Here is a 57,528-nt window from a genome sequence, read left to right on the forward strand (position 1 = left end):
TCTTGTCTCAGGTATTTTTTATGCCAGGTTAACGGAAATTGAATTCGAAACGTCTTACTCAGACTGCATTCTGCGGCCTGAGACAGGCTGACACCAGGTTTAAACGCACCCTTAACACTGTTGCCGGAGACAAGAATGCCGCAAATTTCAACCACCACGACCCTGGTTTTCAACGGGGTCACAAATCTTACCGTGGACGGAACCCTTATCGCCTGGAATGCGAACCGCTGGCTCAGCCAGGTCGATTTCTGGTCGACCGCCAATGTGCGCCTGAATGTTGTCTTCTCGGGCGACAACACCATGATCGGCAGCTTTCAGACCGGTGGAAATCTGGGCGTCAACTTTGTTGAACATGCCTCCGGATCGGGGCGCAAGATCGATTCGCTGATGCTGCTGGGCAATGGCATCAATACAGTGAATTTCAGCGCAGCCAGTGTGGGCGCACTTGCCACCGGCAACAACAATGACACCATCACATTCTCGGGCACATCGCGCGTAAATTTCATCAATACCGGCAATGGCGACGATACGGTGAATGTCAGCACCACCGCCGGGGTCGGGGTGATCAATCTCGGTCAGGGCGTCAATCGTGCGGTGATCGGGGCGACCGGTTCGGCACAGGGCATCTTTTCCTATGATGGCGCCGATGTGATCGTGGCCAGTGGCCGGGTCGATGTGATCAATACCGGCGGCGGCAATGACATCATCCATCTCAACGGCATCGCCACCTCGCAAAGTGTCCTTGCCGGAGATGGCAATGATCTCGTGCGCCTCAACGTGACCGGCCATGTGGAATCGGTCAATCTCGGCAACGGAAACAACAATCTGACGCTGCTGGCAAATACCGGCGGCGTCGGCACCGTGACCGGCTATGGCGGCAATGACGTGCTCGTGCTGAACTCGTCTTATGCCGAAATGGCCAATCTTGGCCATGGCAACAATACGGTGCAGCTTCTGGGCAATTCCGAGGCAGGGTCCATCGTGACCGGTGCCGGGGTCGATACCGTGCAGATCCTGGGGAATTCCCGGCTCGGAACCCTGCAGACCGGCGATGGCAATGACATCGTCGTCTTCAATTCCACCGGCTCGATCGACTATATTGATCTTGGCCGGGGCAACAACGTCCTGCGTATCCAGAATGCGGATTCCTATGTCGGCACGATCGTTGCCGGAGACGGTAATGACTACATCCAGGCGCTGGCCGAGGTGAGTTATATCGATTCCGGTCGCGGCAATGACCGGATCGAAACCGGCACCGCCTGGGTCGGCACCATTGATGCCGGGCGCGGCAATGATACGGTGACCGTGGGCTCGGGCGGGGCGGATCTGATCATGCTGGGGCGCGATGCGGATACCGTTATCCTGACCGCCCCTGCTGACAAGAGCCAAATCACCACCGTGGTCGGCGGCAGCGGCGTTTCGACCCCTGAGGATGTCGATTTCGACACGGTCGTGATGTCTTCCTTCACCAGCAATCTTTGGATCGACCTGGGCGAGGGCTGGGCGCAATCCAGCGATGGCGACATATTCGACATCTACGGCTTCGAGGCTGCGACCGGCGGCTCGGGCGACGATTACATCTATGGCACCTATGGGAACAACCACCTGATCGGCGGCGCGGGCAATGACTCGCTTTACGGCTATGGCGGTGCGGATACGCTGGATGGCGGCGCCGGCGATGACTATATCGACGGGTCTTCCGGCGCCGATGGAACCGTGCTGCTCGGCGGGGCCGGCAATGACACGATCCATAGCAGCTGGGCTGCCGACAGCATCAATGGCGGGGCCGGCGATGATCTGATCTATATCAATGGCGGCTCGGATACGATCACCGGCGGCGCCGGGGCGGATGTGTTCCAGTTCTGGAATCTTGACCAGAACGCCACGTCGCTGATCACCGATTTCAACCGCGCCCAGGGCGACAAGATCAGCTTCGAAGGCTGGGGCCTGACCTTCCTCGGCAGCGGCGCCTTCTCGAATGAAAGCGGCGAGATACGCTATGCGGTGAGCGGATCGACCACCAATCTGATGATCGACCTTGATGGCGACAGCGTGGCCGATTTCACCGCGCAGTTCACCGGCGTGATCAACTTCATCGCGACCGACTTCCTGCTCTGAGCGTCGGTTGCCGAAAAAACAGACAGCTGGCCCCTGGGCCGGCTGTTGGGCCGGCTGTTCACGTTTCCGCCCCCCCCCCCCCGAACCGCCCGCCCTGGGCCTGCGTGTCAGTGAAAGCTCCTTCGGATCCGCCTGACGCCGAACCAGACCAGAGCCAGCACCGGCAATACCAGCGCCGCCGTCAGCATTTCTTTCGACAGCCCGGCCAGCTTGCCCAGCGGATAAAGCGCGTAAGAGGCGAGGCTTACCGCATAATAGCTGATCGCCACCACCGAGAGCCCCTCGACCGTATGCTGCAGCCTGAGCGCCAGATCGGCGCGGCGATCCATGCTTTCCAGCAAGCGCTGGTTTTGTGCCGAGCGGTCGACATCGACCCTTGTGCGCAAGAGCTCTGCCGCGCGCTCCGCCCGCGTCGACAGCGTCTCCAGCCGCGCCTGAGCCGATTTCACCGTCCGCATCGCCGGATCATAGCGGCGCATCATAAACTCGCCAAAGGTCTGACGCCCCTCCAGCCGTTCCTCGCGCAACACCTGGATGCGCTGGTTCAGGATCGCCTCATAGGCCGCCGTAGCGCCGAAGCGAAAGGAAACCCGCACCGCCAGCCGTTCCAGCTCCGATGAAATCGACAACAGATCATGCAGCGCAGCCTCGGGTGCCGGCCCCTTGCCGCCGGTCGTATCCAGCCCGGACACGAGGTCCGAAAGGCGCGGATCCAGCAGGTTCAGCTTGCCCGACAGATCGCGCGCGCGCAAAAGCCCCAGCATCGACATCGCGCGGTAGACCTCGATCTCGCACAGCCGCTGCACGATCCGCCCGATCCGCCGCCGCCCGGTGCCGGGCCGCACAAAGACCGCGAAACGCATATTCCCCGCCGGGTCGATGCGGAAATCGCCGGCAATCACCGCTGCCCCATCGACCACTTTCGACAAGGCAAGGCTTTCCGGCACAAACCATTCCTCACAGCGGGCAAAGAGATCTCCCATCGAGGCCGGCATATGTTCGATCCGGATCAGCACCGAGGCGATCCGCCCACCCGGCGCCGCCTGGATCCAGTCTTCCGGAAACACGCCGGTTTCGGCCGGATCGAAGGGGCGCGACGAAACCCCCGGCGTAAAGGCCGAATAGGTCACGAATTCGGTGTGGCTTTCCCATTTCAGCTCGGTCCGCCCGATGGGGCCTGAATAATGCGTGGCCTCGGGCTGCGGATGCGGGCCGCCATTGCGGTCGATCAGGTCGATCAGATGGGCGCGGTCACGCGCCCGGTCGCGGCCGGCGGCATCCACCGGCTCTTTGAAAGCCATCATCACCGCCGTGCAGGGCAGATCCAGCGCCGGAAACGGCCGGGCATGCAGCTCATTCACCGTGGCATAGCGAAGGGGATGATCGGAAACAGGCGGCATTTTCTCTCTCTCAGGTTGAGATTTCGCCGGGTTACGCCCGGGAGAACCGTCACCGCCAGCATAAAGCCCGCATACCCGGGTATGCGGGCGATATGTTGCCGTAAAGACAAAGCGGTTCCGGCAATCAGCCGCGAATGGTGCCGTCGCCGGTCACGAGATATTTGAAACTGCACAATTGTTCGGCACCGACCGGGCCTCTCGCATGCATCTTGCCGGTGGCGATGCCGATCTCGCCGCCCATACCGAACTCGCCACCATCGGCAAACTGGGTCGAGACATTGCGCATCAGGATCGCCGAATCGAGCCGCTGGAAAAAGCGCGCAGCGACCGCGTCATCCTCGGTCAGGACGGATTCTGTATGGTTCGAGCCGTAGCGGCGGATATGGGCAATGGCGCCGTCCACACCGTCAACCAGTTTGACCGCGATGATCATATCAAGGAATTCGCGCCCGAAATCATCGGGTTGCGCCTGGACCGTGCCAGAAACCTTCAGCAATTCACCCTCGGTCCTTACCTCGACCCCGGCCTTCAGCAGGTCCTCGATCAACACCGCGCCATGTTTCGCATAAAACGCCCGGTCGATCAGAAGACATTCAGCCGAGCCACAGATGCCGGTACGCCTGGTCTTGGCGTTCAGCACCACGCGCCGCGCCTTTTCCAGATCGGCGGCGCCATCGGCATAGACATGGCAAATGCCTTCCAGATGCGCAAAAACCGGCACACGCGCCTCACGCTGCACAAGGCCCACCAGCCCCTTGCCGCCCCTCGGCACGATGACGTCGATATAATCCACCGCCCCCAGCATGGCCTGAACCATATCGCGGTCACGGACAGGCACCATCTGGATCGCAGCCTCCGGCAGCCCGGCCTGTTGCAGCCCCCAGACCATCGATTCATGGATCGCCGCCGAGGAATGGAAACTCTCCGAGCCACCGCGCAGGATCACCGCATTGCCGGCCTTCAGACACAGCGCCCCGGCATCCGCCGTCACATTGGGCCTGCTTTCATAGATCACGCCGACCACGCCCAAAGGCGTCGCCACCCGCTGGATATGCAACCCCGAAGGCCGGTCCCATTCCTCAAGCACGCGCCCCACCGGATCGGGCTGGGCCGCCACCTCGCGCACCGCATCTGCGATGGCTGCGATCCGGTCGCCATCAAGGCGCAGCCGGTCAAGCATCGCCTCCGACAGCCCCTTCTCGCGCGCGAATTCCATATCCTTCTGGTTGGCGGGCAGGATCGTATTATACCAGCCTGCATCAATATGGTCAGCGGCCTTGCGCAAGGCGAGCGCCTTCTGCTCTGGCGGCGCAAAAGCCAGTTCCGCCGCCGCCTCACGCGCAGCCGATCCAATCTGTGTCATCAGATCCAGAAACTGACCATCCATAGCCTCACCTCTTCGCCCTAAGCTCTTCCTCTTGACGCAAATACTCCGGGGTCCGGGGCAGCGCCCCGGCGGCCCGCCAGATCACACCACCATATCATCCCGATGCACCAAGGCCGCCCGGCCCTGATACCCCAGTATCGCCTCGATCTCACCCGAGCGATGGCCGGCAATCGCCCGCGCCTCGTCAGATGTATAGCGGATCAGCCCTTTGCCAAGGGCCTCGCCCGAGGGGCCAAGGATCCCCACCGGCTCGCCACGCCCGAACCGGCCCTCGACCGCAACCACACCGGCGGGCAGCAGGCTCTTTCCGGCCCGAAGCGCCTTCACCGCGCCCTCATCCACCCGGATGCGGCCCTTTTCCTTCATCGCATTGATCCAGCGCTTGCGCGCCGCCTGCGGATCGGCATCGGCGACAAACCAGGTCCGGTTCGCCCCTTCCGCCAGCGCCTTCAGCGGCCTGAGCGGAGAACCCTCCATGATCGCCATGGCACAGCCCCCGGCCACAGCGGTCTTCGCCGCCATCAGCTTGGTCTTCATGCCGCCCTTGGAAAGGCCCGAAATCGGATCCCCCGCCATGGCCTCGATCTCGGGCGTGATATGGTCGACCAGATCAAAGCGCACCGCCGTCGGGTCTTCCTTCGGATTGGCGGAGTAAAACCCATCCACATCTGACAGAAGCACCAGCTGATCCGCCCCCGCCGTCACCGCAATCTGCGCCGCCAGCCTGTCATTGTCGCCAAATCGTATCTCATCCGTGGCGACTGTGTCATTCTCATTGACAATCGGCACGACGCCAAGCCCCAGCAGCGTCTCCATCGTCGCACGGCTGTTCAGATAGCGCCGCCGGTCAGCCGTATCTTCCAGCGTCACGAGTATCTGCGCCGTGGTGATGCCATGCGGCGCCAGCACCTCCTCATAGGCGCGCGCCAGCCGGATCTGCCCGACGGCGGCCGCCGCCTGGGCCTGTTCCAGCGACAAGGCACCCGAGGCCGGCAGCCCCAGCACCATCCGCCCAAGCGCGATCGAACCGGAAGACACCAGCACCACCTGCGTGCCCCTCACCCGCGCCTCGGCCACATCCAGCGCCAGCGCCGAGAGCCAGGACTGACGCAACCCCTTCGCCCGGTCGACCAGCAGGGCCGAGCCGATCTTCACCACCAGGCGGCGCGCCGCGCGGATATCGGGCGCCTGCAAAGCCATCCTCTTATCGCTCAGGGCTGCCACGGCCCGCCTTCCTCTTCTTCCTCACCCGTCACCCGGATCTCCACCATCAACGCCCGCAGCACCTCGGAAATCCCCTTCTGCGCCGCGCCCGAAATCACATAGACCGTGCCTCCGCTCGCTTTCTCCAGCGCACGACGACGATCCGAGATCTGTTTCGCATCCATCGCATCGGTCTTGTTCAGCGCCAGAATGCGAGGCTTGTCGCCAAGGATATCCGAATAGGCCTCCAGCTCGGTCACAATCGTGCGGTAATCCTTCGTGATGGTCGAGGATGTCCCGTCAACCAGATGCAACAGCACCTTGCAGCGTTCGACATGCGCCAGAAACTGTGTCCCCAGCCCGCGCCCCTCGGACGCCCCTTCGATCAGCCCCGGAATATCCGCCATCACGAATTCGCGCCCGTCGATCCCGACGACGCCGAGATTCGGCACCAAAGTCGTAAACGGATAATCCGCAATTTTGGGACGCGCATTCGATACCGCAGCGAGGAAAGTCGACTTCCCGGCATTCGGCAGCCCGACAAGCCCCGCATCCGCAATCAGCTTCAACCGAAGCCAGATCGTCCGCTCCACCCCGGGAATGCCCGCATTGGCCCGGTTGGGCGAACGGTTGGTCGAGGATTTGAACTGCAAATTCCCCCAGCCGCCATTGCCTCCCTGCGCCAGCAAAACCCGCTGCCCCGGCTCGGTCAGATCGGCCAGAACCGTTTCCTCATCCTCGTCAAGGATCTCGGTCCCCAGAGGCACTTTCAGCACGATATCATCGCCCGATTTGCCGGTCTTCTGGCTGCCCATGCCGTGCTGGCCGTTTTTCGCAAAGAAATGCTGCTGGTAGCGATAGTCGATCAGCGTGTTCAGCCCCTCGACCGCCTCGGCCCAGACCGAGCCCCCGCGCCCGCCATCGCCGCCATCCGGCCCGCCGAATTCGATAAACTTCTCGCGCCGGAACGAGACGCAGCCCGCACCGCCGCCGCCGGAGCGGATATAGACTTTGGCAAGGTCGAGGAACTTCATCTGGGTTACTTTCCGAACGCGCGCATCTGGCTTTCCCCTGCCGATACAGGAGAAGCGCCCTTATCTCAAGCGACGCCGCCCATCCTCACCGCCGCCGCCGCTTTCATCTGTCCAAAAACATCCCGGGTGAGTCTGCGAAAGCAGACGTGACGCGTTTCAATAGGTTTGATACCGGCTGATTCTTCGACCCTTTGACTTCAATTGGTCAAAGGGCGGAAATTTCAACTTTGAAGGCTGCACGGGTGGGGACGGGCCTTCGCGCCTCCGAAGGAGGCACAAAATATTCAATGAAATCAATGATAAAATTTCGAAAATGTGGGATGATTTGCCCACACTCCCCGCCAAAATGGGAGCCAGTTAGGTCCCGCTTCCCTTTTCGGCAGGCGATCCATCTTGCCTGGTCAACTCGTCAAAGCGATCCCTAAGGAGTTCTGTCAGGCGCTCTGCCCGCGCTGCACGCCACCGCAATAGATCTTCCTTGGTGCCCCCCTCTGCCAGAAACGTGCTTGCTTTTTCCGCAGCCCGCAGCCCAAGGGTGGCCGCCCATTCTTCCGGGGAGAAGTTAAGGATACGTTCACCCGTTACGAGGTCAGCCCTTCCTTCGCGCCGGTACCGAAGAAGCGTCTCCGCAAACAGGCTCACAACGTGATCGGCAGCACGGTCTGCGACTAGTTCCACATTCTCGCTGGCAGACGGCGTTCCGAATACGATCCAGTCCTTCGGTAATCCTTCCCGTTTTAACGGGATTTGGCCGTAGAACTCAGGCAGCCATTTTCAGTTTCTGTGCGGGTGATGCCACCGATGCCCATGTTGGGGCGCTCATTTTTGGTAAGTCCAGAGCCAGTCGGTTGCGATGCTCTGTGCCTCCGCGATGGTTTCAAAGCTGTAGAGGTCGAGCCATTCGTGGCGGACGGTGCGGTTGTATCGCCCGACATAAGCGTTCTGCTGCGGTTTGCCTGGCTGGATGTGGGTCAGGGCGATACCCTGCTTTGCGGCCCGGATCGCCAGTGTTGCGCTGATGTATTCCGGGCCGTTGTCGACCCTGATCACCTTGGGCTTGCCGCGCCATTCGATGTGGAGGAGGATCAGGAAACGGTCCGGGGGACCGTTTCCCCGACGAACGGGTTCAGCGCACGCACGACGCGCTCGGCGGGCAACGAAAAGTCGACCTCGATGCCCAGACCCTCGCGGTTGAAGTCGTCCAGCACATTCAGCAGCCGGAACTGGCGACCATCGGCCAGCCTGTCCGCCATAAGGTCCATGGACCATACGAGGTTCAGCGCCTCGGGAACGGCGAGCATGTCCGGCTTGTCCCGTTTGATCCGCCGCCGGGGTTTGATCCGCAGGTTCAACTCCAACTCGCAGCAGATCAGGCGGACGCGCTTGTGATTCCAGACGTGCCCGCGAACATTGCGCAAATACGAGACAAGCACAGGCCAAAACCCCAGGTCCGGTGCGCCCTGGTCAGGCCTCCGAGACGATCCGCGATGGTCTCGTTCCCGGCACAGCGCTTCGGGCGGTAACGAAAGCAGGTCTCGCTGACCCCGAAGGCCCGGCAGGCCAGCGCGATGCTGCCCCCCTCTGTCGCCACCGCTCTCACGGCCAACTCGCGGCATTGGGCTGGCCGCATCACTTTTTTTCAAGCGCTTCCTTGAGCAGATCGGCCTGCATGCTGAGATCCGCGAACATACGCTTCAGACGCCGGTTCTCGTCTTCCAGCGCCTTCATCTGGCTCATCATAGACGCGTCCATGCCGCCATACTTCGCCCGCCACTTGTAAAAGCTTGCGCTGCTGATCCCATGCTCTCGGCACAGTTCCGGCACCGCAACACCCCCTTCGGCATGGCGCAGCACCGCCATGATCTGCGGCTCGGTAAATCGGGTCTCCTCATTCGAATCTCCTCAGCTCACGCTACGAGAAAATTCTACCGCCACATCCCCTTAACCACGGGGAGGGTTACCGGCTGGTATCAAACCAAATGAAACCCGGTCACAGACCTAAGGAAACACAACAAGACGAGGGCCGCGCCCCCGGCCCGGCCAGCCCCACTCACCCCGCCGGCACCCAGATCACATCCGCAATCCGCGGTGCCCCCAAAGCCAGCATCACCAGCCGGTCAAAGCCAAGCGCACACCCCGCCGCCGCCGGCATCAAAGCCAGCGCCGCCAGAAAATCCTCATCTATCGGATAGGTCTCCCCGTAAACCCGCGCCTTGATCTCCATCTCTTCGGCAAAGCGCAGGCGCTGCTCCACCGGATCGGTCAGCTCGCCAAAACCATTGGCCAGCTCCACCCCGCAGGCATAGACCTCAAAGCGCTCGGCCAGCCGCGCATCCCCCGGCACCCGCCGCGCCAGCGCCGCTTCCGAGGCCGGGTAATGATCCAGCACCGTCAGTCTGCCCATCCCCAGATGCGGCTCGACCCGCTCTGACAGAACCCGGCTGAACAGATCCGACCAGCTTTCGCCCGGCATATGGCGGATGCCCTCGCGGTCCATCGACGCCGCCAGTGCCGCCGCATCGGTCACGCCAGCGCCGTCCATACTGGCCAGCAGGTCAATGCCGGCATAGCGCGAAAACGCCTCCGCCACGCTCACCCGCTCATAAGGCAGCGCCGGATCACAATCCCGCCCGCGAAACCGCAACATGCCCACGGGCGCGGCCAGCCGGACCCAGGCCTGGATATCCTCCATCAGCCGGGTGTAATCCTCGCCGACCCGATACCATTCCAGCATGGTGAATTCCGGCTCATGCAACGCCCCGCGCTCGCGGTTTCGCCAGACATGCGAGAAGGCATGGATCCGGGTCTCCCCCGCCGCCAGCAGCCGTTTCATCGCAAATTCCGGCGAGGTATGCAGATACATCTCGCGCGCTGCGCCATCATTGCCGATGGCCGAGGTGCGAAACGCATGCAGATGCGCCTCATTGCCGGGACTCACCTGCAGCCCCGCCGGATCGACCTCGGTAAAGCCCTCTTCCGCCAGCCAGCACCGGATCCGCGCCTGGATCCGGTTCCGCTCCAGCAGCAAAACCCGCCGCTCGGCATGGCGCGCGGGCTGCCACCACTGGCCCCCCATCGCGGTCTGCGGCGGTTTTTCGTCGGCTTCACGGGTCATTTCGGCCATTCCTGCTGGAAATATGTCATCTCATGCGCTAGGGAGCGCCACAATCGCCACAAGGGGCGCGACCGGGGAAAGCCCCCGCCCCCTCTGGCGCATCCGCATATCAAAGGATCACCACCCGTGAAAGTCATCGCCTCGTCGCTCCGCAAGGGCAATGTTGTTGAGGTGGACGGCAAGCTCTACGCCGTTCTCTCGGCTGAAACCTACCGCCCCGGCAAGGGCACGCCGACCACTTCGGTCGATATGCGCCGCATCTCGGATGGCGTGAAGGTCTCGGAACGCTGGAAGACCACCGATCAGGTCGAAAAGGCCACTGTGGACGAGCGTGACTATGACTTCCTCTATGAGGATGGCGAGGGCTTCCACTTCATGCAGCCCGAAAGCTATGAGCAGGTCGTCGTGACCTCCGATGTCATGGGCGACAGCAAGGTCTATCTGACCGAAGGCATGCGCTGCTATCTGAAAACCTTTGACGGCGCGCCGATCGCCATCGAAGTGCCGCAAAAGATCACCGTCGAGATCGCCGAGACCGAGCCGGTCGTCAAAGGCCAGACCGCATCCTCCTCGTATAAGCCCGCATTGACCACCAGCGGCCTGCGCGTGATGGTCCCGGCCCATATCGGTGTCGAGACCCGCATCGTCATCAATACCGACGACAATTCCTATGTGGAACGCGCCAAGGACTGATCCTGGTCTTTGGAGCGCATGAATGGGGCATGGCATCGCCATGCCCTTTTTCGTTGCGTGAGACGGGCCTCACACGCGGGGCATGGCCCCGCCCCCTCCGCCCCCTTTCCATTTACGCTCCGGGCGCCCTAAATGGGCGCCGCAGCAGACAGGATCCTCTATGACCCGCCCGCCCTATCACTGGCCCGATCCCGACCGCGACTATGCCAATGGCGATTTCATCGAAGGGGCCGCCCGCTATCCCGCGCATTGGGACGCTGCCGCCCGGGCCTTTCGCGACAGCCTCGGCGCAAGGGCGCAAGGCGGCCTTGCTTACGGTGATGCGGCTCGCAACCGCTACGATGTCTTTGCGCCCGAAACTGAGGCCAAGGGCACCGTTCTCTTCATCCATGGCGGCTACTGGCTCGCCTTTGGGCGCGAGACCTGGTCGCATCTGGCAGCCGGCCCGCTGGCACGGGGCTGGCGGGTGGTGATGCCCTCTTACAGCCTGGCGCCCGGGGCAAGGATCGCGCAAATGACCCTGGAAATGGCGGCTCTGACCCGGCTGATCCACCGGGATCATCCCGGCCCGATCATCGCCACCGGCCATTCCGCCGGCGGTCATCTGGCTGCGCGCCTCGCCTGCGCGGATCTGGCACTGCCCATAGCCCGCACGGTGCCGATCTCGCCGCTCGCGGAACTTGGCCCGCTGATGGCCACGGCCATGAACCTCAAACTCGGCATCACGCCCGCAGAAGCCGCCCTGGAAAGCCCCGCCCGCCTGCGCCCGAGCCCGGGCATCTCCGCCCATATCCATGTCGGCGCCGATGAGCGCCCGGCCTTCCTCGCCCAGGCCCGCGCCCTGTCGGAGGAATGGGCCTGCCCCTGGAGCACCGCCCCCGGCAAACATCATTTCACCGTGATAGACGCCCTTGCCGACCCGGCCTCCGCCCTGACGGAAACCCTTCTCGCGCTTTGACCTTCCCCTGAGAGAAATACTCCGGGGGTCTGAGGGGGCTGGCCCCCTCACCCGCAATCAGCCTGCGCCTCAGCCGCCCGCCATCTGCACCACCGCAGCCAAAAACCCCTCCGGCGTCACCACCCGGCCGGGCAGAACCACCCGCAAGAGCCGCTCTCCCGCCGCCAGCACCAGGCCCGTCGGATCCAGCGCAATCGCCCTCCAACGCCCCGCAGCCCCGCCCCCGGCCACGGCCAGCGCGCTCAGCTGATCGGCCTTCGCATTCAGCGCGGCCAGCGTTTCAGCCTCGGCCTCCAGCAGCGCCTCTGCACCGCTCAGGTCGATTCGGTAAGCATCAAACCCGATATCCGAGGCATTGCGCCCCGGGCCACCGCCGATATTGATGCCCAGAACCTCGACCCGGAACAGAGCCGCATCCGGCAATTGCAGATAGAGCTTCGATTTCGGGAATCGCGCCGCATAGCGCGCCGCCAGCGCGGCAAAGCGCTCTTCCCCGACCCGTTTCGCATGACCCACCAGAGTCAGGCGCGGCCGGGTCAGCGCATCGGGCTTGTCAAAGGCCGCAAACGCCAGCGAGACCCGGTCATCCGCCGCGACATTCCTCGCATGCAGCGCCAGCCGCGCCATGAAAAACACCGGGCTGCCATCGTAATCGGGCAGGATATTGGTCACCACCCCATAGGGGAACCCACCCGGATCCAGCGTCGAAAGCGCGGCATTGCGGCTTTCATGCAGCAAGGTATTCCCGGTGGCGAGCGGGTCGAATTCAGCCGCCGCGGCCGGGTTGATTTCGATATCGCGCGGGGTGATGGCGGCTTTGCTGGTCGGCATTTTGGTACTCCGGATAGCCTGGGGCGCATGTCCGCTGGCTGAATCCTGGCTACGGCGACCCGGACGATAGCCAGCCGGCCCGACAGGCGAAAGACCATATTGCGGGGGCTGCGACAAATTGCTAGCGCAAGGGCAGTCCCTTGCCGCCAGCCGGTCCGGGCGGGCCTTTGCAACAGGCCCGCATCCCGGGCGCCCCGCGCGAGCCCCGAGCGGCCCTTGCAACCGATCCGCATCCCTGCGGGCGCGGCATCCCCCGCGCGCGCAACCGGATTTGCGGCGCGCAAACAAAGCGGACAGATATGAGACAGCTTGCAGGCCGCATCTGGCGGCTGACGAAAATCGCCCTATCCGGCCCCGGCGCCTGGATTGCCCTTGTGACCTATGCTTTCGTGCTGGGGCTCCAGTTCTTCAGCGTCTGGATCACGCTGCAGATGATCACCTGGAACAAGGCCTTCTATGACGCGCTGGAACAGATGAACGCGCCCGAGGCGCTGCGCCAGATCGGGGTGTTCTTTATCCTGACCGGTTTTCTGGCCGGCGCCTTCCTGATCGGAGAATGGCTGCGCAAACGGCTTTTGATGCGGCTGCGCACAAGGCTCACGGTACGGGCGCTGGATCTCTGGGTCGGAGCGCGCGCCTATTGGTATCTGCGCCCCGGCTTCTCGGCCGCGCCGGTCGACAACCCCGATCAGCGCGTCGCCGAGGATTGCCGGCAATTCGTCGAACGGCTCTTGCTTGAGACGCTGGACCTGATCTCGAATATCGTGGCGCTGGTCACTTATGTCGCGCTGCTCTGGTCGCTTTCCGACTTCCCTCTCAGTTTCAGCGTCAGTGGATATGCCGTTGAAATTCCGCGCTATATGGTGATTCTGGCCTTCCTTTATGTGCTGATCTCCTCGGTGGCGACGCATCTTCTGGGCAGGCCCCTTAAGGCGCTGATCTTTTCGCAGGAAAAGCATGAGGCCGATTTCCGCCATGCGCTGATCCAGCTGCGCGAAGAGGCCAGCCCCATCGCGCAATCGCGCGGCGAGCCCGCCGAGACCCGCCGCCTCATGCGCCTCTTTGGCGAGGTACGCGGCAACTGGAACCGGCTGATCCGGCGCGAATTCATCCTTGGCCTTTTCGCGCGGCCCTATTTCCAGACCGTGCTTCGGGTGCCGACCTTCTTCGCGCTGCCAGCCTATTTCGCAGGCGCCGTCACACTGGGAGGGCTGATGCAACTGGCCTCGGCCTTCTCGAATGTGGCAACCACGCTCAGCTGGTTCATCCTCTCCTACCGCGATCTGGCGCAATTCGTGGCGGTCTCGGAACGTCTGGACGGGCTTTTCACCGCCGCAGCCAGCCCGGTGCCGCGCGACGAAGCTCCGCAAGCGATCAGCCGCGCGCCCTCCGCCTCGGGCGGGCTGGAATTGCAGGGGCTGCGGCTCTTCACCCCCGAAGGTCGCGCGCTGGCACCGGTGCCGGATCTGAGCCTCGCGCCAGGCGGGCGGCTCTGGGTTTCGGGCGCCTCGGGTGCCGGGAAAAGCACGCTTGTGGCGGCGATTTCCGGGCTCTGGCCCTATGGCGAAGGTCGGATCGGGCTGCCGGCGGAACCTGTAACCACGCTCTCGCAAGAGCCGCGGCTGTTTCCCGAAAGTCTGACCGCCGCCGCCTGTTACCCGCTGGCGCCCGGGGATTGCGACCCCGACCGCATCAGCATCGCACTGCGGCAGACCGGGCTGGACCAGGTCGCGCCCGAAGCGCCGCTCAAGACGCTTTCGGGCGGCGAGCGGCAGCGGCTCGGCTTCGCACGCCTGCTGGTCTCGCGGCCGGATTTCATCATTCTTGATGAGGCGACCAGCGCGCTTGATCCTGATGCGGCAGCGGCAATGCTGACGCTGCTGGCGCGGGAACTGCCCGGCGCGACCATCCTCTGCGTCTCGCATGACGAGCCTGCCGCGCTGAGCCCGCATCAGCGCCTCTCGCTGGGCTGAACCGGCAGACAGAAAAGGGCCTGCCTTCATGGCAAAGCCGGCCCCCCAATGGCAAAGCCGGCCCCATAACAGGGCCGGCCCGTTTTCAGCTCCTGCCGCCCGGGTCAGAACCGCGCGGTCATACCGACGATAAAGGTCCGCCCGCGCCCGGATTCAGAGCGGTAATTGTTCAGCCCCGAACCGGCATAACCATAGGTCTTGTCGGTGACATTCTCGACCGAGAAGAAGGCCTGGACACTGTCGCTGATCTCATAGCTGCCATAGAGATCCCAGAGGTCATAGGACGCGGTCTCCTGCCAGCCATTGAAGAACTCGGCCTCTTTGCCCTTACCGACATAGCGATATTGCGCGCCAAGCTGCAGACGCTGATCCATGAGCCTGACCCCGAAATCGACCGTCGCCACCCGGTCCGGCTGGATCGAGCCCTCACCATTGCCGCCGCCGGTGCCGAATCCGGTCGGCACATCATCGGTCTTGCTGTCGGAATAACCGAGATTGGCGTAGAACAGCCCCGCATCGTAAGAGCCCTCGATCTCGACGCCGTGGCTGCTGACGGTGCCATCGGTGTTCACCCAGCGAACCACACCGCCCTGCAGATCATTGACGATGTAATTCTCGATGCGGTTGTTGAAGTAGCCGACCTTCAGCCTGACCTGGTCATCGGCGCGGAACAGCCCGTCGCGGCGCCAGTTCACCCCGATATCGACGCCTTTCGCCAGTTCCGGCTTCAGGTCCAGATTGTTGTTGTTCGAGCTGCCGACCCCGGTGCCGAAGGGCACATTGGCATAGAATACCTCATGCGAGCTGGGCGGGCGGTAGGTGTGGGAATAGGTGCCGTAAAGCTCGATCTCGGGGGTCACGTCAAAGGAGAAGCCGATTTTCGGCAGCACCTCACCGCCCGAGCGTTCGACATATTCGCTGGCCGGTGCGGTCCGGGTGCCCGAGACCTCCCAACGGTCATAGCGCAGACCGCCGATCAGGCTCCAGCGGCCGAAATCGAACACCGCTTCGGAAAAGAGCGAGGATTTGTCCAGCGTGCCGGGATGGTTGCCGCCGCGCCGCTCATAGGTTCTGAAATCGTTCTGCTGCCAGCTGGCGCCGAAGGTCAGGTCAAGGTTCACCCCATTTGCCAGATCGACATTGGCATTGTTGGTGAGGCTGGCGCCTTTGGTGACATCCTCGGTACGCCGGCCGGTATAGCTGCCGGTCGATCCGGGGCGGTAGTTCAGCTCTTCATTGTTGTGGAACAGTTCGAGATCAAGGCTGATCCACTGATTGTCGGGGCGCCATTTCCAGGACAGCGTGTCGGTCCGGTTGTCGATATCCCAGTTGTAATTCGAGTTGATGAACTGGTTTCTGTACCAGCGGGTGCCAATTGCGAACGTATGTTCGGAATTCGGCTTCACCTCAAGCTTTACAAGGCCACCTTTGGGCGAATTTGACGCGCCCTTGCCGGCCACCACGATGCCATCGCCATTCTCGTAATCGCTCTGGCTGGTATGGGCGATGGCGGCCATGACGTTGATCTCGCCCTCGCCCCCCCAAAGGCCGGTGAACCGCTGCCCGTAAGCCAGCATCCCCGACTGGTCATAGCCGTTCGAGCCGCCCTTGAGCCGCAGCATACCACCGCGCGTCTCACCCTCCGGCACCACATCGTCAATCGCCAGCGTGCGGAAATTCGCGGCCCCCGTCAGCGTGCCCGAGCCATGCGCGCCCGAGACCGGGCCGCGCACCACCTCGACGCCGCCGGTCAGCTCGGGATGCACATAAAGCATCGAGCCGCCCGAAGCCTCATGGCCGCCGATATTCCTGAAGGTCTGCGGCACGCCGTCGATCATCGCCGTGACCCGGCCATAGCCGCTCATGCCGCGGATATTGACCTCGATCCCCGGCTGATTGGCCTGCTGGCGCGAGAAAACGCCCGGAATCGCGCGCAAGGCGGTCTGGGCATTGCCGGAATAACGGCCAAGGATATCCGCGCCGGAAATGGCGCTGACCGGGGCCGGCGTCTCATAAACGGCATCACCGGACACGCCGAGGCTCAGCCCCTCGCCGGTCAGGAAAATAGTGCCCAGATGTTGCTGGGACTGGTCGGTGCTGTCGCCCTCGCTTGCAGCGGTGGTCTGGGCGGCTGCGGTCAGGGGATATTGCGCGAGAATGCTGCTGCCCAGCAGCAAGGCCACGAAACGCAAAGCGGGAAGGCGCGCGACGGCGCCAGTGTAACAGGACATTGCTGTCTCCGGATCTGTCTCAGGGAAATGACTTCCCCTGGATCGCCGGAGCCACAGATGTTCTGGCCCAACTGTCTCGGATCGCGTCGCAACCGGGCGTGGATCGCCCGGACGGCGCCAGGTTAGAAAATTGTGGCGGCCAGGACAATGCGGCGGCCCTGAATTTTGAATGAAAGATTAATTTTTTTCCCGCCCTTGCGGCATCGCCGCCACGGGCGCCGCGCCGCCAGGGGTCTGCGCGCGCAGCCCCGCCAGCATGTCGCGCAGCTCTTGCCGGGTAGAGACGCGCTGCGGGAACCAGATCCGGTGCAGGGCGCGCTCGGCGGCAAGGTCGATCCCTTCCGGGTCGATGGTCGCGATCCGCCAGCGCCCGCGCGCGCCGCCGGCCCGGGCGGTCAGGCTTGCAAAGGTCTCACGATCGGCCATCAGGCAGGTGATCTCTTCCGCCTCGTGTCGCATCAGATCCTCTGTGCCCGAAAGATCGCATTGCAGATCCCGCGCGGTCAGCTGGTCGGTATTGCGCGCGGCCCCGCCGTTGAGATGGATCGCCTCGATCAGCACGCGAAAGAACAGCGTGTCCTTCAGCGGGATATAGACCGAAGCCTTGGCGAAACGGCGCCGGTAACGCTCACCCGCCGCGCGCGCCGCCTCGCCCTCAAGCCGAAGGGCGCGCCCCACGATGGTCATACGCCGCTCGCTGACCACATCCAGCCCCTCGGCCTGGGCGAGCGTCATCGAGATGCGCGGATCGGCAAGGATATTGCGCGCATGCAGCGAGATGCCGGCGGCATAGAAGACCGGGCTGCCATCGGGCTCGACCGAGAGATTGGTCACCGTGCTGTAGGGATAGCCGCTGTGCTGATCCAGCGTCGCCAGCGCGATGCTGCGGCAGCTGCGCAAAAGATCGCGCGCCATATGGCGTGCATCGAAAGGCGCGGCGGCGATCTGGTTGATCGGCACGCGGCGCGGGGTGATGGCGCTGGCGCCCATGGGTCACACTCCGGCAGGTCTGTCGGGCAGGTCTGTCGGCTTGCGGGAAGGCTGGCACCTGCCCCGAAACTATCCCGGAGGCAGAGCCCGCTTCAAGTCCCCACGAAACACAGGGCCGTGTCCGCCCGTCGGCGCGCCGCAGCCCTCAGACGGCGGTATCAACGAATTTGTTGAACCAGTGATATTCCTCGCCCAACAGCCGATGGGCCTGGTCGATCACCCGCTGCGGCAAATCGAGTTTGCGCCCGGATTCACGTTCGCGCACCCCGGCGCTGACCTGGGTTCCAAGAAGTTCATTCAGCCGCTCGGCAAATTCGCCATAGCGGTCGGTGCGGCCGATCAGCGTAAAGCGGTGATTGCCCCAATAGCGCAGGAAATTTTTATAGACCATCCGCATATTCGGGGCCTTCATAATATACTGCACGATATTCACATTGCCTTTGGCAATCTCGCGGCCGAATTCGGCGAAGAAGCCGGTATCTTCGGGCCGGTCGATCCCCCATTGCATATGGAAATGGTAATTCGAGATCACCCGGTCCAGCGGGTCCCGCACCAGCGCGATATAACGGAATTCGGGGCCGATATAGCGATCCACCGGGAAATGTCCGAAGATCAGGTCATTGCGGCCGAAATCCTGGGTATCGGCATTGGCGTCGATGAATTGCGGACCATTATAGGACTCGTAATCCTCATGCATGGTGAGGCCGCTGGTCCGCAATTGGGTGAGCAGACTCGTACCCCCACATTTCGGTACATGGGGAAACACATAACAGGTCTTCATCAGGTCTCTGTTCCAGTTCTGGCGGTTGGCTGTCCGGAAATTCCCGCAGGCGGGCGATTTGCGCCCACGCCTTTCGCGGTCAGTCCGGAACCCGGATCATGCTCTCAGGGGTGCGGCCCTTATAGAACTTTGGCTTTTCAACGGGTTGCTTTCGAAGCCGGGCATAGATTTGCGTCGGTTTCAGATAGCCCAGATCGGTGAGGATTTCATTCAGCTCTTCGATAAAAGTGATGAATGCCGCATCGCGCGGATTATTGGCATTGTAATGATGGCCATAACCACGGTCGACGAAAGGCTCGGCCAGATTGCCCCAGCCGATAAACGTGTCGAAATGGAAATAGCGCAGCAGCAGCGGCAGGATGTCCTGGGCGCGGATGCCCTCGAACCCTTCGCCGGAACAGTCATGGTTGAGGAAATCCTCGCCATTATAGTTCAGTTGCAGATGGGTGCGGCTTTCGGGCGGCAGGAATTTCCAGATCGCGTTGATGATCTTATAGGCTTCGGGCCAGCGCATATGGCCATTGCGCCCGATCACGTCGAAAGTGACAAAGGAAGCCTCGTCCTCCATCGCATTCCGGGTGGTCTCGAACAGCTTCTCCAGCTCGACGATGTGATGCAGCGCGTGATGGGCCATCATGGCGCCGAATTTGCGGTCCGGCACCCAATTGTTCAGATCGACCTCAAGCGGCACGAACTTATCCCCGATCCCGCCCTCGCGCGCTGTTTCCATCGCACGGGCATTCTGGATCGGCGACAATTCCAGCAGCACGAATTTGAAATCCGGGAATCCCAGATGGATCATATGGCGCGCGATGGTATTTTCCAGCCCGCCATCGCCCGAACCGATGCTGCCGATATTCGGATTGCCGGTCGCCTTGATGCTTTCGATGAAAGCATGGGCGTAGATATCTATGTGATTGTGATGCCCGGTGACCTCGGTGATGCGGGGCCGGATAAAGGTCTGCGACCAGAAGTCGAATATGCCCGACAGTTCGTCATGCATATTCCCTTTTTCTTCATATTGGCGGATCTGCTCGGAAACGCGCTGCTCATGGCTGGCTTCCCGGGCATCGCTGCGCAGCTCTGCACACATTCGATTCGTAACCTTTCGCTGTCGCTGCAATCGCTAACGCGGTGAGAAAAATGCGGCAACCCTGAACTGGCCGGAGCGGTTCCGACGGGCGCCGGACCGCCGGTTTTCCTGACCCGGGCGGCTTTTTTCTGTGCGGCTGCTTACGGGCCGGCTGCTCATCGGGGCGGCTGTTTATGGGGCGGGCGCCATGCGGTAAATCGCGCCGCCTGTCTCGGACAGGAACCAGATCGCGCCATCGGGGCCTTCGCTGATATCCCTGACCCGCCCGGTTGCGACCGAGGCAATGCGCTCTTCGGCCCAGCCGGTGGCGGCGGGCGTATCGGGGTCGAGCCGCGAGATGAAATCGAGCTTCAGAGAGCCCGAGAACACGTCACCCTTCCAATCCGGCACCAGCGCACCGGAATAGACCATCAGGCCAGAGGGCGCGATGGAGGGGTCCCAGTAATGCAGCGGCTGCTCCATCATCGGCGTCCGGGTGCCGGTGCCGATTTTTGACCCGTTGTAATTCACCCCGTAAGAGATCACCGGCCAGCCGTAATTCTTGCCCGGGCTGACGCGGTTGATCTCATCGCCCCCCCTCGCCCCATGTTCCGAGACCAGCAGCTCGCCATCAGGCAGCGCGGCCGCACCCTGCATATTGCGATGCCCGATCGAATAGAGGCCGGTCCGCCAGCCGATCAGCCCGATATCCGGGCCGCCATCGCGGGCAATGCTGATCACCTTGCCATGGGTCAGATCGGGGTCCTGCGCCTCCAGCCCCGCCGGGCCGGTGCCGCGGTCGCCGGTGGTGATGAAGATGTTGCCCTTCGCACCCTCGGCGAGGCGGGAGCCGAAATGCCGGCTTGCCACCGCCGGATCGCCGGTGAAAAGCGTGGTGAAATCCTCGAGCCGGCTGTTGTCTTCCGACAGCCGCCCGCGCCCCGCCATGGTGGAAAGCCCCTCTCCATTCCGGCCAGACCATGTCAGCCAGACCTCGCGGCTGGTGGCGAAATCGGCCGGCACCATCACATCGAGAAGCCCGCCCTGCCCCAGATCAGCCACCTCGGGAAGGCCGGTGATTTCGGTCATTGCCCCATCTGCGACCAGCAGCAGCCGGCCACCTTTTTCGGTCACCAGCAACCGGCCATCGGGCAGGAAGTCGAACGCCCAGGGGGCCACAAGCCCCTCCACGATGCCGGTGACCTGCATCTCTCCGGCCGAGGTCTGAACCCGCATCTCTGCCGCGACGCTGCCCGCATCCAGCGCGACCATCGTGACCGCCAGCCCCAGAACCGCCATCCCTCCCCGTTTTGTCATCGCGCCTCTCCCTGCCTGTCTGCCGCCACTTTACCCTGGGGAAGATAGGAGCCGCCTTCCCGCTCTGCGAGGGTGAGGCAGGAAATTCTCCCTGACCGCCCGGTTTTTCGGCGCTTTTCTTTTGAAATCGGCCCGGCTAGGGTCACAAAAGGATCTCGGTCCAATCAGGGAGATATCTATGAAAAAGTTTCTGCTGGCCACTGCGGCTTGCGCGCTTGCGGCCGGCTCGGCCTCGGCTGAGGATGTGAAACTGGGCATTCTGCTCGGCTTCACCGGCCCCATCGAAACCATCGCGCCGAATATGGCGCTGTCGTCGGAAATGGCGATCAAGGAAGTCAACGCATCGGGCAAGGCCGCCAATGGCTGGGTCTTCTCGGGCGTGCGCGCGGATTCGACCTGTATCGACGCTGCCGCCGCCCAGGCTGCGGCAGAGCGCCTTGTGACCTCGGAAGGCGTCAAGGGCATCATCGGCGCCGATTGCTCGGGTGTGACCCGCGCGGTGCTGACCAATACCGCGATCCCCAACGGCATCGTGATGATATCGCCCTCGGCCACCTCGCCGGCCTTGTCGGATGACCCGGATGAGGGGCTCTTCTTCCGCACCGTGCCGTCGGATGCCCGCGAAGGCGTCATCATGGCCGATGTTCTGGCCGAGCGCGGCGTGACCTCGATCGCGATCTCCTATTCCAACTCGGATTACGGCAAGGGTCAGGCCGATGCGATTGCCGCAGCCGCCGAAGCCAAGGGGATCAAGGTCACGATCAACGCCTCGCATGATGACGGCAAGGCGGATTATTCGGCCGAGGTTGCGGCACTGGCGGCAGCGGGCGGCGATGTGCTGGTCGTGGCGGGTTATGTTGACCAGGGCGGCAAAGGGATCATCCAGGCGGCTGTCGATACCGGCGCCTTCACCACTTTCGGCCTGCCGGGCGGCATGTTCGGCGAAAGCCTGACCCAGGCCATCGGCGCACCGCTCGAAGGCTCTTACGGTCAGCACCCGTCCTCGGACGCGGCCGGTTACCAGACCTATCTGGATGCGGCGACCGCCAATGACCCGACCTTTGACGGCTCGACCAACTTCGCGCCGAACTCCTATGACGCGACTGCCATTCTGATCCTTGCCATGCAGGCCGCCGGTTCGACCGATCCGAAGGTCTATAAGGACAAGATCATGGAAGTCGCCAATGGTCCGGCCGATGGCTCGGGCGAGGTGATCAATCCGGGCGAGCTTGGCAAGGCGCTTGAGCTGATCGCCGCCGGCAAGCCGGTCAATTATGAAGGCGCCACCGGCGTCACCTTCCTGGAAAACGGCGATGTCATGGGCCGCTACCGGGAATATCAAATCAAGGACGGCAAGTGGGAAACGGTGAAATACCGTTGATCTGCGGCTGAGATCGGGGCAATTGCCCCGGTGATTGCCTTGACAGGACTCTCAGGCCCGTGCATCCGCGCGGGCCTGAGACGAAAAATCTGTGACAAGCCAGCGCCACCCGGCCGCATCTGACGACATAACAACGGGGGCATTCAGGGGAAGTGTATGATCCGGGTCGAGAACCTTCACCGGCATTTTGGTGGTTTTCATGCCGTCGATGGCGCCAGCCTTGAGATCGGCAAGGGCACCATCACCGGGCTTATCGGCCCGAATGGCGCCGGGAAATCCACCCTGTTCAACGTCATCGCCGGCAGGTTGCCGCCCACTTCGGGGCGCGTTTTCATGGGCGACGAGGATATCACCGGCCTCGCGCCGCATGAGCTGTTCCATAAGGGGCTGCTGAGAACCTTCCAGATCGCGCATGAATTCGGCTCGATGACGGTGCGCGAGAACCTGATGATGGTGCCCGGCCAGCAGCATGGCGAACATCTGTGGAACGCGCTTTTTTCCCGCAGCAAGATCCGCGAGGAAGAGGAGCGGCTGCGCGCCAAAGCCGATGAGGTGCTGGACTTCCTGACCATCAGCCATATCGCCGACAACAAGGCGAGCCAGATCTCGGGTGGCCAGAAAAAGCTGGTGGAGCTGGGCCGGACCATGATGGTCGATGCGAAGATCGTCTTCCTTGACGAGGTCGGTGCCGGCGTCAACCGGACGCTTCTGAACACCATCGGCGATGCGATTGTCCGGCTGAACAAGGAACGCGGCTATACGTTCTGCGTGATCGAGCATGACATGGATTTCATCGGCCGCTTCTGCGACCCGGTGATCGTCATGGCCGAGGGCAAGGTCCTCGCCCAGGGCAGCGCCGCCGAGGTCCGCGCCGATGAGCGCGTGATCGAGGCCTATCTGGGCCGGGGCCTCAAGAACAAGCTGAAGGCGGAAGCATGAGATCTCTCTCTCTGACGGCGATGCTGATCGGTACGGCTTTGGCTTTGGCTCCGATTGCGGCCGCGCCAGCGCTCGCCCAGGGGGTCAGCGGCAAGGCCATGGTCGATGGCCGCGTGGTCACACTTTTCGACGACCGGACCTGGCGTTTCGACGAAGCGACCGAGGGCTGCGAGACGCTTTCCGCCCGGCTGGAATTCTGCGGCGCCGCCGCCGGCTGGACCATCGCGCAAAAACCGACCCCGGATTACACCGCCGCCTATCGGCTGACCGACCGGCTTTATGGCGGCTTCATCGTCGAGGAAATCGGCACCGACCAGGGGCTGACCCCGGAAGCGGTGCGCAAGCTTTTGCTCGAAATCCTGCAAGGCGCGATGAATGTCGTGCCGGTGGTGATCGCGAATGAGCCGGCCACGATTGACGGCAAGACCGGCGAAACCCTGGTTTACGGCTTTCGGGTCGACGGCATTGATGTGGTCTATGCGAACAGCTTCCTGCTCAGCAAAGGCAGCGTCCTGCAGGTTCTGACCTATGAGGTCGGGGTCAAAGACTATTCCGACGCCCATCGCCGCACCCATGACGGGTTCGTGGCGGCGACGCGCTTCAACGCAGACTGACTGAGGGACGAACAGGCGGATTGATGGCGCATCCTTTTCTCATCGGCGAGAATATGACCGGCGGTTACGGCCCGGTCGATATCCTGCATTCCTGCACTCTGGCGGTCGAAAAAGGCGAGATCGCGGTGATCGTCGGCCCGAACGGGGCCGGAAAATCCACCGCGATGAAGGCGGTGTTCGGCATGCTGTCTTTGCGCGCGGGCAGCGTGCGGCTGGATGGCGAGGATATCACCAAACTCACCCCCCAGGCGCGGGTGCGCAAAGGGATGGGGTTCGTGCCTCAGACCCACAACATCTTCACCTCGATGACGGTGGAAGAGAATCTCGAAATGGGTGCCTTCATCCGCGAGGATGAGGGGGTGAAAGACACCATGGCGCAGATCTACGATCTGTTCCCGATCCTGAAGGAAAAGCGCGGCCAGGCGGCAGGTGAGCTTTCGGGCGGTCAGCGCCAGCAGGTCGCCGTCGGGCGCGCGCTGATGACGCGGCCCAAAGTGCTGATGCTGGACGAGCCGACCGCCGGGGTTTCCCCCATCGTGATGGATGAGCTGTTCGACCGCATCATCGAAATCGCCCGCAGCGGCATCTCGATCCTGATGGTCGAGCAGAACGCCCGCCAGGCGCTGGAGATCGCGGATAAGGGCTTTGTGCTGGTCCAGGGCGCGAACCGCTATACCGACACGGGTGCCGCGCTGCTCGCAGACCCCGAGGTCCGCAAATCCTTCCTCGGGGGCTGAGTGATGCGCCGCCTCCTGCCCCTCATAGGCGCCCTCGCCCCCGCGCCGGCTTTCGCGGCGGACATGGCCTGCGATATCCGGATGCACTGTCTCGGCGCACGGCCGCTTGAGATCTGTCGTTACCCGGGGCCGACAAAATCCATGCTCCTCACCGACTATGCGGGTGAAACTCCCGCCGTCAGGATTGCTGACGAAGAGATTGCGCTGCGTCCCGTGTTTCCGAAGGCTGACGGCGACCAGGACTGCATCCCCAGGACCATATCCTTTACCGGCTCGGCCGCCTCAGGTGCCGAGGTGTCGGTTTTCGGCATGATTTCCAAAACATACATTTATGTGCGGTTTGAGGAAGCCGCGTCGAAATCAACGCCGAAGCGCAGTGTGCTGGGCAAATGCCGCATCCTTGACGCGGGAGCGGAGCAATGAGTGTTTTGCGCAAGGCGGTGATACTGGCCAGCCTCATCTGCCCGCTTTTGCCCGTGACGGCCAGCGCCGCCGATCCCGCCCGCAGTCTCGACTGCACCGTGCGCTATGAATGCTCGGGCGGCAGCTGTCGCGAGACTGACCGCAGCTACCGCACCACAGCGGGGGCCGAAAAGATCGCCGTGCAGAGCCAGGGCTATGAGGCCGATCTGGTCATGCTCGACAAGACCTCGGGCGGTGATCTGGTCTATGGTGGCCAGGTCGGGCCGAACCTTTATGGCGTCTTCTTCCTTGAACCCTCGAACGGCGCAACGCTCTTGTTGCAGGGCGTCAATGGCTGGTCGGAAATGAAGACCGAGATGCTGATCTGTACGGAGGCCACGGGCTGATGGATATTCTCAACGCCCTCGTGGCTTTCGCCAATTTCGTGCTGGTGCCGGGGCTGACCTATGGCAGCCAGCTGGCGCTTGGGGCGCTTGGCGTCTCGCTGATCTTCGCTGTGCTCAGGTTCTCGAATTTCGCGCATGGCGATACGATGGCCTTTGGCACCGTGATGGCGATCCTCTTCACCTGGGCCTTGCAAAGCTGGGGGATCTCTGCCGGCCCGCTGCCGACCGCGCTGATTGCGCTGCCCTTCGCGATCATCGCCACATCGCTGATGGTGCTGGGCACCGACCGCGTCGTCTTCCGCTTTTACCGCCGCGCGAAAGCCAAACCGATCATCCTGATGATCGCCTCTATCGGCGTCATGTTCGTGATGAACGGTCTGGTGCGGATGATCCTTGGCACCCGCGAGGTGCAGTTTGCCGATGGCGAGCGCTTCCTGCTGCCGCCTGCCGCCTTTCGCGCCGCGACCGGCCTTGCCGAGCCTCTGGGCATCCGCACCACCCAGGCGGTTTCCGTTGTGGTGGCGGTGATCTGTGTGGCGGCGCTGTTCTGGTTCCTGAACCGCACCCGGACGGGCAAGTCGATGCGGGCTTTCTCGGATAACGAAGACCTTGCGCTCCTCTCGGGCATCAACCCCGACCGGGTGGTGATGGTGACCTGGATCATCGCGGGCGCATTGGCGACCATTGCCGGCACGCTTTACGGCCTGGACAAGAATTACCGCGTCTTCGTCTATTTCGGGATGCTCCTGCCGATCTTTGCCTCGGCCATCGTCGGCGGTCTCGGCTCGCCTCTGGGTGCGATCATCGGCGGCTTCGTCATCGCCTTTTCCGAGATCCTCGTCACCAATGCCTGGAGCAAGATCCTCGGCTATCTGGCACCCGAGGGCTGGCTGGGGGATGGCCTCTATCAGGCGCTTTCCACCGATTACAAGGTGGCGGTCAGTTTCGTGATCCTGATCATCGTGCTTCTCGTGAAGCCCAATGGCATCATGGGGAGCAAGTAAGATGCGCAACACCCTTCTCTTCGCCGGCGTGGCGCTTTTGTTCGTGCTGACCGGGTTCTTCCAAAGCTGGAACCTCGCGCTGAATATCCTGAACCTCGCGCTGATATCGGCGGTGATGGCGATCGGGGTGAATATCCAATGGGGCTGGGCTGGGCTGTTTTCGGCCGGCATCGTCGGTTTCGTGGCACTTGGCGGCCTCGCGGTGGTGCTGGTTTCCGGCAAGTCCGTCGCCGGCGCGTGGGAGGCCGGCACGCCCGGGATCATCGGCGCGCTGGTCTTTGGCGCCATTGCCATCGCGCTGGCGGTCTGGATGCAAAAAAAGCTGCCCAAAGGCAGCACGCGGACGCTGGCGACCATCGCCTTCCTGCTGATCTGCTTTTTCATCTACCGCGCGCTGCTTGACCCGGCGGTGATGGCGGTCGAGGCCAACGATTCCTCCAAAGCCGGCCATATCGGCGGGCTCGGGCTGAATTCGCTCTGGGCCTGGCCGGTGGGCGCATTGCTGGCTGGTGCCGTGGCCTGGGTGATCGGCAAAGTGGCGCTTGGCCTGCGCGAGGATTACCTTGCGATTGCGACGCTGGGGATCGGCGAGATCATCGTCGCGGTCATGCGCAATGAGGACTGGCTGGACCGCGGCGTCAAGAACCTGATCGACCTGCCCCGCCCCTGGCCCGTTCCTTACGAGCTGGAGCTGCAGCGCAGCCCCGATTTCACCGACTGGATCGGGATGGTGAATGCCGATCCGGTGTCTTCCTCGGCCATCGCGGTCAAACTGCTTTATGCGGGTCTCTTTACCATCGTGCTGCTGGCGCTTTTGTGGCTTTGTGAGCGCGCGCTGAACAGCCCCTGGGGCCGCATGACCCGCGCCATCCGCGACAATGAAATCTCGGCCGCCGCGATGGGCAAGAATGTCAAATACCGGCATCTCCAGATCTTCATCATCGGCTCGGCGGTGGTGGGGCTGGCGGGCGCGATGATGACCTCGCTCGATGGGCAGCTTACGCCGTCAAGCTATGCGCCTTTGCGCTTTACCTTCCTGATCTGGGTGATGGTGATCGTCGGCGGGTCGGGAAACAACAAAGGCGCCATTCTCGGCGGTATCCTGATCGGCTGGCTCTATCTCGCGGTAGAGTTCCTCGGGCCGCAGATGATGTCCTTTCTGACCGCCGGCCTGCCCGAAGGCGCGCTGAAATCGCAGCTGGCGGAATCGGCGGCGCATATGCGGCTCTTCACCCTGGGGGTTATCCTGCTCCTCGTGCTGCGCTTCGCGCCACGCGGGCTGATCCCCGAAAAGTAAACCCTTCTGAAAATGCAAAAGGCCCCGGATCAGAACCCCGGGGCCTTTTTGTTTGTGACAGCCCCGGCAATACGCCCCGTGACCTCATCCGTCCCAGGCGCAGCCCGGCCCTTTAAGGCAGAATTTCGAAGGGGATATGCAGCTGTCGCCGCAGGCCTTGCGCTTTGAGCAGGTCTTGCAGCCGCCCGCGAGGCTGCCCCCTTCCCCCGGGCTGACAGCACCTTTCGACAGGCCGGGGCGATCCGGCGCCAATGCCAGTCCGGCACCGTCATGGGGAAGAACAGACGGCCTGTGCCAGCGCAACCTGAGGCACCAGCGCGGTGACACTCAGCGCCAGAAGCGCTCCGCCTCCGGGGATATTGCGCATGGAATGACCATTTTTTCCGAAATGCTCGCAGCCATAAAATTAACCATTCTTAACAACACCGGCAGATACCGGCCAGGCCAAAGCGGTTGATCTGACAAAAGCGACATATCCTGTCGCCACCTGACCTGAGATTTCACCGTTCTGCCGCCACTCTCGGCCCATGTCCCAGCATTGCACCGGAGTTGAGCGATGAAATCCCATGCCCGCGTGGTGGTGATCGGTGGCGGCGTCGTCGGCTGTTCGGTGCTTTACCACCTGACGAAACTCGGCTGGTCGGATGTGATGCTGATCGAGCGGTCCGATCTGACCTCTGGCTCGACCTGGCATGCGGCGGGCGGGTTCCACACGATGAACGGCGACACAAATATGGCGGCGCTGCAGGGCTATACGATCCGGCTTTACAAAGAGCTGGAGGCGATCACCGGCATGTCCTGCGGGCTGCACCATGTCGGCGGCGTGACCCTGGCCGACAACCCGGCGCGGTTTGAACAGCTGAAGGCCGAGCGCGCGAAACACCGCTATATGGGGCTCGATACCGAGATCCTCTCCCCCGCCGAGATCTCGAAAATGACCGATGGCATGGTCAATCTCGACGGGATCATCGGCGGACTTTACGACCCGCTGGATGGTCACCTTGACCCTTCCGGCACCACCCATGCCTATGCCAAAGCCGCACGGATGGCGGGCGCCGAGATCGTCCTGCACAACCGCGTGCTGGAGACGAACCCGACCAAAGACGGCTGGGAAGTGGTGACCGGGAAAGGCACCGTCACCTGCGAACATCTGGTGAACGCGGGCGGCCTCTGGGCGCGCGAGATCGGCGCGATGGCCGGGGTCTACCTGCCGCTTTTGCCGATGGCGCATCAATATCTGGTGACCGAGGACATCCCCGAAATCATGGATATCCTCGCCCAGGGCCGCGAATTCCCGCATGTGATGGACCCGGGCGGTGAGAGCTATCTGCGCCAGGAGGGTCGCGGCCTCTGCATCGGCTTCTATGAAAAGCCCTGCGAGCCCTGGGCGGTCGATGGCACCCCCTGGACATTCGGCCATGAGCTTCTGAACGAGAATTTCGACAAGATCGAGGATTCCGTCGCCTTCGCCTATCGCCGCTTCCCGGTGCTGGAACGCTCGGGCGTGAAACGCGTGATCCATGGGCCGTTTACCTTTGCCCCCGATGGCAACCCGCTGATCGGCCCGGTGCCGGGGCTGAAAAACTACTGGTCCGCCTGCGCGGTGATGGCCGGGTTCAGCCAGGGCGGCGGCATGGGCCTCGCGCTGGCGCAATGGATGATCGAAGGCGAGGTCGAACGCGACCCGCGCGGCTTTGATGTGGCGCGTTTCGGCACCTGGACCAGCCCTGGCTATACGGTGCCGAAGGTCATTGAAAACTACCAGATGCGCTTCAACGTCTCTTACCCGAACGAGGAGCGCCCTGCCGCCCGCCCCTTCCGCACCACGCCGATGTACGACATTTTCGACAAGATGGGCGCGGTCTGGGGCCAGCAATACGGGCTTGAGGTCGTCAATTACTTTGCCCTGCCCGGCGAGCCGCGGCTGGAGACGCCAACGTTCAAGCGCTCCAACGCCTGGGAGGCCACCGCGGGCGAGGTCAAAGGCCTGCGCGAGGGCGTTGGCATCAATGAGTTGCAGAATTTTGGCAAATACCTGGTGAAAGGCCCGGGCGCGCGCGCCTGGCTTGACCGCATCATGGCGGGTCGCATCCCGAAACCCGGCCGCATCTCGCTGACGCCAATGCTGGCGGAATCGGGCAAGATCATCGGCGATTTCACCGTGTCGTGCCTTTCCGGGACCGAATTCCAGCTGACCGCCAGCTACGGTGCGCAAGGCTGGCACAGCCGCTGGTTCCAGGATCACGCCGAAGCGGGCGTCACGGTCGAGAATATCTCGGATACACGGTCGGGCTTCACCATTGCCGGCCCGAATGCGCGCAAACTGCTCGCCCGCGTCACCCGCTCGGATGTCTCGGCGCAGGCGTTCAAATTCATGGATGTGAAGCCGATGACCGTCGGCATGGCGAATTGCCTCGTGCAGCGCGTCAGCTACACGGCTGACCTCGGCTATGAGATTTTCTGCGACCAGATGTCGGTGCGCCACCTCTGGGAGGTGCTGATGAAGGCCGGCGCCGATCTCGGCATCACCCCCTTCGGGATGCGCGCGATGATGAGCCTGAGGCTCGACAAATGGTTCGGCTCCTGGGGGCGCGAGTTCTCGCCCGATTACACCCCGGCCGAGACCGGGCTGGACCGCTTCATCGCCTGGACCAAACCCGTCGACTGGATCGGCAAGGCCGCCGCGCTGAAAGAACGCGAAACCGGCCCGTCGCGCCGCCTCGTCACCATGGAGGTCGACGTGTCTGATGCCGATGTCGTGGCATGGGAGCCGGTCTGGCTTGACGGAAAAGTCGTCGGCTGGTGCACCTCGGGCGGGTTCAGCCACTGGACGGGCAAATCGCTGGCCATGGGCTTCATCCCGGCGGATCGCGTCGAAGACGGCCTCGCGCTGGAGGTGGAAATCCTCGGCGAACGCCGCCCTGCCCGCGTCCATCTCGCCCCGGTCTGGGATGATGCCGGCCGGATGCGGGACTAAGCCAATGGCTCGACAGATTTGCGGGATGAGGACCCGGCCGGGCGGCTGAGGCGCCCGGGCCTTTTCCATGTTGCCCGCTTTCCAGGTCGAAGGCCCACGCCCCCGGAAAACGCACCAAAAGCCGAGGATCAAGGGGCCCGATGTTGCTGAACCGCGCCGGTTCCAGCGCGCAGCCTGACGGCGCCCGACGTCAGCCGCTTCAGGCTCTGCGCGCCAGGCCCGGCCCACTGTCCGGTCTCCCGGAACCGGCAGCGAAACCTGGTTTTCTGTATCTGTCAGCGGGGTGGGGCCGCCCGCCTGAAAGGGTCCAGGAGGACCGCCTTCATCCAAAGGGGCGAACCAGCAGAAGAACATCCGGGGCGCCAATTGCGGGGCTGCCACCCCCGAAAAAGCAAAAACCCCGGAAGAACCGGGGTTTGCCTGAACCGATTGGTGCGGATGAAAAGACTCGAACTTTCACTCCGGTTAAGGAACAGCGACCTCAACGCTGCGCGTCTACCAATTCCGCCACATCCGCACTTGTCAGATCAGGTGGCGGGTATGTAGCTTTACTCGCGCGCGAAGGAAAGGGGTAATTTCAACTTTCTCCATCGCCCGCACGAGGTTTCTGCGCCACCGGACTTGTCGTTCTGTTCCGGAGGGTTATCTGACGCTTATGTCCGGGCTGAAGCGGTTGCCTGGACGAGAGACTTCATGGCACAAACGGCGCGGCGCCCCGATCTGCCCAGACCTCGCGTCGATAAACGAAAGACCCGCATCGTGACCGAATGGACCCATATTCCGGGCCTCGCCCCCTACTCCGAGACCCTCGCGAAGATGGAGGCGCGTGCCGCCGCCATTGCCACCGGCGAGGCGGATGAGGCGGTCTGGCTGCTGGAACATCCGCCGCTTTACACGGCCGGAACTTCGGCAAAAGCGGTGGATCTGGTGCAGCCTGACCGATTCCCGGTCTATGCCGCCGGGCGCGGCGGGCAATATACCTATCACGGGCCGGGCCAGCGGGTGATCTATACCATGCTCGACCTGAAGAAACGCGGCGGCCCCAAAGGAAATGACGTGCGCTGCTTCGTGCGCGCGCTGGAACGCTGGGTGATCGACACCCTGGCCGAATTCGGCGTCAAAGGCGAGATCCGCCCGGGCCGCGTCGGGGTCTGGGTGGTGCGTCCCGACCGACCGGCAGCCCCGGATGGCAGCCCCGCCGAAGACAAGATCGCGGCCATCGGCATCAAGATCCGGCGCGGCGTCAGCTTTCACGGCATCTCGATCAATGTCGAGCCGGACCTGTCGCATTTCACCGGCATCGTACCCTGCGGTATCCAGGATCACGGCGTCACCAGCCTCGTGGATCTGGGTCTGCCGGTCGGCATGTCCGATCTCGACGCCGCGCTGATGCAGTATTTCGAACCCGCTTTCACCTTTGCCTGCGCCACCGCCTGATCTGGCCAGGCCCCTGGAAAGGGATCCCTCTGCGGCATCTCCGCCCTCCCCCGTTTCCTTTGCTGGCAGCACCGGTCCTGACCCGGGACTACACCTATATCGGCGACAACCATGCCTGGGCGATCAGCTGCAACGCCAATGGCTATGTGCTGAAATCGGTCAATCCGGTCTCGCGCGTGCTGGGTCTGGGGGGCAGAGACAGAAGTCGCCCCCCACCCGCGAGACGCTCACGCTCGGGAAATCCTGCGAGGCGCTGCACAGCGTCTACGGCAAGGGCGGCTGGTGCTATTCGAATGGGGTTTCGCCGCCGAATTCCCCGATCACACCATCCGCTTCCCGCGCCAGGAGATCTGGTGCGAGCCGGATCCGGAACCCGACTGCCTGTACTGATGCCGCTTGCCGCCGGCGCCCTTGCGGCAGAGACTACAGCAGTGACTGCGGCAGAGGCTGGTGAAACCGGCCCGCAAAAAGCGCCGCGCCCGCATCGGGAGGGATGATCCATGACCTGCATTCTCGCCATCGACCAGGGCACCACCTCGTCGCGCGCGATTCTGTTTGAGGCGGGCCAGCCTGGCGGGGGCCAGGTTGAGGGAATCCTGCGCCCCATCGCCAGCGCGCAGGAAGAATTCCCGCAGATCTTCCCCGCGCCGGGCCTCGTCGAACATGATCCCGCCGATCTCTGGGCCTCGGTCGCGGCCACGTCGCGGGCGGCGATCGAAAAAGCCGGGATCGGCGCGGGGGACATCGCCGCCATAGGCATCACCAATCAGCGCGAGACCACCCTTTTATGGGACCGCGCCACCGGCCAGCCGCTGCACAACGCCATCGTCTGGCAGGACCGCCGTACCGCCAGCCAATGCGAGGCTTTGCGCGAGGCCGGGCATGAGCCGATGATCTCCGCCCGGACCGGGCTGCTGCTTGACCCTTATTTCTCGGCAACCAAGCTGGCATATCTGCTCGATACTATCCCCGGCGCGCGCGCACGGGCAAAGCGGGGTGAGCTGGCCTTCGGCACCGTCGACAGCTGGCTGATCTGGAACCTGACCGGCGGGCGCATCCATGCCACCGACGCCACCAATGCCGCCCGCACCATGCTGTTCAACATCCGGGAAAACCGCTGGGATCCGGATCTCTGCGCGCTGTTCGATATCCCTGCGCAGCTCCTCCCCGAGGTGCGCGACTGCGCTGCGGATTACGGCCGGACCCGCGCCGATCTTTTCGGGCGCGAGATCCCGATCCTCGGCGTGGCAGGCGATCAGCAGGCGGCGGCGATGGGCCAGGCCTGTTTCCACCCCGGCATGCTGAAAGCCACCTATGGCACCGGCTGCTTCGCGCTGCTGAATACCGGTGAAACCTTCATCCCATCGCAAAACCGGCTGCTGACCACGGTGGCCAGCCGGCTGAACGGACGCATCCATTACGCGCTGGAGGGCTCGGTCTTCATCGCAGGCGCCGTGGTGCAATGGCTGCGCGTCGGGCTCAGGATCATCCGCGAGGCCGGCGAGGCCGAGGTGCTGGCCGCCCGCGCGGATCCGGGCCAGGACGTCATCCTCGTCCCCGCTTTTACCGGCATCGGCGCGCCTTACTGGCATCCCGAAAGCCGGGGCGCCATCTTTGGCCTGACCCGCAATACCGGCCCCGCAGAGCTTACCCGCGCGGCGCTTGAGAGCATCGGCTACCAGACCCGCGACCTGATCGGCGCCATGCAGGCCGATTGGGGTGCGGAAAAGACCGGCATCCTGCGCGCCGATGGCGGTGTGACGGTGTCGGACCGGGTGATGCAATTCCTTGCTGATATGATCGGACAGCGGGTGGACCGGCCGGTCGTGACCGAAACGACGGCGCTCGGCGCGGCCTTCCTAGCCGGCATGCAAGCCGGGATCAGTGGAGGGCCAGAGGACTTCGCCCGCTCCTGGGCGCTGGATCGCAGCTTCCTGCCGCAAATGCCCGGGATGCTGCGCGATGAGAAATATACGCGCTGGCAGCGGGCCGTCGCCGCCACAATGCAATTCTGAAGCAATTCCGAGGCCTCCATGCAATACCGGATCGAAGCCCCCGCCCGCATCCTCTTTGGCCGGGGCGAGGCAAAGGCAGCGCCAGAGCTGATGCGCGGCTTTGGCCGTCGCGGGCTGATCATCCACGGCGCCAGTCCCGCCCGGGCGGCCTGGGCACTGGACGCGCTTGCAGATTGCGCGCTGCTGGCGCTGCCCATCGCCACAGAGCCGCTCCTGTCTGACCTGACCGCCGCCCTGCCCGAGGCCCGCGCCCACCGGCCCGACTGGGTCGCGGCCATCGGTGGCGGCGCGGCGCTCGATTTCGGCAAGGCGCTGGCGGCGCTGATCCCCGCGCCCGGGGAACCGATGGACCATCTTGAAGTGGTCGGGCGCGGCTTGCCGCTGAGGGCCGCGCCACTCCCATTCATCGCGATCCCCACCACTGCCGGAACCGGCGCCGAAGTCACCAAAAACGCGGTGATCGGCATTCCCGACCATGGCCGCAAAGTGTCGTTGCGCGACCCTTTGATGCTGGCGCGGCTGGTGATCATCGACCCGGCGCTCACCGATCACTGCCCGCAACGCGTCACCCTCGCCTCGGGCCTCGACGCCATCACCCAGGTGATCGAACCCTTCCTCTCATCAAAAGCCACCCCTTACACCGATGCCATCACCCGCCCGGCACTGGTCCCCGGCCTACCGGCCCTGATGCGGCTGATGCAAGAGGAAGACCCGCAAGCGCGCGATATCATGGCCCATATCAGCCTGACCGGCGGCCTCGCGCTGGCAAATGGCGGCCTCGGCGCGGTGCATGGCCTTGCCGGCGTGATCGGCGGCCGGTTCAACGCGCCCCATGGCGCGATCTGCGGCGCCCTCCTCGGCCCCACACTGCGCGCCAATACCGAGGCCTGCGCCGATACGAAATACGCCCCGCGTCTCACCGAGGTCTTCAAAGCCCTCGCCCCAGCTCTCGGCTGCCCGCCCGAAGATACCCCCGAAGCCCTCGGCTCCTGGGCGCATCAGACCGGTCTTCCCCGCCTCAGCACCTTCGGCCTGACGCAAAGCCAGATCCCCGACATCGCCGCAGCCTCCGCCGCCTCCAGTTCCATGAAGGGCAACCCGGTCGCACTCGCCGCAGAAACCCTGGAATCCATTCTCCACGCCGCTCTCTGATTTCATCTGTCTCTAAATATCCCGGGGTTTGCCGACGTTTCCGCCACCGGTTCGAGGAACCGGCGGCATGGGGGGCAGAGCCCCCGCCACCGCAAATGGAAAGGGCCGCCCGAATGGGCGGCCCTTTCCATTTGCATCACAAGCGTCAGATCACTCGATCATCGGCAGCAGCTGATCAATCGACTTCTTCGCGTCACCATAGAACATCCGCGTATTGTCTTTGTAGAACAGCGGGTTCTCGATCCCGGAATAGCCGGTGCCCTGGCCGCGTTTTGAGACGAACACCTGCCGCGCCTTCCAGACCTCCAGCACCGGCATCCCGGCGATGGGCGAATTCGGATCCTCCTGCGCCGCCGGATTCACGATGTCATTCGAGCCGATGATGATCACCACATCCGTCTCGGGGAAGTCCTCATTGATCTCGTCCATTTCCAGAACGATATCATAAGGCACCTTCGCCTCCGCGAGCAGCACGTTCATATGGCCTGGCAGACGACCCGCAACCGGGTGAATGGCGAAGCGCACATTCTTGCCCTTGGCCCGCAGTTTCCGGGTCAGTTCCGACACCGATTGCTGCGCCTGGGCCACCGCCATGCCGTAACCCGGCACGATGATCACCGAATCCGCATCATTCAGCGCGGAGGCCACACCATCGGCATCAATCGCCACCTGCTCGCCCGAGATCTCCATCGCGGGGCCGGTGGTGCCACCAAATCCGCCCAGGATCACCGAGACAAATGACCGGTTCATCGCCTTGCACATGATGTAGCTGAGGATCGCCCCCGAAGAGCCGACCAGCGCGCCGACCACGATCAGGAGGTCATTCGACAGCGAGAAGCCGATCGCCGCCGCCGCCCAGCCGGAATAGCTGTTCAGCATCGAGACCACGACAGGCATATCCGCGCCGCCGATCCCCATGATCAGGTGATAGCCGATGAACAAAGCCGCCACCGTCATCACAACCAGCGGCCAGGCTGCACCGGTCTGCAGATAGACTGCCAGCATGATCACCGAAATCACCGCAGCGCCTGCGTTCAGCATATGGCCGCCCGGCAGCTTCTTCGCCTTGCCATCGACCTTGCCCGAAAGCTTGCCGAAAGCAATGACCGAACCGGTGAAGGTCACCGCCCCGATGAAGACGCCAAGGAAAGTCTCGACCCTGAGGATCGCGATCTCGGTCAGGTCTTTCTTCAGCAGCGTCGCCATAAAGCCCGAGACCTCGCCATTGGCCATGCCTTCAAGCGTTTTCAGGACTTCCGGATTGGCACCGAAGGCCAGCCCCATCAGCTTCTCGGGGTCTGCAAGCATGCCTGCCAGCTCGCCCAGCGAGGCAACCTCGATATGGGTGTTAAAGCCGATGAACACGGCTGCCAGACCCACCAGCGAGTGCATTGCCGCAACAAGCTGCGGCATTTCAGTCATCTGGACGCGCTGTGCGACCACATAGCCCGCCGCACCGCCTGCAGCGATCAGCAGAGCCGACAGCCACCAAAGGCCCGCACCGGGCCCGACCAGCGTGGCGACAACCGCCAGCGCCATGCCGGTGATCCCATACCAGACCGCGCGTTTGGCGCTTTCCTGGTTCGACAGGCCCCCGAGCGAGAGGATGAAAAGAACAGCCGCGACGACATAGGCGGCGGTGGTGAAACCAAGAGACATTCTGTTCCCCCTCCCTTACGACTTCTGGAACATGGCGAGCATGCGCCTTGTGACGAGGAAACCGCCGAAGATATTCACCCCGGCCATCAGCACCGACAATGCCGCCAGCACGATCACCAGCCAGTTGCCCGAGCCGATCTGCAACAGCGCGCCAAGAATGATGATCGACGAGATCGCATTGGTGATCGCCATCAGGGGCGTATGCAGCGAATGCGCCACATTCCAGATCACCTGAAAGCCGATGAAACACGACAGCACGAAGACGATGAAATGCGACATGAAGCTTGCCGGCGCGAAAAGCCCCGCCAGCAGCAAAAGGCCACCGCCCACCGCCAGCAAAGTGAACTGGTTGCGGGTTTGCGCTTTGAACGCCGCCACTTCCGCCGCGCGTTTTTCTTCCGGCGTCAGCTCTTTGGCGGCCTCTTTCGGCTTTTGCACCGCAATCGCCGCGATCTTCGGGGCCGGCGGCGGATATGTGACCTCGCCCGCCTTGGCCACGGTCGCGCCGCGGATCACGTCATCTTCCATATTATGGTTGATGACACCGTCCTTGCCCGGCGTAAGATCGGCCAGCATGTGGCGGATATTGTTCGAATAAAGGTTCGATGCCTGGGTCGCCATCCGGCTGGGGAAGTCGGTATAGCCCACGATGGTCACGCCATTGGCGGTCACGATCTTCTGGTCCGGGACCGTCAGGTCGCAATTGCCGCCCCGCTCGGCGGCGAGATCGACGATGACCGAGCCGCGCTTCATCAGCCCGACCATATCCTCGGTCCAGAGCTTCGGCGCCGGCCGGCCCGGGATCAGCGCGGTGGTGATGACAATGTCAATCTCCGGCGCCAGTTCGCGGAATTTCTTCAGCTGCGCTTCGCGGAATTCGGGCGAGGACGGGGCCGCATAGCCACCGGTCGCCGCGCCATCGGTCTGCGTTTCCGAGAAATCGAGGTAGACGAATTCCGCCCCCATCGAATTGATCTGTTCGGCCACTTCGGGTCGCACGTCGAACGCATAGGTGATCGCGCCCAGCGACACGCTCGCGCCAATCGCCGCCAGACCCGCCACGCCAGCCCCCACCACCAGCACTTTGGCCGGAGGCACTTTGCCCGCTGCCGTCACCTGACCGGTGAAAAAGCGCGGGAAGTTGTTCGCCGCCTCGATCACCGCGCGGTAGCCGGCAATATTGGCCATCGAAGACAGCGCATCCATCTTCTGCGCGCGGCTGATCCGGGGGACCATATCCATCGCGACAGCAGTGACGCCCTTCGCCTTTGCCTGTTCCAGCAGTTCAGGATTCTGCGCCGGCCAGAAGAACGAGATCAGCGTCTCGCCCTCATGCAGGAGATCAAGCTCCTGCGGCTCGGGCCCGCGAACCTTCACTACCACATCAGCCAGTTCCGCCACGGCGCTGGCCGAGCTCAGAACGGTGACGCCGGCGGCTTTATAGGCCTCATCGGTGAAGCCCGCATTCGCGCCGGCTCCGGTCTCGATCAGACAGCTATGGCCCAGCTTTTGCAGCTGCAACGCGGAATCCGGAGTCATCGCGACCCGGTTTTCCCCCGCGAAGATCTCTTTCAAGGCACCAATCTTCAAAGTGCGTTCTCCCCCTTCTTCTGAGCAGGCGCGCCCCAATAACATTGGGCAACAAAATTACAATCCCTACTTTCGGGTTGAAGTTTTGTTACGCTACGTTTTGGCGCAGGATCACGAAGGCGTAATCTTCGGCGGACCTTTCCCTTACCCGGCGGAAAGTGCAAGCGCTTTACGACGCTTTTGGTGGGAAAAACGCCCCACCCGTTCGGGCGGGTCCGGCAGATAGCGCTAACGATGCGCCACACCGCGCCCACCCCGGCCCGCGCCCCGACCAGCACACTGGCCCGCACACTGGCCCGAGGGCAGACTGGCATATTCGCCGGCGGCATGCGACACCGGATCACCGGGATCGAAGGAGCCGTTCATGCCAACCGATTTCACAGCCACGAAAGCCATGTTCGACCTTCCCGAGGGGGTGGTCTACCTGGACGGCAATTCGCTGGGGCCGCTGCCAAGGGCAGTGGCGGCGCGGGTGGCTCAGACGGTTATCGCCGAATGGGGCCAGATGCTGATCCGCGCCTGGAATGAGGCAGGGTGGATGGAGATGCCCTCGCGCGTCGGCGACCGGGTGGCGCGGCTGATCGGGGCCGAGACGGGCTCGGTCGTGATGGGCGACACGCTTTCCATCAAGGTCTGGCAGGCGCTGGCGGCGGGGCTTGATCTGGTGCCGGGCCGGCGGGTGATCCTCTCGGATACCGGCAATTTCCCCTCGGATCTCTATATAGCCCAGGGGCTGACCGGGATGCTTGGCCCCGAATACAGCCTGAAAACCGTGGCGCCCGAAGAGGTGGCCGATGCCATCGACGAGACCATCGCGGTGGTGATGATCACCGAGACCGATTACCGCACCGGGCGGCGCCATGACATGGCCGGGCTTGCCCGGATCGCCCATGCGAAAGGCGCGGTTCTGGTCTGGGATCTGGCGCATTCCGCCGGCGCCTTCCCGGTGGAACTGGCGCGCGACGGCGCCGATTTCGCGGTCGGCTGCACCTATAAATATCTCAATTCCGGCCCGGGCGGCCCGGCCTTCATCTATGTAGCCCCCCGCCATCAGGAGCGCGCCCGCCCGGCCCTGTCCGGCTGGCTCGGCCACGAATCACCCTTTGCCTTTGACCCCGATTACCGCCCCGGCCGCGGGGTGGAGCGGATGCGGGTCGGCACGCCGCCGATCCTGCAGCTGGCTGCGCTGGATGCGGCACTCGATGTCTGGGAAGGCGTCGATCTCCAGGACCTGCGCCGCGTCTCGCTGGAATTGCAGGACCAGTTCATCGCGGGTGTCGAGGCGGCCTGCCCCGATCTGATCCTTGCCACGCCGCGCGATCACGCGATGCGCAGCAGCCAGGTCAGTTTCCGCCATGCCGAGGGCTATGCCATCATGCAGGCGCTGATCTCGGCGGGCGTGATCGGTGATTTCCGCGCCCCCGATATCCTGCGATTCGGCTTCACGCCGCTTTATATCGACCGCGATGACGTGGCCCGCGCCATCGAAATCCTGGCCCGGATCATGCAGGACCGGCTCTGGGACCGTCCGGAATTCCGGATTCGCGGCCGCGTCACCTGAGGCCCCGACCGCGCCGTCCGGGGCGCTGTTTCCGGATGAGATACACCCACAGGAGGAATTTGCCTGTAAAGCGGGCGGATTCTCACGATCCTGTGTTCACATCAGAGTGTCCCGATCATCACGGGACTTGACCTCGGGGCTAGGCTCGCCCACTGAAAAGCGAGGGGAAACGTCGGCGCCCTTTCGGGACCGGACGATGATTTCCATACGAAAATTTGATGCGAGATCCAGATGCGAATGACCGGTTTCGTCGCCCCGCTGCGCGGTATCGCGACCAGCCCCGCCAGGGCGGTTCTTCTTGCGGCAATGCTGCTGTCGGCCTGTGTCGATACGATGACCACCACCACGGGCAAGGACCAGCCCGCAGCCCAGCTGATTGAACAACCCAAGATCGTCACCGATCCCACGATCTATGCCGCGCGCGCTGACGGGGCCTTTACCGTTCCCGGCCTGCCGGTCGATCAGATCCCCGAGGCCTATCGCCGCCAGGTGGTCGATTACCCGAGCGACCTCGCCCCCGGCACCATCGTGATCGACCCGACGCCACGCTTCCTTTACTATGTGCTGGGCAAGAACAAGGCGCTGCGCTACGGCATCGCGGTCGGCGCTGACGGCTTTGGCTGGTCGGGCGAATCCATCGTCGCGAACAAACGGCAATGGCCGACCTGGACGCCACCCGCCGAGATGATCGCCCGCAAGCCCTCGCTTGAGAAATGGCGCAATGGCCAGCCGGGCGGCCCCAGCAACCCGCTGGGCTCGCGCGCGATCTACCTGACCTCGGGCGGTCGCGACTATGGTTACCGCATCCATGGCACTCCGGAATGGAAGTCGATTGGCAGCAACGCCTCGTCGGGCTGTTTCCGGATGATCAACCAGGACGTGATGGACCTTTTTGAGCGCGTCAAAGGCGGCGAGCGGGTGATCACCCTGACCGCCAGCGGTCAGATGCCGACCGGTCTGAACATTCCGAAACCGGTCGCGCCGAAAAAGGCCGCAGCCAGGAAAGCCGCCGCACCGGCTGCGACCCCGGCGGTGCCGCCGATGATCGGCCCGGCAATCCCCGGTGCCCCCACTGGCACCCCGGCTGCCGCAGCACCTGACGCCGCGACGCCTGCGGCTGTTGCTCCGGCCGTGGTTGCCCCCTCGGCATCGACCACCGCGCCGGCAGACAGTTTCACCGTGACCGCACCCGCAGCGCCTGCCGCCCCGGCAGCCGCGCAGCCGGCTGCAACGCCGGCGGCCCCCGCCGTTGCAGCACCCGCCGCAACAGCACCCGCCGGTGCAGCGCCGGCCTGCACCGGTGCCGATTGCCCCGCCAATTAAGACTGGCCAATTAAGACTGGCGAAAGAACTGAAAAGGCCGCCCCCAAGGCGGCCTTTTTGCGTATCAAGCGCCAGGCGGGGTCAGGCGAGCCAGGTCTCGTAATCGCTGACCAGAAGATGGGTCGGCGCCACATCCTCCTCGATCGCAGCAAAGCGCCCGATCGGCTCGCGGAAGATATTGTCGGTGAGATCGTCATTCACGGTCGAAACCTCGCCGATCAGCACATCGCCGCCCTCGCCCCAGAAAGCATGCCAGTCGCCCGGCATCAGCGTCACCGACTCGCCCGGCGCCAGCCGCAGCCTGTCGCCCGGGGCATAGGGCCGGTCGACCCCGTCGCAGCGCACCAGCCCGCCACGATCCGCAGCGAATGCGCCTTTGTCATCGCTGCCGAACAGTTCGACCACCAGCGTCGCACCGCCGCGATTGATGATGTCTTCGGCCTTGATGACATGGGTATGCATCGGCGAGATCTGATCCTGGCGCGAGATCAGCAGCTTTTCCGCATAGCACATGCCGCCGCCGCGCTGCAGATCGGCCAGCTCGCCATTTCTCAGCGTGAAGAGGAAGAGGCCCAGCTCGTCAAACCGCCCCTCGCCGTAATCGGTGATATCCCAGCCGCAGCGCCCCGAAACGATGCGCGAGGCACTGTCGCGCCGCGCCCGGAATTCCCCGGGGCTCCACCGGGCGAAAGGTGGCAGGGTGAACCCGTAATGGCGGATCATCTCATCCGCCGCCGCCATGATCTCATTGATACGCGAGCGCTTCATCTTTCCTCCCGGCCTGCGCCCGGGCCATGCCGGACGTTTGCGCTAACTTAACGGGGGAAGGGCCTGCGGGAAAGCCGGTATCGGGGGATCAGGCGGTCAGCGGACGGCCGCCATCGACCCAGGCGCGGGCGGCGCGGCCGAAGGCCTCGAACAGAGGGCGCGAGACCGGATCCTCGCCGGCATGCCATTCCGGATGCCATTGCACCGACAGCGTGAAGCCCGGCGCACCCTCGACATAAATCGCCTCGGGGGTGCCGTCGGGCGCGGTGCCGTCGATCACGATGCGCTTGCCGGGGCGGTTGATGCCCTGGCCATGCAGCGAATTGGTCATCACCGCAGAGGCCCCCATCAGCCGGTGGAACACGCCGCCTTCGGTGAATTTGACCGGATGGCGCAGGGCGAATTTCTCTTCCATCGTGCCTTCGGGCGGCATGCGGTGGTTCATCCGCCCGGGCAGGTCGCGGATCTCGGGGTAAAGGCTGCCACCCATCGCGACATTGACCTCCTGAAAGCCGCGGCAAATGCCGAAGACCGGCTGGCCGCGCTCAACACAGGCGCGGATCAGCGGCAGCGTGATCGCATCGCGCGAGCGGTCGAAATCGCCATGGGCCGGGGTTTCGTCCTCGCCATATTCCGAAGGATGCACATTGGGCCGCCCGCCGGTCAGCAGGAAGCCGTCACATTGATCAAGCAGATCCTCCAGCCGCACGAGGCGCGGATCGGTCGGCACGATCAGCGGCAACACGCCCGAGACCTGAGCCAGCGCCTCGGTATTGATCACGCCGCTGCCATGCACCTCATAGCGGCCGTCAACATGGTGCGAATTGGCAATCACCCCGATCAGCGGCCGGCGGAGAGCGGCGCGGGAACCTTTGTCAGAGACGGACTCGGGGCGGGACATGAATCAATCCGTTACTACGTTATGGCTGCAAGATAACGGTCAGACCCGGTGGTTTGAACCTCTCCCGGTCGCACAATGAACCGGCCTTCGCTGCACATTGCGCGATTTCCGGGGGGGCTGCCCGGAAAAATGGCATCTCGGGCGCGGGACGGCCTCACCCGAGCGTGACTTGCCTTCCCCCAGCCGGAAGGCTGCATGAGGCCAGGGTCAGAACGAAGGAGAAAGCCAGATGTTCAAAGCCCCCATCCTTGCCGCGCTGCTGTTTGCGGCGGCTGCCCCGCTTGCGGCCGAGGAAATGCCCGCGATGGATCATTCCGCCCATGGCGCGGCACCGGCGGCAACCGCCCCCCCTGCCTCGACGGCGGCATTCGAGGCGGCGGCCATGAAGATGCATGGCGATATGGGGATCGACTATACCGGCAATGCCGATGTCGATTTCCTGCGCGGCATGATCCCGCATCACGAAGGCGCGGTCGAGATGGCGCGGGTGGCGCTGGAACACGGCTCCGACCCGGAGGTGCGCAAACTGGCCGAGGGAATCATCGCAGCCCAGGAAGGCGAGATCGCCTGGATGAAGGCCTGGCTCGCGAAAAACGCACCGGCAGAGTAAAACGGCGGCAGCGCCCCGGGACAGCCGCCACGGCACCGCGCAAGGACTGCCCCGGCCCCGGCTGCGACTGCCGCAGCCGGGGCCGGACGCCACCTGACCGGCGGCATCCGGACCATGGCGCCGCTGGTGACCGTCTCGGCCGGATGCGCCCGTCTTTTGGCACGGCCCACAGACGAGGCGGCAGGCCAGGCGGCGGGCTTTTATCGTTTGACCACCGCAGTCGCCTGCGGGGTTTTGCCGATGGCGGCCCCGTTCGCGGCCCTCCCCCTTGCGGTGGCGCCTCGCAATGACGAGATCGGGCCTCACCCCCTGCTACGGCGCCCCGCATCCCCGGGCGCGCCTCAGGGGCTTTCTTTTGAAGGTTGCGCCCGCGTGGAAGACCAGAACGAGACCTCTGCCACCCCGCCCCCGTCCGAGGGCGCACGGCCTGGCAATCCGGATGCATCCGTCAGGCCGGGCACCAGATCAGGCGCCAGACCGCATGGGCTGAGCACAATCCTCGCGGCGCTGGCCAATGACGAGAGCCGCGAGCGGGTGGCGATCGGCGATATGCTCGACATTATGCGCGCCCGTGCCTTCGGGGCGCTGCTGCTGATCTTTGCCTTTCCGAATATCCTGCCCTCGCCGCCTGGCCTTGCAGGAGTGCTTGGCCTGCCGCTGATCTTTCTGGCGACGCAGATGATGCTGGGCCAGGCCCCCTGGCTCCCGGACTTCATCGCGAAACGGTCGATGTCGCGCGCGGTCTTTGCCAGCATGGTCGCGAAAATCGACCCCTGGATCCGGCGGGCCGAATCCCTGATGCATCCCCGGCTGGAAGTGCTGGCCAGCCCCGGCGCGCAGCGCGTGCTGGGCCTTGTCTGCCTGATCCTCGCCATTGCGCTGGCGCTGCCGGTGCCCTTTGCCAATCTGGCGCCCGCAGCTGCGATCTCGGTGATCGGGCTGGGCATCCTGCAGCGCGACGGGCTCTGGATCGCGCTTGGCCTTGTCGGCGCGGCCATCGCGCTGGCCTGGGTGGCGGGGCTGGGCTATGCGCTGTTCCAGTCGCTGGTCTTTGTGGTCAATAACGCGTTCTGACGATCAGCCACCAGCCTTGTGCAGCCCAAAGGGCCCGAGGCCCCGGGGCTGAGGCTTGAGCGAAGCCGCCCTCTCGGATACACCCCCCGGCACAGATGCCGCAAACTGATCACGCAGACGGCAACAGAGAGGCGCCGCCCCTTGCAATCCCCCCTGCCCACCCCAGTGCCCCCCCCCGAGCACCCCCTCGCGCAATCCCGGCCCTTCTCCGGGACCGCTCAGGTCCCGATGCCCGGGCCGGTGGCGCCGGAAAAGCGGGACCAGCTGTTCCGCCGCTTCTGGCGCGATTTCCTGAAACGGCGCTTTGGGCTGATGATGATCGCGCTGCTGGTCTCGGCGCTGGAAGGCTCGACGCTGGGGCTTTTATCGGCCACGCTGGAGCCGTTGTTCGATGATGTCTTCACCTCGCGCTCCGAAGGGGCGCTGATCTGGGTCGGCCTTGGCATCCTTGCACTTTTCTTCTTCCGCGCCATGACCTCGATCCTCGGGCGCTGGCTGCTGGCGCTGGTCAACTTCACCAATGCAACCGAGATGCAGATCGCGCTTTTGCGCCATTTGCTGACGCTGGACGGTGATTTCTATCAGAAGAACCCGCCAGGCTCGCTGATCGAGCGGGTGCAGGGTGACACCATCGCCGCCCAGACCACGACGCAACTGGTGATTGCCGGTATCGGGCGCGACCTCGTTTCGCTGATCGGGCTGTTTGTGGTGGCACTGATGATCGACGTGCAATGGACGCTGGTGGCGCTGATCGGCACGCCGCTGCTGCTGCTGCCCGCGATGGCGCTGCAACGCTATGTGCGCCGCAAGACCCGGCAGATGCGGGTGGAATCCGGGCTGCGAGCCACCAGGCTCGACGAGATTTTCCACGGTATCCAGCAGGTCAAGCTGAACCGGATGGAGGCGTATCAGACCAGCCGTTTCGCGGGCATCGTCCGCCGCATCTGCCGCGCCGAGATCAAATCGACGCTGGGGCGGTCAACCATGCCGGCTCTGGTCGATATCGTCACCGGGGTCGGCTTTTTCGCGGTGCTGATCTTTGGCGGCACCCAGGTGGTCGAGGGCACCCGCACCACCGGCGAATTCATGGCCTTCTTCACCGCCATGGCGCTGACCTTCCAGCCGATCCGCAAACTCTCGGAAATCGCCGGGCAGCGCCAGATCGCGCTGGCCTCGCTGGAACGCATCTACGGCCTGTTCGACACCGAACCGAAGACCACCCGCCCCGCCACCAGCCTTGCCGCGCCCGATGCGCTGCCGCCCGAGATCCGGCTGGAAAATGTCAGCTTCGGCTATGAGGAAACGCCGGTGCTGCGCGGGCTGAGTTTCACCGCCAAAGCGGGCCGCGTGACCGCGCTGGTCGGCGCCTCGGGGGCTGGGAAATCGACGATCTTCCATCTGTTGACCGCATTGGCCGATCCCGGTCAGGGCCGCATCCTGATCGGCGGCGCCGATACGCGACAGATGAGCCTTGCCGGTCAGCGCAGCCTCTTTGCCGCCGTCAGCCAGGAGGCGGCTCTCTTTGACGAGACGCTGCGCGAGAACCTGATCCTTGGCCGCGAGGGCATTACCGATGCCCGCCTCGATGCCGCGCTGGAAGATGCGCGGGTCAGCGAATTCCTTGCCCGCCTGCCGCAGGGCGTCGACAGCATGGCCGGCCCGCGCGGCTCGGCCCTGTCGGGGGGGCAGCGGCAACGCGTCGCCATCGCGCGGGCTCTGCTGGCGGATGCGCCGGTGCTTTTGCTGGATGAGGCGACCTCGGCGCTGGATACCGCCTCCGAGCGCGCAGTGACCAGCGCGCTGGCCCGCGCCCAGGCCGGGCGCACCACGCTGGTGATCGCGCATCGCCTGGCCACCGTGCGCGAGGCCGATCATATCGTGGTGCTCGATCAGGGAAGCGTGGTCGAGGAAGGTAGCCATGACGCGCTGATTGCCGCCGGCGGCCATTATGCCCGGCTCTATGCGCTGCAATTCCGCGACTGAATGTCCAGGCACCCCCTTCCCGGCCCGGCAGCCCTGCCCCATATTGCCATGACAGCGACCAGACCGGACCAGACCATGACCGACACCGCCCCCTCACCGCGCCCCCGCAAGATCCTGCGGATCGAGGGCAAGGACGCGGTCCCCTTCCTGCAGGGCCTTGTCACCAATGATGTGCTGCCGCTGCAAAAGGGGCCGGGCCTCGTCTGGGCGGCTTTGCTGACGCCCCAGGGCAAATATATCGCCGACTTCTTCCTTGCGCGCCGTCCGGGCGATCCCGAAGGGCTGATCTTCCTGGATATCGACGCGGAACTCGCGCCGCAGGTGCAGCGGCTGCTGACGCTTTACAAGCTGCGCGCGGCGGTGGTGATCAGCGCCGGCGATCTGGTGCTGTCCCGCGGCACCGGCGCGCCGCCCGACGGCGCGATACCTGATCCGCGCCATCAGGCGCTTGGCTGGCGGCTTTACGGCGACGCGCCGATGCCAAAGCCCGACACAGACTTGCCCGAGACAGACTTGCCCGGCACCGACTTGCCCGCCCCGGACTGGGACAGGATCCGCCTTGCCAATCTGATCCCGGAATATCCCAACGAGTTGCGCCCGAATGAAAGCTTCATCCTCGAGCAGGGATTCGAGCGGCTGCATGGCGTCGATTTCCGCAAGGGCTGCTATGTCGGCCAGGAAGTCACCGCGCGGATGAAACACAAGACCGAGCTGCGCAAGGGTCTGGTGCGGCTGGCGATCGAGGGCGAGGCCGCGCCCGGCACGCCGATCACCCTGCCCGACGGGCGCGAGGCCGGCCAGATCGGCACCAGCGCCGGTGGCCAGGCGCTGGCCCATATGCGCTTTGACCGCATGGGGGGCGATCTGAGCGCTGGAGAGGCCCGGCTGCGCCCGGAAGGCTGAGCCAGAAGACGCAGTGACGGGCAAGGGCCGGGCCGCAGAGCCCGGATCACGGCTGTCGTCAGGATTTCGGAAACGATGATTTTCCGCGCATCCCCCTGCCGAAAATCCGGGCAGAGGCATCTTTCACCGGCAGGGGCAAGCAGAAATGCCGCCGATTTTACGGTCATTCAATCCGGGTGAGCTTGAAAATCTTCTCCCTGAACCCATATTTCGGCGGTGCCCCCCCTGCACAACACCCAGATTATGTGGCCAATGTTCTGACCTATGCGCCTGGTGCATGACAGCCATTCCAAACAGGACTGCCCGAATCGTGATCAAGGCGTTACAAGCGGCAGGCGGCCCGGCAAGATCAAAAAACGACCAAGGATGTGCGTGATGCTCGATTCCATCGATAGTACGGCTTTCAATTTCGAGCAGGGTCAGCGCGCTCGCAAGCTTTTTGCTGCCGTGGTTCTGGCGGCGCTCGATGATGCGATTGCCGATGATAAGAAATACGGTAATGGCCCCGAGCAGATCGCCCGCTGGGCCCGCTCGCGCGATGGGCGCGAAGTGCTGTCCTGTGCCGGCATCGACCCGAATGAGCGTGTGGTCAAAGGGCTGATGGAATTCGTCGCCAAAGGCATCCGTACCTCGGTCGCGCTGAGCCGCGAGGAATCCGAGCGTCGTGCAGCGCTGGAAGCGGATCAGGCAGAAGCCGCCTGATCGCAGCCCAAAGCGACGGAACAGGAATGACAAAAGCGCCCTTTCGGGGCGCTTTTTCGTTTCGGGGCTCTGGCAGTCCCGGCATTGGCTGGGGTTTACTCGGGCTGGGGTTTACTCGAAATCGCGGGCGGTCAGGGCGCGGTTGACCTCAAGCCGCACCAGCTTGCGCACATTGCGGGTGATGCGTTCGCCCAGCGTACCGGCGAGTTCCTCGCGGATGATCCCGGTGACCAGATCGCGAAGCAGTTCCTCGTCGATCCAGGAATCATCGCTCTCGGCCTCTGCGGCTTCTGCCCCGACAGGCATTGCCTGCGGGGGAATCCGCTCGCCCATCCGATCCTGCGCGGCCCCGCCAACGGGGCTTTCCACCATCGGAATCACACGCACCGGCGCCGGGCGAGGCATTTCCGGGCGGGTCAGTTCTTCTTTGATCTGCGCCTCGGCGCGGTCGGCCCATGCGCGTGCCAGAGGCTCTTGCGAACGGTCCTGGCGGGGCGGCGGCGCAAGCGCCCCGGCCTCCATGTCTTCTGCCCAATCCTCACCGCCCTGATTCCAGTCGACCACCGGAACGGCGGCCCGGAGCAGCATGGGCTTATCCGCCGTTTCCCCCGCATCGGCCTCGGTCAGCGGTTCGGCGATGGTGGGACGGCTGTCCAGCACCACCCGCAGGCCCGGGCCGCCTTCAGAGAGGCCCGCATCATCATAGACTTCACCGCGATAGGAACGACCAAGCGGCGCAGCCTCGCCGAAGAAGACCTGAATCTCGTCATCGCCAAGCACTGCCATCGGCGCCTCATCCCCCCCCCCGGCAGGCGCGGCCTCTGGCGCGGTCTCGGCGACGGGTGCGGGCGCGACGGGTGCGGGTTTCACCACTGGCGGATCCCCGACAATGCGCAAAGACGGGGTCAGCAGCAGCTTATCCACCGCCGCGCCATTGACCGGCGGTTTCAGCGATGGCCGAAGTTCGGAAGATACAAGGCGGCGAATCGAGGAAAGAACATCCTCGATCTCATGCGATGTGAGTGGTTCCGACATGCTGCCCTGCCCGTCACTGACTTTTCTTAGCGCCAGTGTATCGCCAGTTCGGCCCGCAGACAAGGAAGCTGCCGAAATCGCAACCTGGGGATGCAGATCCCGCCCCCCCCCGGAATGGGACAGGGCCGGAATGCCTGTCGCATTCCGGCCCTGTCTGAAAGTTTCCCGCGATCCGCCAGGGCAATGCCCGCAGATCCGCTGCGGATCAGTTATTGCCGCGTTTCAGGATACGGTCGAGTTTCTTACCCTGGACCGAGGTGGTCGGCGCCGATTTGACCGCGTTGTAATAGGCCTCGGGGTCGTAGGTCGGGATGCCGAGATTCAGATGTTCGACGGTCAGCAGACCCATGCCCGACAGGATCTGGTAGACTGCGTAATAGCGGTTGGCCTCGGCCTCAAGCCGCGAGGCGCGGGCGTTGAGCAGATCCTGTTCCGCATCCAGCACGTCAAGCGTGGTCCTGGCGCCAAGCGCCGCCTCTTCACGCACCCCCTCAAAGGCCGCCTGGGCCGCAGCGATCTGCTGGCGCGAGGCCTCGATCGAGGCGTTATAGACCTCAAGCATCGCCCAGAGCGTGCCGATATTCTGCTCGACCGTCACCACGGTCTGATGCAGCGCGGCGCGGGCGCCCTCTTTCTGCGCCACCGCCTTGCGATAGCGGGCGGAATATTCACCGCCGGCATAGATCGTCTGGCTCAGATTGAGACCAACGCTGCCGCCCAGCACATCGGTATCGCGGGTCAGACCATCGGCTTCGGAGCGGCTGGCACTGAGGCCGGCGGAAAGGCCCAGCACCGGCTTCATCGCCGCTTCGGCCAGTTCCACGTTCAGATCGGCCACTTTGACCGTGTGCTGCGACTGACGGATCGCCGGATGGCTGCGCACCGCAACATCGCGCGATTCTTCCATCCTATTGCCGATCCCCGGACTTTTCGGCAGCGCCGCAAGCTTGCCCGGATAGGCGCCGGTCGCGGCCTTATAGGTCTCGCGTGCGACTTTCAGATCGCCCTCGGCCGCAGCCAGATTGGCGCGCGACGCCGCCAGCGCCGCCTCGGCGATAGAGACGTCAGTGCGGGTGATCTCCCCCACTTCGAACCGGTCCTGAGCGGCGCGGAGTTCCTGGGTGATCAGCCGCACATTCGACTGGCGCAGCGCCACGATTTCCAGCTGCAGCCGCACCTGAACATAGGCGCGCACTGCGGCCAGCAGCACATCCTGTTCGACCGAAACCAGCGCCTGGCGTGTCGCCATGACGTTCTCGCGCGCGATCTCCAGCGACAGCGCGCGGCGCCCGAAATCCATCAGCGTCAGCGTGACGCTGAGCTCGAACGAGGCGCTGAAATTTTTGGACCAGTTCGAGGTGGGGATCACCGGGCCAGTGCCCAGAAAACCGCTATTCGCGAAGCCTTCGGTATGGGAATAGCTGGATCCGGCGCGGACCGCATAGGCCACCACGGGGCGCAAGGCCGACATGGCAATCGCCGCATCCTCATCGGCTGCGCGCAGCACCGCCTGGTTCTGCGCCATGAGGTTCGAATTCCGATAGGCCGCGATCAGCGCATCGGCCAGGGTCTCCGCCTTTGCCGGCAACGACACCATTGCCGCCGCCACGCTGATCGTCATCACCTTGAGCCAGTTGCGCATATACGTCCGTCCTGTCTGCTCGCAAGCCCCGGGGCCCCGGGCCGGTTCCTGTCACCCTGTCAGAGGGAGAAGGTCTTTTCTTTTGCAAATCCCGGCAGAACCGGCGCGCTGGCATTGAAGGCGTAACGCCAGTCGATGCGGCCATCGGTTTTCAGCCCGTGTTTCACGGTGCCAAGCGCCCCGGACATGACGACGGTGACGATGCGGCCCCCCTCTTTCAGCTGATCGGCAAGCGCCTGCGGCACATCCTCGACGCCGCCGCCGATCATAATCACATCATAAGGCGCGTATTTCGCGGCGCCGGCCGTCAGCGCGCCCTTGACCACCACCGCATTATCGACCCCGTCAGCCGCCAGAACGCGCCCGGCCTCGTCAGCCATGGCCTCATCCTCTTCCAGCGCCACCACGGTCTGCGCCAGCCGCGCCAGCAGCGCGGTGGAATAGCCAAGCCCGGCGCCCACATCCAGCACCAGGTCCGAGGGCAGGATGTCCAGCGTCTCGATCATCTTGGCGAAGGTGCGCGGCTCCAGCAGCGCACGGCCGCCGCCGAGATCGATATTGGCGCCGATATAGGCCGCATCGCGTTTCGATTGCGGCACATAGTTCTCACGGGGAACATGCAGCATCGCGTCGATGATCGGGAACCGGGTGACGTCGGAAGGCCGGATCTGGGTATCCACCATCGTCATGCGGAGGGAAGCGAAGTCGCTCATTCTGAACCCTGCGGTTTAGTTCTGTTCCTGAATGCCCGGAACGCCGCCCGAAGGCAACGCCGGTTCAGCAGTGTTTTGCCCTGGAAAGCGTAAATTTGCCAGTGCGTAAAAGCCTGTTGCGTAAACGCCGCGGGCAAATATTTCCGTCGCGACCGGATCGGGGAAAACTGCGGCGCGAGCCCCGGTCAGGATGTCAGCCGGATCGCGTCGGATCGCGCCGGATCCGGGGCAGTATCCCGGCAAGGATCAGCCCAGAATGGCCTTCACATAGGCCTTGGTTTCGGCATAGGGCGGCACGCCGCCATGTTTCTCGACCGCAGCAGGCCCGGCATTATAGGCGGCCAGCGCCAGCTTCCACGAGCCGAATTTCGCATGCATCATCTTGAGATAGCGCGCGCCGCCCTCAAGGTTCTGTTTCGGATCGTCGATATCGACGCCCAGCAGCCTGGCCGTGCCCGGCATCAGCTGCGCAAGGCCCGTAGCGCCTTTGTTGCTGACCGCGCGGGCATTCCAGCCGCTTTCCTGCTGCACGAGGCGCAGGAACAGATCCTCCGGCACGCCATGTTTGCGCGCCACAGACTTCGCATATTCCAGATGCTCGCCCTTGTAGCGGCCATTATAGCGCGGCACGGATTCCGCCGAGGCGGTCTCTGTCGCGCCCTCCCCCTCTTTGCCCGCCTTGTAATTCGGTTTAAGTTTGACCGAACCGGAATATTGTTTGGACAACTTGCCATCAAGCAGCGCGGTTTGCGATTCGAAGACCGAATTGCGCGACTTGCTGGACCCGTGGAGCTTGAGCGACTCGGCAGCGGCGATGCCGGAAAACCCGACAGAAATCGCACCCGTAGCGGCCATAAGGGAAACATTCAGCGCCAGCGCTGCTCTGAACCGAAGATGCATATGAAAGCCGTCCACAGCCACCAAATCGGGGCAGACTATAGCGGCGCAAGGGCAATCCGGCCAGCCGGTAATCGCCCGCCCCTGGCGGGAAACCGGCAAATCCCCGCCGATCCGGCGCGGCCACGCTGCGTTTCCTGCCCCGGAGCGCGCGAAATGACCTTTGCTCGACAGGGTCCCTTTGCTCAACAGGGTCAGAGAGTCCGGTTGCGACAGGGCGGTCCTGGCTTTAGAAGCGGTCGTCAACGGAGTGGTAACCCTGATCACGCCAGTGTCCGGGGCAGTCAGAAATTCAGAGATCACATCAGAGATCACAGTGGAGGCGCATATGGCCGGATCGGTCAACAAGGTCATTCTCATCGGCAATCTCGGCCGCGACCCCGAGGTGCGCAGCTTTCCCAATGGCGGCAAGGTCTGCAATCTGCGGATCGCCACCTCTGAGACCTGGCGCGACCGCAATACCGGCGAGCGCAAGGAGCGCACCGAATGGCATTCGGTTGCGATCTTCTCGGAACCGCTTGCGAAAATCGCCGAGCAATATCTGCGCAAGGGCTCGACCGTCTATATCGAAGGCGCGCTGGAGACCCGCAAATGGCAGGATCAGTCCGGCCAGGACCGCTATTCCACCGAGGTGGTGCTGCGCCCCTTCTCGGGCAATCTGACGCTGCTCGGCGGGCGCGGTGAAGGCGGCGGCGGCGATCGCGGCCCGTCGGGTGGTGGCTATGGCGACGATTACGGCGGCCAGGGCGGCGGCTATGGTGGCGGTTCGGGCGGGGGCTCGGGTGGCAGCTATGGCGGCGGGAACCAGGGTGGCGGCAATCAGGGTGGTGGCTCTGGCGGCGGGCGCGGCGGTTTCGGCGGCCCCTCGGGCGGCAATTCCGATATGGATGACGAGATCCCGTTCTGAACCGCGGCTCCTTTCGCAATATTGGCGCCGGCGTCCTAAAGACCGCCGGTCGTCCTTGCTGTGCGGTGCTGTTTCAGCGGTCGCCCTGCCCGGTCCCTGTCTCAGCCCCCTGAGCACACGCCCTGCCCGGCGCCACAAGCCCGACCAGACAGTCGCGGTTTACCGCCCCGCCCCTGCCGCGCTGCGCGCGGTATTTTTCGGGTAGCCGCGCTACGCGCGGTGGCTTTTCGAAACCCGTACTTCGCGCGGGCGGGGCTGCATCCTGATCAGGCTCTGCGCCAGGACGGCGCCCATGCCGCCCCCTTATGGCTGCGGCCGAAACAGACCGGCGGATCTGGACCTTGGCGGCACAATCCCTATATTGAGACCAGAAGTTTTCCGGACCGGGACCATTCCGATGGACATGACCGCCTCGACTGCCGATCAGACTGCTGATGAAGGCGCGCCGCTGATTGCGCCCTCCTCTGTCGACCACCCGCTTTACGATCAGGTGGCGGATGCCTGTCGCACGGTATTCGACCCGGAAATCCCGGTGAATATCTTCGATCTCGGGCTGGTCTATACCATCGCCATCGACGGTGAGAATGCGGTTAAGATCGTGATGACGCTGACCGCCCCCGGCTGCCCGGTTGCCGGCGAGATGCCGGGCTGGGTGCAGGAGGCTGTCGAGGCCACGCCTGGCGTGCGCGAGGTCCAGGTCGAGATGACATTCGACCCGCCCTGGGGAATGGAGATGATGTCGGATGAGGCCCGCCTTGAACTGGGCTTCATGTAAGCGTCCACCGCCCTGACCCGTATCAACTGCATCCCGCCCGAAGAGCTGAGCGCCGCGCATCTGATCGCGGAATATCGCGAATTGCCGCGTATTTTTGGCCTTGTCCGCGCCGCCATTCTGCGCGGCGAGGCGCCGGATGATCCGCGCAATCCGCGCGAGTACCGGCTCGGTTCGGGGCATGTGCGGTTCTTTTATCCCCGGCTCGGCTGGCTGGCCTACCGCCAGGCCGCGCTGATCGCCGAGATGCAGGCGCGCGGATATCAGCCCTCCTTCACCAGCCCGGGGGATCTTACCACGGGAATTCCTGCGGCCTCGACCGGCGACTGGCGGCCCGATGCGCTGGCGCTGGCGCTGAACCGCGACCGGATCGCGACGCGGCTGGCGGAAAGTGCGGCACGGCGACGCGAGAAGGCCCCGCTTGCACCTTCGTGACGACTTGCGCCTTCGTAACAGGCGCCCCCTCTTGAAGCGATCACGCTGCGGGATTACCTTTGTGTCAGACAAAGGATTTCCATCATGTTCGGCATCCCCGGCAAAGCCGCCGTTTCAATCACCCCGGCAGCTGCAAAGCAGATCACCCGCCTGATGGCGCGCGATGGCAGCCAGGGCCTGCGGATTGGCGTCAAAAAGGGCGGCTGTGCGGGGATGGAATACACGATGGATTACGTCCAGGAGGTCAATCCGCTGGATGAGATCGTCGAACAGGATGGTGCCCGCGTGCTGATCGCCCCCATGGCACAGATGTTCCTGATCGGCACGGTGATTGATTACGAGACCAGCCTGCTCGAATCGAAATTCGTCTTCCGCAATCCGAATGTGGCCGAGGCCTGCGGCTGCGGCGAATCAATCCGCTTTAGCGAGCCTGCGGAAACACCACCCGCGCCCTGACCGGAGCGGCCTCGCCCTGATGCAAAGCCCATCCTGTAAGGGCCCCCGTCCTGCAAAGACCCGCATCCTGTAAAGACCCGGGCGCCCATTGCATGAGGGGCTGGAATTTGCGACCAGATGTCAGCGGCAACGGGGAGAGATCGGATGCGCAGACTGGCAGCAGGCAACTGGAAGATGAACGGCAGCACGGCTTCTCTGGGCGAGATCCGGAGCCTGCTGGCGGACCATCCCGATCCGGGCTGTGAAATGCTCATCTGCCCACCCGCGACACTGCTTGCGCCGATGGCGGCACTGGCAGCGGGGACCGCGCTGTCGCTGGGTGGCCAGGACTGCCACCAGAACACCTCCGGTGCGCATACCGGCGATGTTTCGGCGGCGATGCTGAAGGATGCCGGGGCCGGCTATGTGATCCTCGGCCATTCCGAGCGCCGCGCCGATCATGGTGAAACCGATCAGCTGGTGGCGCAAAAGGCGCTGGCAGCGCGTGAAGCGGGGCTGGTTGCGGTGATCTGTCTCGGCGAGACCGGGGGCGAGCGCGATGCCGGGCGCACCCTCGATGTCGTTGGGGCGCAGCTGGCCGGATCGGTGCCCGATGGCGCCAGCGCCGCCAATACGGTGATCGCCTATGAACCGGTCTGGGCGATTGGAACCGGACGCATCCCGACCCTTGAACAGATCGCCGAAGTGCATGATTTCATTGCGCGCGCGCTGAATGCCCGCTTTGGCAGCGCTGCCGGCGCGATCCGGATCCTGTATGGCGGCTCGGTCAAACCCTCGAATGCGGGTGAGATCTTTGCGGTCCCGCATGTGCATGGGGCGCTGGTCGGTGGCGCCAGCCTGAAAGCGGCGGATTTTGGTGCAATTGTTTCGGCGCTTGCTGCCTTCTGAGGCATGGCCCCTGGCTGCGTGCGGATGCCTCCGGCGGGAGTATTTTATCAAGAGGAAGTCATGCCTCTTCCTCTTGACCTAAATACTCATCTTCCGTCCGGGGCGGCCAGATTGCGCCAGGACAGGTCGCGGGCAGAACAGTTGCGGGTGGTACGACATGACAGCATGCCTGCATGACAAGTTATGCCCGCCCTGCCCCGCCTTCTGATCCGATCCCTGGCCAGCAGGTGCCGGGGAACCGGTTGCTATCTGGCCATCTGATCTGCATGGCTTCGATGGTGGTCTGGGCGGCCGGCTTGCCGGCGGCGGAGTTCCTGATCCCGATCATGCCTTCGGACCAGCTGGGCGCCTTGCGGATCAGCCTTGCGGCTATGGTATTGCTGCCGGTCTGGATCCTTGCCGATGGCTGGCGGGCGGTTATCCGGGCGGACTGGCTGCGCGGTATTCTCGTGGGCGCGCTGATCGGGGTCGCGGCCTGGTGTCTGATCATGGGCCAGGCGGCGGGCGGGCCGGTGACGGCTGCCGTGATCACCGCTGCGATGCCGATTGTTGCCATCGCACTGGAGGTGTTGTGGGACGGGCGCCGGCTCACCGGGCAACTTCTTGCCGGGATTGGGCTTTCCATGGCCGGGGGCGTGCTTGCGCTGGATTTCAGCGCGGGGGGCAGCAATGTGGCGCTTGGAGCGCTGTTTTGCTTTGGCTCGGTGTTGCTATACACGCTGGGATCGCGGCTGACCGTGACCGCCTTCCCCTCGCTTTCGCTGATCGGACGCACCGCGCTGACCATGGCGGGGGCGGCGATTTCCATGCTGGTGATCGCGGGCGCCAACCTGGCCCTTGGCACGCCGCTGGCCGATCCCGGCCTCTGGGGGCTGCGCGAGGTGATCTCGCTTTGCCTTTTCGCCATCGGTGGCCTCGCGCTGTGCCAGCTTTTGTGGATCATTTCGATCAACCGGATCGGCATCGGCATGTCTTCGCTGCACACCAATGCCTCACCGTTTTATGTGATGATCATCATGTTCCTCTGGCTCTCGGCGCCGTGGAACTGGCTCCAGGCCGGAGCGGCAGGCCTTGTGGCGCTTGGGGTGCTGGTGGCGCAGGGGATCGTGCGCCTGCCCCGACTGCGCCAGACCGGCTGATCGGCCCGCCTTTCAGACAGCCTTTCAGACCGGCAGCACCGTGGTCGATTTGATCTCTTCCATGCTCAGAAGCGCGGTCACATTGTAGATCCGCACCTCGGAGAT

General features: G+C 63.9%; 49 protein-coding genes, 1 tRNA gene and 1 pseudogene (1 of these 51 only partly in view). 29 read left to right on the forward strand and 22 right to left on the reverse strand.

What is annotated here, in order from left to right:
- Positions 1-135: 135 nt before the first annotated feature.
- Positions 136-2,118 (forward strand): calcium-binding protein, encoded by a 1,983-nt coding sequence (locus DRF71_RS05620; RefSeq protein WP_112309501.1) that lies wholly within the window; start codon positions 136-138, stop codon positions 2,116-2,118.
- A gap of 107 nt (positions 2,119-2,225) precedes the next feature.
- Here the strand turns inward: DRF71_RS05620 and DRF71_RS05625 are convergent, their stop codons facing one another.
- The 6 genes and pseudogenes from DRF71_RS05625 to epmA form a co-directional block, all read right to left on the reverse strand.
- Entirely contained in the window at positions 2,226-3,518 is a 1,293-nt protein-coding gene (locus DRF71_RS05625) for a DUF3422 family protein (protein ID WP_112309502.1), read from the reverse strand.
- Between the two features lie 124 nt (positions 3,519-3,642).
- Entirely contained in the window at positions 3,643-4,905 is a 1,263-nt protein-coding gene (locus tag DRF71_RS05630) for a glutamate-5-semialdehyde dehydrogenase (RefSeq protein ID WP_112309503.1), read from the reverse strand.
- A gap of 81 nt (positions 4,906-4,986) precedes the next feature.
- The gene (proB, locus tag DRF71_RS05635; protein WP_112310013.1) at positions 4,987-6,105 is read right to left on the reverse strand and encodes a glutamate 5-kinase; all 1,119 of its coding nucleotides are present in this window, start codon (positions 6,103-6,105) and stop codon (positions 4,987-4,989) included.
- Positions 6,106-6,116: 11 nt separating this feature from the next.
- Entirely contained in the window at positions 6,117-7,142 is a 1,026-nt protein-coding gene (gene obgE / locus DRF71_RS05640; protein WP_112309504.1) for a GTPase ObgE, read from the reverse strand.
- Between the two features lie 760 nt (positions 7,143-7,902).
- Positions 7,903-9,002: pseudogene (locus DRF71_RS05650) on the reverse strand (IS3 family transposase).
- Positions 9,003-9,192: 190 nt separating this feature from the next.
- Entirely contained in the window at positions 9,193-10,257 is a 1,065-nt protein-coding gene (gene epmA, locus DRF71_RS05655) for an EF-P lysine aminoacylase EpmA (protein ID WP_232831317.1), read from the reverse strand.
- A 126-nt stretch (positions 10,258-10,383) separates the two neighbouring features.
- Here epmA and efp point away from each other — a divergent pair, with 126 nt between their 5' ends.
- Entirely contained in the window at positions 10,384-10,950 is a 567-nt protein-coding gene (gene efp / locus DRF71_RS05660; RefSeq protein WP_112309506.1) for an elongation factor P, read from the forward strand.
- A 160-nt stretch (positions 10,951-11,110) separates the two neighbouring features.
- Positions 11,111-11,908 (forward strand): alpha/beta hydrolase, encoded by a 798-nt coding sequence (locus tag DRF71_RS05665; protein ID WP_112309507.1) that lies wholly within the window; start codon positions 11,111-11,113, stop codon positions 11,906-11,908.
- Between the two features lie 69 nt (positions 11,909-11,977).
- Here the strand turns inward: DRF71_RS05665 and DRF71_RS05670 are convergent, their stop codons facing one another.
- Complete coding sequence (locus DRF71_RS05670; protein ID WP_112309508.1) at positions 11,978-12,739, reverse strand: HugZ family pyridoxamine 5'-phosphate oxidase; 762 nt, start codon at positions 12,737-12,739, stop codon at positions 11,978-11,980.
- A gap of 299 nt (positions 12,740-13,038) precedes the next feature.
- Between DRF71_RS05670 and DRF71_RS05675 the strand changes: the two genes are divergently transcribed.
- Positions 13,039-14,712, forward strand: a complete 1,674-nt coding sequence (locus DRF71_RS05675; RefSeq protein ID WP_112309509.1) for an ABC transporter ATP-binding protein/permease — start codon at positions 13,039-13,041, stop codon at positions 14,710-14,712.
- 104 nt (positions 14,713-14,816) lie between these two features.
- Here the strand turns inward: DRF71_RS05675 and DRF71_RS05680 are convergent, their stop codons facing one another.
- The 5 genes from DRF71_RS05680 to DRF71_RS05700 form a co-directional block, all read right to left on the reverse strand.
- Entirely contained in the window at positions 14,817-16,943 is a 2,127-nt protein-coding gene (locus DRF71_RS05680) for a TonB-dependent receptor domain-containing protein (RefSeq protein ID WP_112309510.1), read from the reverse strand.
- Positions 16,944-17,120: 177 nt separating this feature from the next.
- Positions 17,121-17,933, reverse strand: coding sequence for a HugZ family pyridoxamine 5'-phosphate oxidase (locus tag DRF71_RS05685; protein ID WP_112309511.1), 813 nt, complete (start codon positions 17,931-17,933; stop codon positions 17,121-17,123).
- Positions 17,934-18,078: 145 nt separating this feature from the next.
- A complete protein-coding gene (locus DRF71_RS05690; RefSeq protein ID WP_112309512.1) occupies positions 18,079-18,714 on the reverse strand; it encodes a sulfotransferase family 2 domain-containing protein in 636 nt (211 codons plus the stop codon).
- 79 nt (positions 18,715-18,793) lie between these two features.
- Positions 18,794-19,807 carry a class I SAM-dependent methyltransferase gene (locus DRF71_RS05695; protein ID WP_112309513.1) on the reverse strand — a complete coding sequence of 338 codons (1,014 nt, stop codon included), beginning with the start codon at positions 19,805-19,807 and terminating at the stop codon, positions 18,794-18,796.
- Between the two features lie 171 nt (positions 19,808-19,978).
- On the reverse strand, positions 19,979-21,103 hold the full coding sequence (locus DRF71_RS05700) for a PQQ-dependent sugar dehydrogenase (RefSeq protein ID WP_232831319.1): 1,125 nt from the start codon (positions 21,101-21,103) through the stop codon (positions 19,979-19,981).
- 178 nt (positions 21,104-21,281) lie between these two features.
- Here DRF71_RS05700 and DRF71_RS05705 point away from each other — a divergent pair, with 178 nt between their 5' ends.
- From DRF71_RS05705 to DRF71_RS05745, 9 genes are all read left to right on the forward strand, one after another.
- Positions 21,282-22,484 (forward strand): ABC transporter substrate-binding protein, encoded by a 1,203-nt coding sequence (locus DRF71_RS05705; RefSeq protein WP_112309514.1) that lies wholly within the window; start codon positions 21,282-21,284, stop codon positions 22,482-22,484.
- Positions 22,485-22,640: 156 nt separating this feature from the next.
- A complete protein-coding gene (locus DRF71_RS05710) occupies positions 22,641-23,423 on the forward strand; it encodes an ABC transporter ATP-binding protein (RefSeq protein WP_112309515.1) in 783 nt (260 codons plus the stop codon).
- A complete protein-coding gene (locus tag DRF71_RS05715) occupies positions 23,420-24,037 on the forward strand; it encodes a hypothetical protein (protein WP_157970938.1) in 618 nt (205 codons plus the stop codon). The genes DRF71_RS05710 and DRF71_RS05715 overlap by 4 nt, the downstream gene beginning before the upstream one ends.
- A gap of 23 nt (positions 24,038-24,060) precedes the next feature.
- Complete coding sequence (locus DRF71_RS05720) at positions 24,061-24,774, forward strand: ABC transporter ATP-binding protein (protein WP_112309517.1); 714 nt, start codon at positions 24,061-24,063, stop codon at positions 24,772-24,774.
- 3 nt (positions 24,775-24,777) lie between these two features.
- Positions 24,778-25,197, forward strand: a complete 420-nt coding sequence (locus DRF71_RS05725; protein ID WP_112309518.1) for a hypothetical protein — start codon at positions 24,778-24,780, stop codon at positions 25,195-25,197.
- Positions 25,194-25,583 (forward strand): hypothetical protein, encoded by a 390-nt coding sequence (locus DRF71_RS05730; RefSeq protein ID WP_112309519.1) that lies wholly within the window; start codon positions 25,194-25,196, stop codon positions 25,581-25,583. Before DRF71_RS05725 ends, DRF71_RS05730 begins: the two co-directional genes overlap by 4 nt.
- Positions 25,583-26,587: a branched-chain amino acid ABC transporter permease gene (locus DRF71_RS05735; protein ID WP_112309520.1), complete on the forward strand. Its 1,005-nt coding sequence runs from the start codon at positions 25,583-25,585 to the stop codon at positions 26,585-26,587. The genes DRF71_RS05730 and DRF71_RS05735 overlap by 1 nt, the downstream gene beginning before the upstream one ends.
- A 1-nt stretch (position 26,588) precedes the next feature.
- A complete protein-coding gene (locus DRF71_RS05740) occupies positions 26,589-27,884 on the forward strand; it encodes a branched-chain amino acid ABC transporter permease (RefSeq protein ID WP_112309521.1) in 1,296 nt (431 codons plus the stop codon).
- 556 nt (positions 27,885-28,440) lie between these two features.
- Positions 28,441-30,861, forward strand: coding sequence for a GcvT family protein (locus tag DRF71_RS05745; RefSeq protein ID WP_112309522.1), 2,421 nt, complete (start codon positions 28,441-28,443; stop codon positions 30,859-30,861).
- Between the two features lie 430 nt (positions 30,862-31,291).
- Here the strand turns inward: DRF71_RS05745 and DRF71_RS05750 are convergent.
- Positions 31,292-31,378 (reverse strand) — tRNA-Leu (locus tag DRF71_RS05750).
- A 242-nt stretch (positions 31,379-31,620) separates the two neighbouring features.
- Between DRF71_RS05750 and lipB the strand changes: the two genes are divergently transcribed.
- The 3 genes from lipB (at position 31,621) to DRF71_RS05765 (ending at position 35,465) form a co-directional block, all read left to right on the forward strand.
- The gene (gene lipB / locus DRF71_RS05755) at positions 31,621-32,298 is read left to right on the forward strand and encodes a lipoyl(octanoyl) transferase LipB (protein ID WP_198672107.1); all 678 of its coding nucleotides are present in this window, start codon (positions 31,621-31,623) and stop codon (positions 32,296-32,298) included.
- A 500-nt stretch (positions 32,299-32,798) separates the two neighbouring features.
- Positions 32,799-34,313 carry a glycerol kinase GlpK gene (gene glpK, locus DRF71_RS05760; protein WP_112309524.1) on the forward strand — a complete coding sequence of 505 codons (1,515 nt, stop codon included), beginning with the start codon at positions 32,799-32,801 and terminating at the stop codon, positions 34,311-34,313.
- 18 nt (positions 34,314-34,331) lie between these two features.
- Positions 34,332-35,465, forward strand: coding sequence for an iron-containing alcohol dehydrogenase (locus tag DRF71_RS05765; protein WP_112309525.1), 1,134 nt, complete (start codon positions 34,332-34,334; stop codon positions 35,463-35,465).
- Positions 35,466-35,615: 150 nt separating this feature from the next.
- Here DRF71_RS05765 and DRF71_RS05770 read toward each other — a convergent pair whose 3' ends face one another.
- Both DRF71_RS05770 and DRF71_RS05775 read right to left on the reverse strand, forming a co-directional pair.
- Positions 35,616-37,124 (reverse strand): NAD(P)(+) transhydrogenase (Re/Si-specific) subunit beta, encoded by a 1,509-nt coding sequence (locus tag DRF71_RS05770; RefSeq protein WP_112309526.1) that lies wholly within the window; start codon positions 37,122-37,124, stop codon positions 35,616-35,618.
- A 15-nt stretch (positions 37,125-37,139) separates the two neighbouring features.
- On the reverse strand, positions 37,140-38,714 hold the full coding sequence (locus DRF71_RS05775; protein WP_112310016.1) for a Re/Si-specific NAD(P)(+) transhydrogenase subunit alpha: 1,575 nt from the start codon (positions 38,712-38,714) through the stop codon (positions 37,140-37,142).
- Between the two features lie 364 nt (positions 38,715-39,078).
- On the opposite strand from DRF71_RS05775, the gene kynU reads away from it, so the two are divergent.
- Both kynU and DRF71_RS05785 read left to right on the forward strand, forming a co-directional pair.
- Positions 39,079-40,275 (forward strand): kynureninase, encoded by a 1,197-nt coding sequence (gene kynU, locus DRF71_RS05780; protein WP_112309527.1) that lies wholly within the window; start codon positions 39,079-39,081, stop codon positions 40,273-40,275.
- Positions 40,276-40,506: 231 nt separating this feature from the next.
- Positions 40,507-41,598, forward strand: a complete 1,092-nt coding sequence (locus DRF71_RS05785; protein WP_112309528.1) for a L,D-transpeptidase — start codon at positions 40,507-40,509, stop codon at positions 41,596-41,598.
- Positions 41,599-41,679: 81 nt separating this feature from the next.
- Here the strand turns inward: DRF71_RS05785 and DRF71_RS05790 are convergent, their stop codons facing one another.
- Together DRF71_RS05790 and DRF71_RS05795 are read right to left on the reverse strand one after the other, a co-directional pair.
- A complete protein-coding gene (locus tag DRF71_RS05790) occupies positions 41,680-42,366 on the reverse strand; it encodes a D-lyxose/D-mannose family sugar isomerase (RefSeq protein WP_112309529.1) in 687 nt (228 codons plus the stop codon).
- Between the two features lie 88 nt (positions 42,367-42,454).
- Positions 42,455-43,267 (reverse strand): gamma-glutamyl-gamma-aminobutyrate hydrolase family protein, encoded by an 813-nt coding sequence (locus DRF71_RS05795; protein WP_112309530.1) that lies wholly within the window; start codon positions 43,265-43,267, stop codon positions 42,455-42,457.
- Positions 43,268-43,496: 229 nt separating this feature from the next.
- Between DRF71_RS05795 and copM the strand changes: the two genes are divergently transcribed.
- The 5 genes from copM (at position 43,497) to DRF71_RS05820 (ending at position 48,539) form a co-directional block, all read left to right on the forward strand.
- Positions 43,497-43,877: a CopM family metallochaperone gene (copM, locus tag DRF71_RS05800; protein ID WP_112309531.1), complete on the forward strand. Its 381-nt coding sequence runs from the start codon at positions 43,497-43,499 to the stop codon at positions 43,875-43,877.
- Positions 43,878-44,249: 372 nt separating this feature from the next.
- Entirely contained in the window at positions 44,250-44,951 is a 702-nt protein-coding gene (locus tag DRF71_RS05805) for an exopolysaccharide biosynthesis protein (RefSeq protein WP_157970939.1), read from the forward strand.
- Positions 44,952-45,179: 228 nt separating this feature from the next.
- The gene (locus DRF71_RS05810; RefSeq protein ID WP_112309533.1) at positions 45,180-46,934 is read left to right on the forward strand and encodes an ABC transporter ATP-binding protein; all 1,755 of its coding nucleotides are present in this window, start codon (positions 45,180-45,182) and stop codon (positions 46,932-46,934) included.
- 75 nt (positions 46,935-47,009) lie between these two features.
- Complete coding sequence (gene ygfZ, locus DRF71_RS05815) at positions 47,010-47,837, forward strand: CAF17-like 4Fe-4S cluster assembly/insertion protein YgfZ (RefSeq protein ID WP_112310017.1); 828 nt, start codon at positions 47,010-47,012, stop codon at positions 47,835-47,837.
- Positions 47,838-48,212: 375 nt separating this feature from the next.
- Complete coding sequence (locus DRF71_RS05820; protein ID WP_112310018.1) at positions 48,213-48,539, forward strand: DUF6280 family protein; 327 nt, start codon at positions 48,213-48,215, stop codon at positions 48,537-48,539.
- A 111-nt stretch (positions 48,540-48,650) separates the two neighbouring features.
- Here DRF71_RS05820 and DRF71_RS05825 read toward each other — a convergent pair whose 3' ends face one another.
- From DRF71_RS05825 to DRF71_RS05840, 4 genes are all read right to left on the reverse strand, one after another.
- On the reverse strand, positions 48,651-49,574 hold the full coding sequence (locus tag DRF71_RS05825; RefSeq protein WP_112309534.1) for a hypothetical protein: 924 nt from the start codon (positions 49,572-49,574) through the stop codon (positions 48,651-48,653).
- Between the two features lie 205 nt (positions 49,575-49,779).
- Positions 49,780-51,216, reverse strand: a complete 1,437-nt coding sequence (locus DRF71_RS05830) for a TolC family outer membrane protein (RefSeq protein ID WP_112309535.1) — start codon at positions 51,214-51,216, stop codon at positions 49,780-49,782.
- A 59-nt stretch (positions 51,217-51,275) separates the two neighbouring features.
- On the reverse strand, positions 51,276-51,929 hold the full coding sequence (locus DRF71_RS05835; RefSeq protein WP_112309536.1) for a protein-L-isoaspartate O-methyltransferase family protein: 654 nt from the start codon (positions 51,927-51,929) through the stop codon (positions 51,276-51,278).
- Positions 51,930-52,175: 246 nt separating this feature from the next.
- On the reverse strand, positions 52,176-52,784 hold the full coding sequence (locus tag DRF71_RS05840) for a lytic transglycosylase domain-containing protein (RefSeq protein ID WP_112310019.1): 609 nt from the start codon (positions 52,782-52,784) through the stop codon (positions 52,176-52,178).
- A 370-nt stretch (positions 52,785-53,154) separates the two neighbouring features.
- Between DRF71_RS05840 and ssb the strand changes: the two genes are divergently transcribed.
- From ssb to DRF71_RS05870, 6 genes are all read left to right on the forward strand, one after another.
- A complete protein-coding gene (ssb, locus tag DRF71_RS05845) occupies positions 53,155-53,733 on the forward strand; it encodes a single-stranded DNA-binding protein (protein ID WP_112309537.1) in 579 nt (192 codons plus the stop codon).
- A gap of 397 nt (positions 53,734-54,130) precedes the next feature.
- Positions 54,131-54,508: an SUF system Fe-S cluster assembly protein gene (locus DRF71_RS05850; protein ID WP_408634519.1), complete on the forward strand. Its 378-nt coding sequence runs from the start codon at positions 54,131-54,133 to the stop codon at positions 54,506-54,508.
- A 30-nt stretch (positions 54,509-54,538) separates the two neighbouring features.
- Complete coding sequence (locus DRF71_RS05855) at positions 54,539-54,940, forward strand: pyrimidine dimer DNA glycosylase/endonuclease V (protein WP_332872051.1); 402 nt, start codon at positions 54,539-54,541, stop codon at positions 54,938-54,940.
- A gap of 84 nt (positions 54,941-55,024) precedes the next feature.
- A complete protein-coding gene (locus DRF71_RS05860; RefSeq protein WP_112309539.1) occupies positions 55,025-55,396 on the forward strand; it encodes a HesB/IscA family protein in 372 nt (123 codons plus the stop codon).
- Between the two features lie 144 nt (positions 55,397-55,540).
- Positions 55,541-56,284 carry a triose-phosphate isomerase gene (tpiA, locus tag DRF71_RS05865; RefSeq protein WP_112309540.1) on the forward strand — a complete coding sequence of 248 codons (744 nt, stop codon included), beginning with the start codon at positions 55,541-55,543 and terminating at the stop codon, positions 56,282-56,284.
- A 173-nt stretch (positions 56,285-56,457) separates the two neighbouring features.
- Positions 56,458-57,423, forward strand: a complete 966-nt coding sequence (locus tag DRF71_RS05870) for a DMT family transporter (protein WP_112309541.1) — start codon at positions 56,458-56,460, stop codon at positions 57,421-57,423.
- Positions 57,424-57,447: 24 nt separating this feature from the next.
- Here the strand turns inward: DRF71_RS05870 and DRF71_RS05875 are convergent, their stop codons facing one another.
- On the reverse strand, positions 57,448-57,528 hold the 3' end of the coding sequence (locus DRF71_RS05875) for an Lrp/AsnC family transcriptional regulator (protein WP_112309542.1). It continues 381 nt past the right edge of the window; 81 of the gene's 462 nt are visible here — the last part of the coding sequence; its start codon lies beyond the right edge, outside the window; the stop codon is at positions 57,448-57,450.

The sequence above is a fragment of the Pseudogemmobacter bohemicus genome, assembly GCF_003290025.1.
Classification (GTDB): domain Bacteria; phylum Pseudomonadota; class Alphaproteobacteria; order Rhodobacterales; family Rhodobacteraceae; genus Pseudogemmobacter; species Pseudogemmobacter bohemicus.

What these genes read in the sequence shown, in the direction of transcription:
- DRF71_RS05620 (WP_112309501.1), top strand. Translation starts at nt 136, where the DNA reads ATGCCGCAAATTTCAACCACCACGACCCTGGTTTTCAACGGGGTCACA.
- DRF71_RS05625 (WP_112309502.1), bottom strand. Translation starts at nt 3,518, where the DNA reads ATGCCGCCTGTTTCCGATCATCCCCTTCGCTATGCCACGGTGAATGAG.
- DRF71_RS05630 (WP_112309503.1), bottom strand. Translation starts at nt 4,905, where the DNA reads ATGGATGGTCAGTTTCTGGATCTGATGACACAGATTGGATCGGCTGCG.
- proB (WP_112310013.1), bottom strand. Translation starts at nt 6,105, where the DNA reads ATGGCTTTGCAGGCGCCCGATATCCGCGCGGCGCGCCGCCTGGTGGTG.
- obgE (WP_112309504.1), bottom strand. Translation starts at nt 7,142, where the DNA reads ATGAAGTTCCTCGACCTTGCCAAAGTCTATATCCGCTCCGGCGGCGGC.
- epmA (WP_232831317.1), bottom strand. Translation starts at nt 10,257, where the DNA reads ATGACCCGTGAAGCCGACGAAAAACCGCCGCAGACCGCGATGGGGGGC.
- DRF71_RS05665 (WP_112309507.1), top strand. Translation starts at nt 11,111, where the DNA reads ATGACCCGCCCGCCCTATCACTGGCCCGATCCCGACCGCGACTATGCC.
- DRF71_RS05670 (WP_112309508.1), bottom strand. Translation starts at nt 12,739, where the DNA reads ATGCCGACCAGCAAAGCCGCCATCACCCCGCGCGATATCGAAATCAAC.
- DRF71_RS05675 (WP_112309509.1), top strand. Translation starts at nt 13,039, where the DNA reads ATGAGACAGCTTGCAGGCCGCATCTGGCGGCTGACGAAAATCGCCCTA.
- DRF71_RS05680 (WP_112309510.1), bottom strand. Translation starts at nt 16,943, where the DNA reads ATGTCCTGTTACACTGGCGCCGTCGCGCGCCTTCCCGCTTTGCGTTTC.
- DRF71_RS05685 (WP_112309511.1), bottom strand. Translation starts at nt 17,933, where the DNA reads ATGGGCGCCAGCGCCATCACCCCGCGCCGCGTGCCGATCAACCAGATC.
- DRF71_RS05690 (WP_112309512.1), bottom strand. Translation starts at nt 18,714, where the DNA reads ATGAAGACCTGTTATGTGTTTCCCCATGTACCGAAATGTGGGGGTACG.
- DRF71_RS05695 (WP_112309513.1), bottom strand. Translation starts at nt 19,807, where the DNA reads ATGTGTGCAGAGCTGCGCAGCGATGCCCGGGAAGCCAGCCATGAGCAG.
- DRF71_RS05700 (WP_232831319.1), bottom strand. Translation starts at nt 21,103, where the DNA reads ATGACAAAACGGGGAGGGATGGCGGTTCTGGGGCTGGCGGTCACGATG.
- DRF71_RS05705 (WP_112309514.1), top strand. Translation starts at nt 21,282, where the DNA reads ATGAAAAAGTTTCTGCTGGCCACTGCGGCTTGCGCGCTTGCGGCCGGC.
- DRF71_RS05710 (WP_112309515.1), top strand. Translation starts at nt 22,641, where the DNA reads ATGATCCGGGTCGAGAACCTTCACCGGCATTTTGGTGGTTTTCATGCC.
- DRF71_RS05715 (WP_157970938.1), top strand. Translation starts at nt 23,420, where the DNA reads ATGAGATCTCTCTCTCTGACGGCGATGCTGATCGGTACGGCTTTGGCT.
- DRF71_RS05720 (WP_112309517.1), top strand. Translation starts at nt 24,061, where the DNA reads ATGGCGCATCCTTTTCTCATCGGCGAGAATATGACCGGCGGTTACGGC.
- DRF71_RS05725 (WP_112309518.1), top strand. Translation starts at nt 24,778, where the DNA reads ATGCGCCGCCTCCTGCCCCTCATAGGCGCCCTCGCCCCCGCGCCGGCT.
- DRF71_RS05730 (WP_112309519.1), top strand. Translation starts at nt 25,194, where the DNA reads ATGAGTGTTTTGCGCAAGGCGGTGATACTGGCCAGCCTCATCTGCCCG.
- DRF71_RS05735 (WP_112309520.1), top strand. Translation starts at nt 25,583, where the DNA reads ATGGATATTCTCAACGCCCTCGTGGCTTTCGCCAATTTCGTGCTGGTG.
- DRF71_RS05740 (WP_112309521.1), top strand. Translation starts at nt 26,589, where the DNA reads ATGCGCAACACCCTTCTCTTCGCCGGCGTGGCGCTTTTGTTCGTGCTG.
- DRF71_RS05745 (WP_112309522.1), top strand. Translation starts at nt 28,441, where the DNA reads ATGAAATCCCATGCCCGCGTGGTGGTGATCGGTGGCGGCGTCGTCGGC.
- glpK (WP_112309524.1), top strand. Translation starts at nt 32,799, where the DNA reads ATGACCTGCATTCTCGCCATCGACCAGGGCACCACCTCGTCGCGCGCG.
- DRF71_RS05765 (WP_112309525.1), top strand. Translation starts at nt 34,332, where the DNA reads ATGCAATACCGGATCGAAGCCCCCGCCCGCATCCTCTTTGGCCGGGGC.
- DRF71_RS05770 (WP_112309526.1), bottom strand. Translation starts at nt 37,124, where the DNA reads ATGTCTCTTGGTTTCACCACCGCCGCCTATGTCGTCGCGGCTGTTCTT.
- kynU (WP_112309527.1), top strand. Translation starts at nt 39,079, where the DNA reads ATGCCAACCGATTTCACAGCCACGAAAGCCATGTTCGACCTTCCCGAG.
- DRF71_RS05785 (WP_112309528.1), top strand. Translation starts at nt 40,507, where the DNA reads ATGCGAATGACCGGTTTCGTCGCCCCGCTGCGCGGTATCGCGACCAGC.
- DRF71_RS05790 (WP_112309529.1), bottom strand. Translation starts at nt 42,366, where the DNA reads ATGAAGCGCTCGCGTATCAATGAGATCATGGCGGCGGCGGATGAGATG.
- DRF71_RS05795 (WP_112309530.1), bottom strand. Translation starts at nt 43,267, where the DNA reads ATGTCCCGCCCCGAGTCCGTCTCTGACAAAGGTTCCCGCGCCGCTCTC.
- copM (WP_112309531.1), top strand. Translation starts at nt 43,497, where the DNA reads ATGTTCAAAGCCCCCATCCTTGCCGCGCTGCTGTTTGCGGCGGCTGCC.
- DRF71_RS05810 (WP_112309533.1), top strand. Translation starts at nt 45,180, where the DNA reads ATGCCCGGGCCGGTGGCGCCGGAAAAGCGGGACCAGCTGTTCCGCCGC.
- ygfZ (WP_112310017.1), top strand. Translation starts at nt 47,010, where the DNA reads ATGACCGACACCGCCCCCTCACCGCGCCCCCGCAAGATCCTGCGGATC.
- DRF71_RS05820 (WP_112310018.1), top strand. Translation starts at nt 48,213, where the DNA reads ATGCTCGATTCCATCGATAGTACGGCTTTCAATTTCGAGCAGGGTCAG.
- DRF71_RS05825 (WP_112309534.1), bottom strand. Translation starts at nt 49,574, where the DNA reads ATGTCGGAACCACTCACATCGCATGAGATCGAGGATGTTCTTTCCTCG.
- DRF71_RS05830 (WP_112309535.1), bottom strand. Translation starts at nt 51,216, where the DNA reads ATGCGCAACTGGCTCAAGGTGATGACGATCAGCGTGGCGGCGGCAATG.
- DRF71_RS05835 (WP_112309536.1), bottom strand. Translation starts at nt 51,929, where the DNA reads ATGAGCGACTTCGCTTCCCTCCGCATGACGATGGTGGATACCCAGATC.
- DRF71_RS05840 (WP_112310019.1), bottom strand. Translation starts at nt 52,784, where the DNA reads ATGGCCGCTACGGGTGCGATTTCTGTCGGGTTTTCCGGCATCGCCGCT.
- ssb (WP_112309537.1), top strand. Translation starts at nt 53,155, where the DNA reads ATGGCCGGATCGGTCAACAAGGTCATTCTCATCGGCAATCTCGGCCGC.
- DRF71_RS05850 (WP_408634519.1), top strand. Translation starts at nt 54,131, where the DNA reads ATGGACATGACCGCCTCGACTGCCGATCAGACTGCTGATGAAGGCGCG.
- DRF71_RS05860 (WP_112309539.1), top strand. Translation starts at nt 55,025, where the DNA reads ATGTTCGGCATCCCCGGCAAAGCCGCCGTTTCAATCACCCCGGCAGCT.
- tpiA (WP_112309540.1), top strand. Translation starts at nt 55,541, where the DNA reads ATGCGCAGACTGGCAGCAGGCAACTGGAAGATGAACGGCAGCACGGCT.
- DRF71_RS05870 (WP_112309541.1), top strand. Translation starts at nt 56,458, where the DNA reads ATGACAAGTTATGCCCGCCCTGCCCCGCCTTCTGATCCGATCCCTGGC.